This is a genomic window from Pseudomonas sp. UMAB-40, assembly GCF_900095275.1.
Taxonomy (GTDB): domain Bacteria; phylum Pseudomonadota; class Gammaproteobacteria; order Pseudomonadales; family Pseudomonadaceae; genus Aquipseudomonas; species Aquipseudomonas mandelii_B.
On sequence record NZ_LT607558.1, the window covers coordinates 1 to 57,179 of the forward strand.

47 protein-coding genes and 2 pseudogenes (1 of these 49 running past the window's edge) are annotated in these 57,179 nt (G+C 61.2%); 29 read left to right on the forward strand and 20 right to left on the reverse strand.

What is annotated here, in order from left to right; all coding sequences use genetic code 11:
• The first annotated feature begins 176 nt into the window (after positions 1-176).
• Together rhtA and K0F88_RS12605 are read left to right on the forward strand one after the other, a co-directional pair.
• Complete coding sequence (gene rhtA / locus K0F88_RS12600; protein WP_219095266.1) at positions 177-1,064, forward strand: threonine/homoserine exporter RhtA; 888 nt, start codon at positions 177-179, stop codon at positions 1,062-1,064.
• 168 nt (positions 1,065-1,232) lie between these two features.
• The gene (locus K0F88_RS12605) at positions 1,233-1,514 is read left to right on the forward strand and encodes a hypothetical protein (RefSeq protein WP_094468281.1); all 282 of its coding nucleotides are present in this window, start codon (positions 1,233-1,235) and stop codon (positions 1,512-1,514) included.
• Here K0F88_RS12605 and K0F88_RS12610 read toward each other — a convergent pair.
• Positions 1,501-2,073, reverse strand: coding sequence for a TetR/AcrR family transcriptional regulator (locus K0F88_RS12610; protein WP_094468282.1), 573 nt, complete (start codon positions 2,071-2,073; stop codon positions 1,501-1,503). The genes K0F88_RS12605 and K0F88_RS12610 overlap by 14 nt on opposite strands.
• 92 nt (positions 2,074-2,165) lie before the next feature.
• Between K0F88_RS12610 and K0F88_RS12615 the strand changes: the two genes are divergently transcribed.
• Both K0F88_RS12615 and K0F88_RS12620 read left to right on the forward strand, forming a co-directional pair.
• Positions 2,166-2,894: an SDR family oxidoreductase gene (locus tag K0F88_RS12615; protein ID WP_094468283.1), complete on the forward strand. Its 729-nt coding sequence runs from the start codon at positions 2,166-2,168 to the stop codon at positions 2,892-2,894.
• A gap of 44 nt (positions 2,895-2,938) precedes the next feature.
• Positions 2,939-3,529 (forward strand): 2-hydroxychromene-2-carboxylate isomerase, encoded by a 591-nt coding sequence (locus tag K0F88_RS12620; protein ID WP_219095267.1) that lies wholly within the window; start codon positions 2,939-2,941, stop codon positions 3,527-3,529.
• Here the strand turns inward: K0F88_RS12620 and K0F88_RS12625 are convergent.
• A complete protein-coding gene (locus K0F88_RS12625) occupies positions 3,526-4,524 on the reverse strand; it encodes a zinc-dependent alcohol dehydrogenase family protein (protein ID WP_094468285.1) in 999 nt (332 codons plus the stop codon). The genes K0F88_RS12620 and K0F88_RS12625 overlap by 4 nt on opposite strands.
• A gap of 116 nt (positions 4,525-4,640) precedes the next feature.
• Here K0F88_RS12625 and K0F88_RS12630 point away from each other — a divergent pair, with 116 nt between their 5' ends.
• Positions 4,641-5,549 (forward strand): LysR family transcriptional regulator, encoded by a 909-nt coding sequence (locus tag K0F88_RS12630; protein ID WP_094468286.1) that lies wholly within the window; start codon positions 4,641-4,643, stop codon positions 5,547-5,549.
• Here the strand turns inward: K0F88_RS12630 and K0F88_RS12635 are convergent.
• From K0F88_RS12635 to K0F88_RS12650, 4 genes are all read right to left on the reverse strand, one after another.
• On the reverse strand, positions 5,542-7,350 hold the full coding sequence (locus K0F88_RS12635; RefSeq protein WP_219095268.1) for an aminopeptidase P family protein: 1,809 nt from the start codon (positions 7,348-7,350) through the stop codon (positions 5,542-5,544). The two genes, K0F88_RS12630 and K0F88_RS12635, sit on opposite strands and share 8 nt — an antisense overlap.
• Before the next feature lie 65 nt (positions 7,351-7,415).
• Complete coding sequence (locus tag K0F88_RS12640) at positions 7,416-8,573, reverse strand: cysteine desulfurase family protein (RefSeq protein ID WP_219095269.1); 1,158 nt, start codon at positions 8,571-8,573, stop codon at positions 7,416-7,418.
• 204 nt (positions 8,574-8,777) lie between these two features.
• Positions 8,778-9,392 (reverse strand): LysE family translocator, encoded by a 615-nt coding sequence (locus K0F88_RS12645; protein ID WP_077747875.1) that lies wholly within the window; start codon positions 9,390-9,392, stop codon positions 8,778-8,780.
• Positions 9,393-9,494: 102 nt separating this feature from the next.
• On the reverse strand, positions 9,495-9,764 hold the full coding sequence (locus tag K0F88_RS12650) for a hypothetical protein (protein ID WP_094468289.1): 270 nt from the start codon (positions 9,762-9,764) through the stop codon (positions 9,495-9,497).
• A 399-nt stretch (positions 9,765-10,163) separates the two neighbouring features.
• On the opposite strand from K0F88_RS12650, the gene msuE reads away from it, so the two are divergent.
• The 4 genes and pseudogenes from msuE to K0F88_RS12670 all read left to right on the forward strand — a co-directional run bounded on the left by msuE (position 10,164) and on the right by K0F88_RS12670 (position 14,393).
• Positions 10,164-10,727, forward strand: a complete 564-nt coding sequence (gene msuE, locus K0F88_RS12655) for an FMN reductase (RefSeq protein ID WP_219095270.1) — start codon at positions 10,164-10,166, stop codon at positions 10,725-10,727.
• Positions 10,728-10,737: 10 nt separating this feature from the next.
• Positions 10,738-11,883 (forward strand): FMNH2-dependent alkanesulfonate monooxygenase, encoded by a 1,146-nt coding sequence (ssuD, locus tag K0F88_RS12660; RefSeq protein ID WP_219095271.1) that lies wholly within the window; start codon positions 10,738-10,740, stop codon positions 11,881-11,883.
• A 195-nt stretch (positions 11,884-12,078) separates the two neighbouring features.
• A pseudogene (locus K0F88_RS12665) lies at positions 12,079-13,265 on the forward strand (acyl-CoA dehydrogenase family protein).
• A 24-nt stretch (positions 13,266-13,289) separates the two neighbouring features.
• Positions 13,290-14,393, forward strand: a complete 1,104-nt coding sequence (locus tag K0F88_RS12670) for a sigma-54-dependent Fis family transcriptional regulator (RefSeq protein ID WP_219095272.1) — start codon at positions 13,290-13,292, stop codon at positions 14,391-14,393.
• A gap of 4 nt (positions 14,394-14,397) precedes the next feature.
• On the opposite strand, the gene K0F88_RS12675 is transcribed toward K0F88_RS12670, so the two are convergent.
• Complete coding sequence (locus tag K0F88_RS12675; RefSeq protein ID WP_094468291.1) at positions 14,398-14,769, reverse strand: antibiotic biosynthesis monooxygenase; 372 nt, start codon at positions 14,767-14,769, stop codon at positions 14,398-14,400.
• A 95-nt stretch (positions 14,770-14,864) separates the two neighbouring features.
• Between K0F88_RS12675 and soxR the strand changes: the two genes are divergently transcribed.
• Positions 14,865-15,332, forward strand: a complete 468-nt coding sequence (soxR, locus tag K0F88_RS12680) for a redox-sensitive transcriptional activator SoxR (RefSeq protein ID WP_094468292.1) — start codon at positions 14,865-14,867, stop codon at positions 15,330-15,332.
• Between the two features lie 125 nt (positions 15,333-15,457).
• On the opposite strand, the pseudogene K0F88_RS12685 reads toward soxR, so the two are convergent.
• Positions 15,458-15,547 (reverse strand): annotated as a pseudogene (locus tag K0F88_RS12685) (methionine ABC transporter substrate-binding protein); the annotation flags it as partial.
• A 117-nt stretch (positions 15,548-15,664) separates the two neighbouring features.
• On the opposite strand from K0F88_RS12685, the gene K0F88_RS12690 reads away from it, so the two are divergent.
• From K0F88_RS12690 to K0F88_RS12700, 3 genes are all read left to right on the forward strand, one after another.
• Positions 15,665-16,123, forward strand: coding sequence for a VOC family protein (locus K0F88_RS12690; protein WP_219095273.1), 459 nt, complete (start codon positions 15,665-15,667; stop codon positions 16,121-16,123).
• Positions 16,124-16,364: 241 nt separating this feature from the next.
• Positions 16,365-17,240 carry an alpha/beta fold hydrolase gene (locus K0F88_RS12695; RefSeq protein ID WP_219095274.1) on the forward strand — a complete coding sequence of 292 codons (876 nt, stop codon included), beginning with the start codon at positions 16,365-16,367 and terminating at the stop codon, positions 17,238-17,240.
• A 20-nt stretch (positions 17,241-17,260) separates the two neighbouring features.
• Positions 17,261-18,211, forward strand: a complete 951-nt coding sequence (locus K0F88_RS12700) for a LysR substrate-binding domain-containing protein (RefSeq protein WP_219095405.1) — start codon at positions 17,261-17,263, stop codon at positions 18,209-18,211.
• Between the two features lie 127 nt (positions 18,212-18,338).
• Here the strand turns inward: K0F88_RS12700 and leuD are convergent, their stop codons facing one another.
• Positions 18,339-18,953, reverse strand: a complete 615-nt coding sequence (gene leuD, locus K0F88_RS12705; protein WP_219095275.1) for a 3-isopropylmalate dehydratase small subunit — start codon at positions 18,951-18,953, stop codon at positions 18,339-18,341.
• Positions 18,950-20,371, reverse strand: a complete 1,422-nt coding sequence (gene leuC, locus K0F88_RS12710) for a 3-isopropylmalate dehydratase large subunit (protein WP_219095276.1) — start codon at positions 20,369-20,371, stop codon at positions 18,950-18,952. The genes leuD and leuC overlap by 4 nt, the downstream gene beginning before the upstream one ends.
• Positions 20,372-20,802: 431 nt before the next feature.
• Between leuC and K0F88_RS12715 the strand changes: the two genes are divergently transcribed.
• From K0F88_RS12715 to K0F88_RS12750, 8 genes are all read left to right on the forward strand, one after another.
• Entirely contained in the window at positions 20,803-21,996 is a 1,194-nt protein-coding gene (locus K0F88_RS12715) for a PepSY domain-containing protein (protein ID WP_219095277.1), read from the forward strand.
• Positions 21,993-22,535 (forward strand): thiamine pyrophosphate-binding protein, encoded by a 543-nt coding sequence (locus K0F88_RS12720; RefSeq protein WP_219095278.1) that lies wholly within the window; start codon positions 21,993-21,995, stop codon positions 22,533-22,535. Before K0F88_RS12715 ends, K0F88_RS12720 begins: the two co-directional genes overlap by 4 nt.
• The gene (locus K0F88_RS12725) at positions 22,532-22,855 is read left to right on the forward strand and encodes a hypothetical protein (RefSeq protein ID WP_131060102.1); all 324 of its coding nucleotides are present in this window, start codon (positions 22,532-22,534) and stop codon (positions 22,853-22,855) included. The genes K0F88_RS12720 and K0F88_RS12725 overlap by 4 nt, the downstream gene beginning before the upstream one ends.
• Positions 22,852-23,424: a DUF6162 family protein gene (locus K0F88_RS12730; RefSeq protein ID WP_219095279.1), complete on the forward strand. Its 573-nt coding sequence runs from the start codon at positions 22,852-22,854 to the stop codon at positions 23,422-23,424. The genes K0F88_RS12725 and K0F88_RS12730 overlap by 4 nt, the downstream gene beginning before the upstream one ends.
• Before the next feature lie 35 nt (positions 23,425-23,459).
• Positions 23,460-24,386: a metal ABC transporter substrate-binding protein gene (locus K0F88_RS12735; protein WP_102594885.1), complete on the forward strand. Its 927-nt coding sequence runs from the start codon at positions 23,460-23,462 to the stop codon at positions 24,384-24,386.
• Between the two features lie 74 nt (positions 24,387-24,460).
• On the forward strand, positions 24,461-25,219 hold the full coding sequence (locus K0F88_RS12740; protein ID WP_219095406.1) for a metal ABC transporter ATP-binding protein: 759 nt from the start codon (positions 24,461-24,463) through the stop codon (positions 25,217-25,219).
• Positions 25,219-26,118 carry a metal ABC transporter permease gene (locus K0F88_RS12745; RefSeq protein WP_010461179.1) on the forward strand — a complete coding sequence of 300 codons (900 nt, stop codon included), beginning with the start codon at positions 25,219-25,221 and terminating at the stop codon, positions 26,116-26,118. The genes K0F88_RS12740 and K0F88_RS12745 overlap by 1 nt, the downstream gene beginning before the upstream one ends.
• Complete coding sequence (locus tag K0F88_RS12750; RefSeq protein ID WP_094468304.1) at positions 26,119-27,018, forward strand: metal ABC transporter solute-binding protein, Zn/Mn family; 900 nt, start codon at positions 26,119-26,121, stop codon at positions 27,016-27,018.
• Positions 27,019-27,206: 188 nt separating this feature from the next.
• On the opposite strand, the gene K0F88_RS12755 is transcribed toward K0F88_RS12750, so the two are convergent.
• From K0F88_RS12755 to K0F88_RS12775, 5 genes are all read right to left on the reverse strand, one after another.
• Positions 27,207-27,434, reverse strand: a complete 228-nt coding sequence (locus tag K0F88_RS12755) for an MbtH family protein (protein ID WP_219095280.1) — start codon at positions 27,432-27,434, stop codon at positions 27,207-27,209.
• Positions 27,435-27,515: 81 nt separating this feature from the next.
• Positions 27,516-28,928 carry an aspartate aminotransferase family protein gene (locus tag K0F88_RS12760; protein WP_219095281.1) on the reverse strand — a complete coding sequence of 471 codons (1,413 nt, stop codon included), beginning with the start codon at positions 28,926-28,928 and terminating at the stop codon, positions 27,516-27,518.
• 77 nt (positions 28,929-29,005) lie between these two features.
• Positions 29,006-29,491, reverse strand: a complete 486-nt coding sequence (locus K0F88_RS12765; protein WP_094468307.1) for a GNAT family N-acetyltransferase — start codon at positions 29,489-29,491, stop codon at positions 29,006-29,008.
• Between the two features lie 218 nt (positions 29,492-29,709).
• Positions 29,710-31,035: an ATP-binding protein gene (locus K0F88_RS12770; RefSeq protein WP_219095282.1), complete on the reverse strand. Its 1,326-nt coding sequence runs from the start codon at positions 31,033-31,035 to the stop codon at positions 29,710-29,712.
• Entirely contained in the window at positions 31,032-31,715 is a 684-nt protein-coding gene (locus K0F88_RS12775) for a response regulator (RefSeq protein WP_094468309.1), read from the reverse strand. Before K0F88_RS12775 ends, K0F88_RS12770 begins: the two co-directional genes overlap by 4 nt.
• Positions 31,716-32,011: 296 nt before the next feature.
• Between K0F88_RS12775 and K0F88_RS12780 the strand changes: the two genes are divergently transcribed.
• The 4 genes from K0F88_RS12780 (at position 32,012) to dsbG (ending at position 36,244) form a co-directional block, all read left to right on the forward strand.
• The gene (locus K0F88_RS12780) at positions 32,012-32,782 is read left to right on the forward strand and encodes a hypothetical protein (RefSeq protein ID WP_219095283.1); all 771 of its coding nucleotides are present in this window, start codon (positions 32,012-32,014) and stop codon (positions 32,780-32,782) included.
• 113 nt (positions 32,783-32,895) lie between these two features.
• On the forward strand, positions 32,896-34,632 hold the full coding sequence (dsbD, locus tag K0F88_RS12785) for a protein-disulfide reductase DsbD (protein WP_219095284.1): 1,737 nt from the start codon (positions 32,896-32,898) through the stop codon (positions 34,630-34,632).
• Positions 34,632-35,498 carry a TlpA disulfide reductase family protein gene (locus K0F88_RS12790; protein ID WP_219095285.1) on the forward strand — a complete coding sequence of 289 codons (867 nt, stop codon included), beginning with the start codon at positions 34,632-34,634 and terminating at the stop codon, positions 35,496-35,498. Before dsbD ends, K0F88_RS12790 begins: the two co-directional genes overlap by 1 nt.
• The gene (gene dsbG / locus K0F88_RS12795) at positions 35,474-36,244 is read left to right on the forward strand and encodes a thiol:disulfide interchange protein DsbG (protein ID WP_219095286.1); all 771 of its coding nucleotides are present in this window, start codon (positions 35,474-35,476) and stop codon (positions 36,242-36,244) included. The genes K0F88_RS12790 and dsbG overlap by 25 nt, the downstream gene beginning before the upstream one ends.
• Positions 36,245-36,315: 71 nt before the next feature.
• Here the strand turns inward: dsbG and K0F88_RS12800 are convergent, their stop codons facing one another.
• Both K0F88_RS12800 and K0F88_RS12805 read right to left on the reverse strand, forming a co-directional pair.
• Positions 36,316-37,128, reverse strand: a complete 813-nt coding sequence (locus K0F88_RS12800) for an alpha/beta fold hydrolase (protein ID WP_094468314.1) — start codon at positions 37,126-37,128, stop codon at positions 36,316-36,318.
• A gap of 199 nt (positions 37,129-37,327) precedes the next feature.
• Positions 37,328-50,311: a non-ribosomal peptide synthetase gene (locus K0F88_RS12805; RefSeq protein ID WP_219095287.1), complete on the reverse strand. Its 12,984-nt coding sequence runs from the start codon at positions 50,309-50,311 to the stop codon at positions 37,328-37,330.
• 378 nt (positions 50,312-50,689) lie between these two features.
• On the opposite strand from K0F88_RS12805, the gene K0F88_RS12810 reads away from it, so the two are divergent.
• Positions 50,690-51,238, forward strand: a complete 549-nt coding sequence (locus K0F88_RS12810) for an RNA polymerase factor sigma-70 (protein ID WP_010461205.1) — start codon at positions 50,690-50,692, stop codon at positions 51,236-51,238.
• Positions 51,239-51,392: 154 nt separating this feature from the next.
• On the opposite strand, the gene K0F88_RS12815 is transcribed toward K0F88_RS12810, so the two are convergent.
• From K0F88_RS12815 to K0F88_RS12825, 3 genes are all read right to left on the reverse strand, one after another.
• Complete coding sequence (locus tag K0F88_RS12815; RefSeq protein ID WP_094468317.1) at positions 51,393-52,406, reverse strand: GNAT family N-acetyltransferase; 1,014 nt, start codon at positions 52,404-52,406, stop codon at positions 51,393-51,395.
• A gap of 99 nt (positions 52,407-52,505) precedes the next feature.
• Positions 52,506-53,300, reverse strand: a complete 795-nt coding sequence (locus K0F88_RS12820) for an ABC transporter substrate-binding protein (RefSeq protein ID WP_176457670.1) — start codon at positions 53,298-53,300, stop codon at positions 52,506-52,508.
• A 92-nt stretch (positions 53,301-53,392) separates the two neighbouring features.
• Positions 53,393-54,019 (reverse strand): TetR/AcrR family transcriptional regulator, encoded by a 627-nt coding sequence (locus tag K0F88_RS12825; protein ID WP_219095288.1) that lies wholly within the window; start codon positions 54,017-54,019, stop codon positions 53,393-53,395.
• Positions 54,020-54,197: 178 nt separating this feature from the next.
• On the opposite strand from K0F88_RS12825, the gene K0F88_RS12830 reads away from it, so the two are divergent.
• The 3 genes in view from K0F88_RS12830 to atuC are tightly spaced (at most 12 nt apart) and all read left to right on the forward strand, a layout consistent with a single transcriptional unit that may run on beyond the window.
• A complete protein-coding gene (locus tag K0F88_RS12830) occupies positions 54,198-56,000 on the forward strand; it encodes an acyclic terpene utilization AtuA family protein (RefSeq protein ID WP_219095289.1) in 1,803 nt (600 codons plus the stop codon).
• A gap of 12 nt (positions 56,001-56,012) precedes the next feature.
• On the forward strand, positions 56,013-56,882 hold the full coding sequence (locus K0F88_RS12835) for an SDR family oxidoreductase (RefSeq protein ID WP_219095290.1): 870 nt from the start codon (positions 56,013-56,015) through the stop codon (positions 56,880-56,882).
• A 3-nt stretch (positions 56,883-56,885) separates the two neighbouring features.
• Positions 56,886-57,179: the 5' end (the start) of a geranyl-CoA carboxylase subunit beta gene (atuC, locus tag K0F88_RS12840; RefSeq protein ID WP_219095291.1), read on the forward strand. 1,323 nt of this gene lie beyond the right edge of the window; the window shows 294 of its 1,617 coding nt (coding positions 1-294); its start codon is at positions 56,886-56,888; its stop codon lies beyond the right edge, outside the window.

Here is a 57,179-nt window from a genome sequence, read left to right on the forward strand (position 1 = left end):
CGCCGGAAGTGGGGCGAATTATAGACTTCCAGAATCTGCCGTCAACCCCTGATTTGGCTTTTCTATCAGGATGTCCAAAATCATTGCTTATATATAGACGCAACCTTCGCGAATGCGCAGTATATTGCCCAATACACAGAACAACACTCTCGCTTCCCACTTCGGACTGCCACGTTATGAATGACCATCCCCGCAGCCTCGCCTCGACTCTGTTCTCGGTGGGCCTGCTAGTAATAGCCATGGCGTCGATCCAGTCCGGAGCCTCATTAGCCAAAAGCATGTTCCCGATTATCGGCGCTCAGGGAACGACCACCCTGCGGCTGCTATTCGCCAGCGTGATCATGCTGATCCTGTTGCGCCCATGGCGAGCAAAGCTCACCGCAAAGTCCTTGCGTACCGTCATCGTCTACGGGATGGCACTGGGCGGCATGAACTTCCTCTTCTATATGTCTTTGCGCACAGTTCCCCTGGGTATTGCCGTCGCACTGGAATTCACCGGGCCGCTGGCGGTGGCTATCTATGCCTCACGCCGCGCAATCGACTTTTTGTGGATAGCCCTGGCGGCTATCGGCTTGCTGCTATTGATACCGACAGGAGCGACAAGTGCGGGAATCGATCTGGCAGGTGCCGGTTACGCCTTGGGTGCGGGCGTGTGCTGGGCGCTGTACATCCTGTTCGGCCAGAAGGCCGGCGCCGACAATGGCGTGCAGACCGCAGCACTGGGCGTGATGATTGCCGCACTGTTCGTCGCGCCTATCGGCATCGTCCACGCCGGTGCCGCCCTGCTGACTCCGTCACTGATCCCCGTGGCCATCGGTGTTGCCCTTCTGTCCACAGCCGTGCCCTACACGCTGGAGATGATCGCGCTCACCCGAATGCCGACACGGACCTTCGGCACATTGATGAGCATTGAACCGGCAATTGGCGCGCTGTCTGGCCTGCTGTTTCTCCACGAGTACCTCACGCTGTCACAGTGGATGGCGATCATGTGCATCATTCTGGCTTCCGTCGGGGCGACCATGACCATGGGAAGTGCTGCCAAGCCTGCGGTCGCGGCGGATTGATACAGGATTTGACGCAGGTCTGGTATTTGCCGCTCATTTAGGCCATGTTTAGGCCCGCAACTCAGTGCCATAAATGGATTTTTCAGGATAGGGATATCAGAACGCTTCAAGCGAAAGCGAATGCAGCCACACCCGGGCACGAGATCCGGGAACGCTATAAGGACAGTAATGAAACGAATTTTGCTACTGATCGCCGTACTCGCAATTGCGGGCTGCGCGGCGACATCGAAAACACAAGTCAAACATGGCAAGAAAGGGCTGCATATCAACTGTTCAGGGCTTTCGTCGTCCTGGGACAAGTGCTACACCAGCGCCGCCAACTCGTGCGCACCCAAGGGTTACAAGGTCATCGCCAAATCGGGGGATACCGTGGAAGAGCCAGGTGATTATCCATTTGGTCTCAACCCTGCCGGTTATACCAGTCGAAGCATGATCGTCATCTGCAAATAGATTGATGCCGCCCGGCAATCTGGCGGCCAATCTCATCGTAACTGGACTTCAGTACGGTGCGCTGAATGTCGGGAGTGGCCAACATACGCGCCACAACCAAAGCACCGATGCATTGCGACAGAATCGCCCAGGCCAGGCTGTCGCTTTCCAGAATCCTCGCCCAACTCTCCTGCAGCCGGCAAATCCAGACTTCGGCCTCTTGGCGAATAGCGATATCTGAACGAGCAATTTCGGCCCCCAATACCGGTAATGCACAACCGGACTCCGGGTGCTCGACATGGGCCATGCTCAGATAATGCTTCAGGCAACGCTCGAGCCTGTCGCAATCCTGATCAGCACCCAATCGCTCCAGGCTCTGGCACAACTCGCGTTCGACGATCGAAGCGAACAGTTCGTCCTTCGACGAAAAGTGACTGTAGAAAGCAGCGCCACTCAATCCGATCGCCTTCATCAGCCCGTCGACGCCTACCGTGGAAAAACCGGACCTTTTGGCCGACCCCGCGCTGCTTGTCAGCAGTTTCTCTCTTGTTTCCAGCTTGTGATTAGCCGAGTAACGCATTGCCTTGCCCTCAGGATTGACTGCCTTGACGCATGCCAAATCCTAGCATAACGTTCGTTCAGTTAACGATCGTTCATCAAAGGGATCCACCCATGAATAATAAAAAGGTCGTACTGGTTGTCGGCGCCGGTGATGCAACCGGCGGCGCGATTGCCAAGCGTTTTGCACAGGAAGGTTTCATTGCCTGCGTCACTCGTCGCAGCGCGGACAAACTTCAACCCTTGGTTGATGCAATCAAGGCCAATGGCGGTGACGCCCACGGATTTGCCTGTGATGCACGCAAGGAAGAGGATGTGATTGCGCTGGTCGAGCAGATTGAGACCGAGATCGGCCCGATCGAAGCGTTTGTTTTCAACATCGGCGCCAATGTGCCGTGCAGCATTCTCGAAGAAACTGCCCGCAAGTATTTCAAGATCTGGGAGATGGCCTGTTTCTCGGGTTTTCTCAATGCCCGTGAAGTAGCCAAGCGGATGGCCAAGCGCCAACGCGGCACGATTCTGTTCACCGGGGCCACCGCTGGCTTGCGCGGTGCGGCAGGATTTGCAGCCTTCGCCGGCGCCAAGCACGGGATTCGTGCACTGGCTCAAAGCATGGCCCGCGAACTGGGGCCGATGAATATTCACGTTGCCCATGTCGTCGTCGATGGCGCCATCGATACTGACTTTATTCGCAACAGTTTTCCGGAAAAGTACGCGACCAAGGACGAGGACGGCATCCTCAACCCCGAGCACATCGCCGAGAATTATTGGTATTTGCACAGCCAGCCCCGGGACGCCTGGACTTTCGAGCTGGATCTGCGCCCCTGGAACGAACGCTGGTAAGCCCTCCTCTCCTCCCCTACAACAATAAGCAGAGCGCACCGACCATGAGCAAAACCGTGGAGTTCTTTTTCGACCTTGGCAGCCCCGCCACCTACCTGGCGTATACCCAACTGCCGAAGATCTGCGAGCAGACCGACAGCCAGCTGGTTTACAAACCCATGCTGCTAGGCGGGGTCTTCAAAGCCACCGGCAACGCTTCACCGGCAACCATCCCGGCCAAAGGTCGCTACATGTTTCAGGACCTGGACCGCTACGCCAAACGATACGGCGTGCACCTGAAGTTCAACCCGCACTTCCCTATCAATACCCTGATGCTGATGCGTGCCGTCACCGGCATGCAATTGCGTCATCCCGAACGCTTCCACGCATTTATCGACTGCCTGTTCCACGCACTCTGGGTCGAGGGACGCAGCCTCGATGATCCGGCGACCGTTGCCGCCGTGCTGATGCAAAACGGTTTCGATCCGAACGAAGTACTGGCCCTTACCGCCGATGAGGACGTCAAAGCCGCTCTCAAGGACAATACCGAGCAAGCGGTCCAGCGCGGTGTGTTCGGTGCACCGAGCATGTTTGTCGGCGATCAGTTGTACTTCGGCCAGGATCGACTGGACTTCGTCCTTGAGGCCCTGCGTTAAATCTCGACGACCAAACGACCTTGAGCCGATCCAGCAGCGAGCAGTTCATAGGCGGCCTCGGCGGTTTGCAATGTGAACTGCCGCGGATCGAGCAACGGCTTCAACTTACCGGCCTCAATCAACTGCGCAGCTTCCCGAAGGATCTGCCCGTGATGCTCGCCTCCCTTGCCAGTCAATAAAGGCAACAAGGTAAACACCCCGGAGTAGGTCGCGGCCCGAAACGATAACGGCGCCAGACTGTGCTGCCCCCATCCGAGGCAGCTCACCACATGCCCCTCGTAGACCCGAGCGGCCTTGAAGGAAGCATCCAGCGTTTCCCCGCCCACCGTGTCATAGACGATATCGAACCCCTCTCCCCCCGTGTACTCCGACACATAGTCCTCGACCGAAGACTTGCGGTAATCGATGAACGTCGCACCGAAACTTTCGATGATCGCCTGTTGCCCTGCCGAGCCAGTGGCGAACACTTCGGCACCGAAAGCCCGGGCTATTTGTACAGCCACATGCCCGACACCACCGGCACCGCCATGAATCAGCACTTTATGACCTGCACGCACCCGAGCCCGGTCCACCAATCCCTCCCACGCCGTGATGAGTACTAAAGGCAACCCTGCGGCCTCGCGCATACTCAGATTGTCCGGCTTGTGCGCCAGCAGACGCGCATCGACTGCTGCGAACTGCGCAAGCGAACCTTGCGCACCGCCGATTCCGGTCGCCATCGCGTAGACCTCATCACCCGGCAGCCATCCGCTGACACCCTCTCCCAACGCCTCAATCGTCCCTGCCAGATCCATGCCCAGCACCGCCGGCAATGGCTGACGCGCATGAGCCGCCTGACCCGAACGAATTTTTCCATCCAACGGATTCACTCCACTGGCGTTGATCCTGACCAACACCTGACCCGGCCCTGGTGCAGGCCGTGGAATGGAAAGCAAGCGTAAGGGCCCGTTGGCCACATCAACAATCAGAGCACGCATTTCAAGTGAGTCGGTCATTTCGCAAATTCCTGTCAGAGGTGGCTGTAGGACCGATCTTCCTCTCACTCACTCATGCCGATAAGACGCTGTATCGCTATAGTGACCATGCCCATATGGCATCAATGAGAAACCCCATGGACAAACTCAATGCAATGGCCATCTTCGTCCGGGTCGTCGAGCGCGGCAGCTTTTCTGCCGTTGCCAGGGAGATGCAGACCAGCCAGCCGACCATCAGCAAAGTGTTAAGGGCGCTGGAAACCGAGCTGGGCGGGAAGCTGATTTCCCGCAGCACGCGCCAACTCTCGCTGACTGACGAAGGTCAGCGGTACTACAGCGAGTGCCGACAAATCCTCGCGGCCGTGGACGCGGCGGAACACAGTTTTCAATCAGGACGCGAAACCGTTGCCGGCAACCTGAAGATCGGTTCCTCGGTCAGTTTCGGGCGTTTGCAGATTGCACCGCGGCTTCCTGAGTTTCTGAAACAACATCCCCAGGTGCAGATAGACCTGCAGCTCAGTGACCAGAATCAGGACCCGGTCAGCGAAGGCCTGGACGTTACATTCAGGATCGGCGAATTGACCGACAGCGGCCTCATCGCCCGCCGCATCGGCACCACGTACCGGGTGACCGTCGCAGCACCGGACTACCTCAAGCAACACGGCCAGCCGCAAACACCAGAAGAACTGCGCGGACACAATTGCCTGCAATTCAACCTGCTGAACAGTCAGAACCTATGGGTTTACGAGAGAGGTGCCCAACGTCACGAAGTACGCATCAAGGGAAACGCGCAAAGCAACAACTCCGAGGCGATCCGCGAGATGGTGCTGGGAGGATTGGGGATTGCGTTGTCGCCGGTGTGGTTGTTCAGCGAGGATCTGAACGCCGGGCGAGTGACTGCGATTTTGCAGGACTACACCGCGCAGTCGCTGCCCATTCATGCCGTGTCCCCGGCGAATCGTCGCCAATCCGCCAGGGTCAAAGCCTTTGTCGACTACATGAGTCAGGCGCTCGAAACAGCGCCTGAGCTCCAACCGGTCAAATAGCCGCGGTGCGGGTATTCAACCACTCAAGTGCCGCACCATCCAGCAACGGGCTCAAGCGCTCGCGCACCTCGGCGTGATAGGCGTTAAACCATTGCTTCTCGTCCAGGGTCAGCAGCGACGGTTCGAGGCAGCGGGTGTCGATCGGGCACAGGGTCAGGGTTTCGAATTTCAGGAACTCGCCGAATTCACTCTTGCCCGCTTCGGTGTTCAACACCAGGTTTTCGATGCGCACACCCCAACGGCCCGGGCGGTAAGTGCCCGGCTCGATCGACGTGATCATGCCCGGCTGCATCGCCGTTTGCGGGGCGGCGGCGGCCTGATAGGCGATGACCTGCGGACCTTCGTGAACGTTGAGGAAGTAGCCCACGCCATGACCGGTGCCGTGTCCGTAATCCACGCTTTCAGCCCAGATCGGCGCGCGGGCAATCGAGTCGAGCAACGGCGAGAGAATGCCTTTAGGGAATTGCGCACGGGACAAGGCGATCACGCCTTTGAGCACCCGCGTGCAATCGCGTTTCTGCTCATCCGTCGGCGTACCGACCGGCACCATGCGCGTGATGTCGGTGGTGCCGCCCAGGTATTGACCGCCGGAGTCGATCAGCAACAGACCATCACCCTCGATCACTGCGTGCTCTTCTTCGGTGGCGTGGTAGTGCGGCATCGCGCCATTGGCGTTGAACGCGGCAATGGTGTTGAAGCTCAGCGACACATAACCCGGGCGTCGGGTACGCGCGGCCGTCAGGTGTTCGTCGATGGTCAGTTCAGTGATGCGTTCACGACCCAACGCCGAATCCAGCCAGGTGAAGAATTCACACAGCGCCGCGCCGTCCTGCTCCATGGCCTGACGAATGTGCTCGGCATCGGCCAGGCTCTTCTGCGATTTGGCCAACGTGGTCGGGTTCAGACCTTCGACCAGTTTCACGCCGCTGTTCAGGTTATCCAGCAAACCCGCCGTCACGCGCGCCGGGTCGACTTGCAGGCTCGCGCCGCTCGGCACGGCGCTCAAGGCGGCAGCCACTTCGCTGTAATCGCGCAGGGTCACGCCGTCTTGCTCGAGGACTGCACGCAACTCTGCATCGACCTTGCTCAGGGCCACGAACAGAGTGGCCTGCTCTTGACTGATCAGGGCGAAGGACACGAATACCGGGTTGAACGACACGTCGCCGCCACGCAGGTTGAACAGCCAGGCGATGTCATCGAGGGTTGCAATGAAGTGCCAGTCAGCACCGCGATCTTTCAACACCTCGCGCAACTTCGCGAGTTTTTCACCCCGGCTGACAGTTGCCTGCGGCGGCAAGTGCTGGTAGATCGGCTCATTCGGCAGCGTCGGACGGTCGCTCCAGACTTCGCTCAACAGGTCGATGTCGGTGCGCAGACGTGCGCCACGTTCTTCGAGTTTGCCGCCCAGCGTCCGCGCCGACGCCACGGCCATCACCGCGCCATCCACCGCGACCACGCCGCCTTCAAGGGTTTGCTCGGCCAACCAGTCCAGCGGGCCAGGCTGGCCCGGTTGCAGCTTGACCAGCTCGATGCCGCTGCCGTTGAGTTCCTTGCTCGCTTGTTCCCAGTAACGGCTGTCGGCCCAGACGCCGGCAAAGTCCGGGGTCACGATCAGTGTGCCGACCGAGCCATGAAAGCCCGACAACCACTGCCGCCCTTGCCAATAGCCCGGCAGGTATTCCGACAAGTGCGGATCGGCCGACGGCACCAGCAGGGCATGAATGCCCTCCCGGCTCATCAGCTCGCGGGTTTGCGCCAAACGTTGGGGCACCGATCCATTGATCGAAGGCTGCGTACTCATCATGTCTCCTGCTAATCACTTCATCATTATTGTTGAGTGCCGATCAATGCCGGCACTTTCAGGCCTTATTGCCAAAATGCCGGAGCACTGGCGCAGGCCGCTTTAATCAGTTGTGCCGCTTGGTCGACATCCTGTTCGGAGGTGAACCGGCCGAGGCTCAAGCGAATCGTGCGACCCGCCGAGCGGGCGTCATGCCCCATGGCCAGCAGCACATGGGACGGAGCATTGCTGGCGGAGTTACAGGCCGAGGTCGCGGAAAACGCGATCGAGTTGCTCAGCGCCGCAGAATTGAACTCGCCTTCGTTGAAGGTCAGGCTCAGGGTATGGGGAATGCGTTGGGTCGGGCTGCCATTGAGCCGGACACCGGGGATGCTGAGCAGTTGCTCGAGCAAGCGTTCGCGCAGCCGCACGATGGTCGCTTTTTCTTCCTCGAACGCAGCGGCGGCCAGGGCGAAGGCGACGCCCATGGCGGCGATCTGGTGAGTCGCCAGGGTCCCTGAACGCAAACCGCCCTCGTGACCGCCGCCGTGAATCTGCGCCAGCAAACGCTGTTGCGCGCGCGGGCCGACGTACAGGGCGCCGATGCCTTTAGGGCCATAGATCTTGTGCGCCGAAAACGACATCAGGTCTACCGGCAAGCGGGCCAGATCGATTGCCACTTTGCCCGCGCCCTGGGCGGCGTCGACATGGAACAACGCATCACGATCACGCACGATCTGGCCGATGGCCGCGATGTCATTGACCGTGCCCAGTTCGTTGTTGACCAGCATCAGCGACACCAGAAAGGTGTCCTCGCGCATCGCCTCGCTGACCGCTTGCGGGGTAATCAGGCCCTCGGCGTCAGGCACCAGATACGTCACGGCAACGCCGGCGTCCTGCAACTGCTTCGCCGTGTCGAGAATTGCCTTGTGTTCGATCTGGCTGGTAATGATGTGGCCGCCGGACACCCCACGGGCCTGGGCCACGCCCTTGAGGGCAAGGTTGTTAGATTCGGTGGCGCCGGAGGTCCAGACGATCTGGTCCGCCTGAGCGCCGACCAGTTCGGCGACCTGGCGCCGCGCCTGCTCGACCGTTTGCCGGGCCTGCTGGCCGAACGCATGGGAGCTGGACGCCGGGTTGCCAAAGTTTCCGTTGAAACCCAGACACTCGACCATGACCTTGATGACCCGCTCATCCACCGGCGTGGTGGCGGCGTAGTCAAAATACAGAGGACGCTTATTCATAGAAAACTCGCAGAGCATGTTCCGGGATCAGGAGGCTCGTCACTGAACGCTCAAAGCGCAACCTCGTGAGTTGCGCCGACCGTTCAGAGCGTTAGAAATACCTGATCGGAGGCCGTTAAAGAAGTACAACTTCATTTAAAAGTGCGTAGGAACGCTCCTGAAGTCGAGCTTAACAGGCATCGGCCAACCGGTTGAAGCGATGTGTCAGCTAAAGCTCTCGAGCAACAACGGATACAGCGAAGCCACCAACAGCAAGGCCATGCCCCAGTTGAACAGCCGCAACCAGCGACGATCCTTCAACACATTGCGCAACAAAGTGCCGCAACCGGCCCAGACCCCGACGCTCGGCAGGTTGATCAAGGCAAAGACCGCAGCAATCACGATCACATTGGTGAAGTAGCCCTGCATCGGCGTGTAGGTGCTGATGGCACCGATGGCCATGATCCACGCCTTGGGATTGACCCACTGAAACGCCGCCGCGCCGAGATAGCTGATGGGTTTGCTGTCGCCCTTTTCACTCTCGGAGACCGGACCGGAATGGGCGATTTTCCACGCCAGGTACAGCAAGTACGCCGCGCCCACATAGCGCAGAACCGTATAGAGCAAAGGATAGGTTTGAAACACGGCACCGAGGCCGAAACCGACCGCGAGGACGAGCACAAAGAAGCCGCAAGTAATGCCCAGCATGTGCGGAATGGTGCGGTGAAAGCCGAAGTTCACGCCCGATGCCAGCAACATGGTGTTGTTGGGGCCGGGGGTAATCGAGGTGACGAGGGCAAACAGGGCGAAGCCCAGCAGCAGATCGAGCGAGAGCGTCATGAGCGGCAGTCCAATCAGGGTCAGTCAGGTGTTGACCCTATCGCACGCCCCGAGGGAAACCCATGGACAGTTACGTGAAACTTCGAACGGTACAGTTTTAGATCAGCTTGGACGACCGTGAAGCTGTACAGCACGTTCGGCGTTCATTTCGCCTTGTTTGTCGAAACTGAACGATTTTTGCGGCTGGCCGAGCAATTCGGCTTTTTTCGCATGGTACTCGTCGAAGGACAAACCGCGACGATTCAAGTCTTCCAGCGCCAGTTCCCGACTTTCTTCAGCGGTGTAGGGCCGCAATTCAGGCGAAACATGGCTGGCACATCCGGCAAGAACGGAGACCGCAAGCAGCAAGAAAGTGGCGATTAGAGGTTTCATGGGTGGCGTCCTGGCATCTGGGTTCGGGGCAATGAACACAGGCTACTCGCCCCCTTCGACGGGCAGAAATCAACGCTCTCGATAGTGGCTATCGAATTAGGCTAATGACGTTCAGCCAGCCCGTCACATATCTCCAAATGATCTATAAATATTAATTTAAGGTCTTTTACGGAATAACAACCAGCCTTTATAACAACTCCATCGCGTCACGCACTGTTGCCCACGCAACTGTTTGCCAGGCAACAGTCATTCAACAAACAGCCCTCGAAATCGCACAGTGCCCACTGACCGATACGCTGCAAGCCCCGTAGAACGGGGCCTGCAAGGATTGGTATAGCTCTTGCTCAAGTCAGTGACTTCCCACTGCTCACTGAGCAACTGTTTAAAAAGGAACTGATCATGTCGCGTCCATTGAAAGTCGTTGCCCTCTCCGGCGGTACCTGGCGTCCGTCCCGCACGCTGGTGCTGACCCAAGCGCTATTGGCCGAGTTGGCCGAGCAATTGCCGATCGAGAGCAAGCTGATCGAGTTGGGCGACATCGCGCGGCCTCTGGGCGCGGCGCTGTCCCGCCAGGAATTGAGCGCCGAGATCGAGGCCGAGTTGCAGGCGATCGAGAACGCCGACTTGCTGATCGTCGCCGCACCGGTTTATCGCGGTTCCTACCCTGGCCTGCTCAAGCACTTGTTCGACCTGATCGACCTCAATGCACTGATCGACACCCCCGTATTGCTGGCCGCCACCGGTGGCAGCGAACGCCATGCCCTGGTGCTCGATCATCAGTTGCGGCCGCTGTTCAGTTTCTTCCAGGCCCTGACGCTGCCGATTGGCGTCTACGCCACCGAAGCCGATTTCGCCAATTACCAAATAACCAGTGAGCCCTTGAAGGCCCGCATTCGTCTTGCTGCAGAACGCGCCGCGCCGCTGTTTGGCGTGCACCCCAAAAATCTGCTGAAAATCGCTTAAGGATTTCTTCATGGATGTTTTCTGGTTCCTGCCGACCCATGGCGACGGCCACTACCTGGGCACCACTCAGGGCGCCCGCCCGGTGACCCTCAACTATTTGAAACAAGTGGCGCAAGCCGCTGACAGCCTCGGCTACTACGGCGTACTGATCCCTACCGGGCGCTCCTGCGAAGATTCGTGGGTGATTGCCTCGGCGCTGGTGCCGCTGACCGAGCGCCTGCGTTACCTGGTGGCAATCCGCCCCGGAATTATCTCGCCCACGGTTTCGGCGCGCATGGCCGCCACGCTGGATCGACTGTCCAATGGTCGCTTGCTGATCAACGTGGTGACCGGTGGTGATCCGGATGAAAACCGCGGTGATGGCATCTTCCTCGATCACAGCGAGCGCTACGAAGTCACCGACGAATTCCTGAAGATCTGGCGCCGCGTACTGCAAGGCGAATCGGTGGATTTCGAAGGTAAACACCTGCAAGTGCAGAACGCCAAGGCGCTGTATCCGCCCGTGCAAAAACCGTATCCGCCGCTGTATTTCGGCGGTTCATCCGAAGCCGCCCACGAACTCGCCGCCGAGCAGGTGGATGTCTACCTGACCTGGGGCGAACCACCGGCCGCGGTCGCGGAAAAACTCGCCGATGTGCGTGAGCGTGCAGCGCGAAACGGGCGCACGGTGAAGTTCGGGATTCGCTTGCATGTGATTGTCCGCGAGACGGCCGAAGAAGCCTGGAAAGCAGCGGACAAACTGATCGAGCACATCAGCGACGAGACCATCGCCGCGGCGCAGAAGTCGTTCTCGCGTTTCGACTCCGAAGGCCAGCGACGCATGGCCGCGTTGCATGACGGACGCCGCGACAACCTGGAAATCTCGCCCAACCTGTGGGCCGGTGTCGGCCTGGTGCGCGGCGGTGCCGGGACGGCGCTGGTCGGTGACCCGCAGCAAGTGGCGGCGCGAATCAAGGAGTACGCGGACCTGGGCATCGAGAGTTTCATCTTCTCCGGCTACCCGCACCTCGAAGAGGCTTATCGCTTTGCCGAGCTGGTGTTCCCGCTGTTGCCCGAGCCGTATGCGAGCCTCGCGGGGCGCGGTGTCACCAACCTCACCGGGCCGTTTGGCGAAATGATCGCCAATGACGTACTGCCCACCAAAGCCACGGCCTGATAGCGAGGACTTTGGCCGTGCGGTGAACTTGTGCCCCGTTGGGGCGCGTAGCGGCCCTGAAATCGTCACACGCGGGTTTTCATGTAGACCGCGTTCAACGGTTTTACGACTGCTGCGCAGCCGAACGGGGGCAAGCCCCCTCGCCACAAATGCCCGCAACACAAGAATCGAGTTGATTCATATGAGGAACCCCGCGTGACTGCCAAGCCGCAAAGCGCCCTGTTGTCCCCGTTGCAGACCGCCCGCCAATTGGCCGCCGAGTTTGCCCTGACCGCCGTCGAGCGCGACGAACGCGGCGGTACGCCCAAGGCCGAACGTGACGCGTTGCGCCACAGTGGCCTGCTCGCGTTAAGCATTCCCGTGCAGTACGGCGGCCTCGGCGCCAGCTGGAGTGACACCCTGGGCATCGTGCGCGAGTTCGCCAAGGTCGACAGTTCGATCGCCCATGTCTTCGGCTTCCATCACCTGATGCTCGCCACCGTGCGCCTGTTCGCCCGGCCCGAGCAATGGCAGCCGTGGTTCGAACAAACCGCACGCAAAAACTGGTTCTGGGGCAACGCCCTCAACCCGCTGGACACCCGCACCGTGGTGAAAAACCTCGGCGGCTGGCGCGAGTTTTCCGGCAAAAAAAGCTTCTGCTCCGGCGCCAGCGACTCGGAAATGCTGATCGCCTCGGCCGTTGACGAAAGCGCCGGCGGCAAGCTGCTGATCGCCGCGATTCCCAGCGGTCGCAGCGGCATCACCCTGCACAACGACTGGAACAACATGGGCCAGCGCCAGACCGACAGCGGCAGCGCGACGTTCGAACGGGTGCGGGTCGAGGAATCGGAATTGCTGCTCGATCCGGGTCCGCTGAGCACACCGTTCGCCTGCCTGCGGCCATTGATTGCCCAACTGACCTTCACCCACCTGTTCCTCGGCATTGCCGAAGGTGCTTTCGAAGAAGCGCGGCAATACACGCTCACTGAACCCGGCCGTGGCACAAATCCAGTGCGCAGGATGTGCGTCAGGATCCTTATGTGCTCGGCCATTACGGTGAATTCTGGGTCGCCCTCGAAGGCGTTCGGTTGCTGGTGGAACGCGCCGCCGAATTGCTCGACAAGGCGTGGGCCAAAGGCCCGAATCTCAGCGCCGAAGAACGCGGACAGCTCGCCACCGCCATCGCTACGGCGAAAGTCGCCGCCACACGCAATGGCCTGGACATCTGTAGCCGACTGTTCGAGGTCACCGGCGCGCGCTCGACCCATGCCTCGCTGCGACTGGATCGTCACTGGCGCAACCTGCGCACGCAAACCCTGCACGACCCGGTGGATTACAAACTCCATGAACTGGGCGACTGGGCGCTGAACCAGTCCCTGCCGATCCCGACTTTCTATTCATAGCCTTCTATTCAGGGAGCCTGCCTGATGCAACTTCTGACCCTACCGCCCTCGCCCGCTCTGGCCACTTCGATCCGCGCGACCGCGCAGGTGTTCGAAGACCCTAAATCCCAGGCCTTGCTCGCGCACATTCAACAAGTCGCACCGAGTGAAGCCAGCGTGCTGATCATCGGCGAAACCGGCACCGGCAAAGAGCTGGTGGCGCGGCATATCCACAACCTGAGTGCCCGGCACAACCGGCCGTTCGTGGCGGTGAACTGCGGTGCATTCTCTGAATCACTGGTCGAGGCCGAATTGTTCGGCCACGAAAAAGGCGCATTTACCGGTGCCTTGAGCGCCAAGGCCGGCTGGTTCGAAGAGGCCGATGGCGGCACCTTGTTCCTCGATGAAATCGGCGATCTGCCGATGGCGATTCAGGTCAAGTTGCTGCGCGTATTGCAGGAGCGCGAAGTGGTGCGCCTCGGTTCGCGCAAGAGCATTCCCATCGACGTGCGGGTGCTGGCAGCGACCAACGTGCAGCTGGAGAAAGCCATCAACGCCGGGCATTTCCGCGAGGACTTATACTACCGCCTCGACGTGGTCAGCCTGGAACTGAGCCCGTTGCGCGACCGTCCCGGCGACATCCTGCCGCTGACCCGACATTTCGTCGAAGCCTATAGCCAGCGCCTGGGTTACGGCACCATCACCATCAGCAAAGAGGCCGAACTGAAGCTGCGCAGCTACAGCTGGCCAGGCAATATCCGCGAACTGGAAAACGTGATTCACCACACCCTGCTGATCTGCCGTAACGGCGTGATTGAACGCGATGACCTGCGCCTGTCGAACATGCGCATCGAGCGTCAGGACGATTACCACGCCAACGTCGATGATTCACCGGAAGCCTTGCTCGATCGGGCCTTTCAAAAGCTCTTCGAAGAACAGGCCGGTGCGCTGCACGAGAAAGTCGAAGACGCCTTGTTGCGCGCGGCGTATCGCTTCAGCCATTACAACCAGGTGCACACCGCTGCCCTGCTGGGCTTGAGCCGCAACGTCACGCGAACACGACTGATCAAGATCGGCGAATTGGCGGTGAACAAGCGCCGGCCCACGGAAAACGTGCAAGGCGAACGCCTGATGCAATTGTCGATCTAAGCACTTACCTCAAATGCACCAGATTGCAGTGCAACGCGTCGTCGGGGCTACGTTCCAGACTGTGCAGCACCTGGAACGAGCCGAAGGTCACGGTTTTCGCCTGATGCGCGCGAATCAGCTGCCAGAAATCCTGCTCGCCGCTTTCAAAACTCTGAAACGCGGCCTCCCCCGCCTCGCGGGTTTGCCATTGCAGGTAGTTGAGCACCCGCCGGCCGTCATCGCTGGCCTGGATGCTCGCACTCAAAAACCCGCTGTAGCCTTGGGCCAGTCGCTCGGTCTGCTTTGACAAGGCCGACACCAACGCAGGTTGCTGATGGGGTTCGATCTCGAATTCGATCAACTGGGTGAAGCTGCGATTTTTCTCTGGCGTTTGCATGAAGAGTCCCCACTGACGTGAAAGCCGGACCTTGCGATCCGAAGGCTTGCAGGGTAAAACCTCGAGTTAACTAGAGGTCAAGAGGCATTTTTCAAATGATCACCTCGGAACATCTGCACAAGGAACTCACCGTCGGCCAATTGGCCGCGCGCAGCGGCGTGGCGGTCACGGCGCTGCACTTTTACGAGTCCAAGGGTTTGATCAAAAGCAACCGCAACCAGGGCAACCAGCGGCGTTATCCGCGGGAAGTGCTGCGGCGGGTCGCGTTGATCAAAGTCGCGCAGCGGCTGGGGATTCCGTTGGCGGAGATTGGCGGGGCTCTGAAAGCCTTGCCGGATAACCGGGCGCCGACGGCGGCGGACTGGAAGGTGATGTCGGCGCAGTGGAGCCGGGATCTGGATGAGCGGATCAGTCAATTGACCTTGCTGCGGGACAAGCTCAATGGCTGTATCGGCTGCGGGTGTCTGTCGATGGAGGCGTGTCCGTTGCGTAATTCTGGCGATGTGCTGGGGGAACAGGGGCCGGGAGCGCAGCTGCTTGGATCGAGGACAGATTCGCAATAGTGGTGCGGCCATCGCGGGCAAGCCACGCTCCCACAGGTTTTGTGTCGTTCTCAATTTTTATAAACGACACAAACTCTGTGGGAGCGTGGCTTGCCCGCGATGGCGTCCTCATGGTCAACCGAAGCTTAGAACCCCAGCGCAATCTGCCCTTTGTAGCGGGTCAGGATGAACTGCCGAACCTCATCCGATTTCAATGCCTTGGCCAGTTTCTGCAAACAGTGGCGCTGCTGCTCGTCGGGCACTCGGTGGCGCAAAAGGGGCTGACCTATAGTTATCCGACCGGAAATCGGCGAAGGAACACCTTCAATTCACAACAACAAGGGAGAACCGTCATGAGCGTCAAACCCATTCCCGAGGGTTATCACAGCATCACGCCTTATCTGGGCATTCAAAAAGCGGCCGAAGCCATCGAGTTCTACAAGAAGGCTTTTGGCGCCACCGAAGTCATGCGTCTGTCCATGCCGGATGGCGGGATTGGTCACGCCGAGTTGAGGATTGGCGATTGCCCGATCATGCTCGGTACGCCGTGCGATCAGGGGCCATTGAGCAATCCCGACAAATCGCCGTCCGTGGGGCTGCATTTGTATGTGAACGATGTGGACAAGTCTTATAAACAGGCGATTGCGGCGGGTGGCACGGTGGTGTCCGAGGTCAAGGATCAGTTTTATGGCGACCGTTCGGGGACGTTGAAAGATCCCTATGGGCATTTGTGGTTTCTGGCGACGCGCAAAGAGGATTTGACGCAGGAGCAGATTGAGCAGCGGGCCAGGGAGATGTTTCAGCAGGGTTGAATCCTTCAGTGTCTGGACGGACCTCTTCGCGGGCAAGCCTCGCTCCCACAGGGTTTTGTGTCGTTCACAAATTCCAGGAACAACACAAAACCCTGTGGGAGCGAGGCTTGCCCGCGAAGGCGGCATCCCTGACACCACGCATCCCCGAACACACTTCATGAACAAGCGCACCACACTTTGCGCCTTGTCCCCGGCGCGCAACACTTTCAGGATGCAGGCCACTACAACAAGGACTCGCCCCATGTTCGCCGGATTCCTGAAAGACCAGCGTCACGTCAACGGTGTGGACATTGCCTACCGCATCGGTGGCAGCGGGCCGGGCCTGCTGTTGCTGCACGGTCACCCGCAGACCCACGTCATCTGGCACAAGGTCGCCGAGCAACTGGCCGAGCACTTCACCGTAATCGCCGCCGACTTGCGCGGTTACGGTGACAGCGGCAAACCGCCGGCCAACGACCACCACACCCATTACTCCAAACGAGAAATGGCCAAGGACAGCGTCGAGCTGATGAAATCCCTGGGCTTCGAGCAGTTCTCGGTGCTGGCCCACGACCGTGGCGCCCGCGTGGCCCATCGCCTGGCACTGGATCATCCCGCTGCCGTGCAACGCATGGTGCTGCTGGACATCGCTCCCACCCTGTCGATGTACGCGCAAACCAATGAAGCCTTTGCCCGCGCCTACTGGCACTGGTTCTTCCTGATCCGCCCGGCCCCGCTGCCGGAAACTCTGATCGAAGCCGACCCAGACGCCTATCTGCGCAGCGTGATGGGCAGTCGCAGCGCCGGACTCAAACCATTTACCCCCGAGGCGTTTGGCGAATACCTGCGCTGCCTGAAACTGCCGGGCACCGCGCGCGGCATCTGCGAGGACTACCGCGCCAGCGCCGGCATCGACCTGGAACATGATCGCGCCGATATCCAGGCCGGTAAAAATCTGCACCTGCCGTTGCTGGTGCTGTGGGGAGCCGAAGGCACGGTCGGGCGCTGTTTCGAGCCGCTCGATGAATGGCAACACGTGGCCACCGACGTGCGTGGCAAGGCTCTGCCCGCCGGCCATTACATCGCCGAAGAAACCCCGGAATTGCTGCTCGCCGAAGTGCTGGGTTTCCTGCGCTGATCACGATGCGTCCCGCTGCTATGCTGGCGGCTCATGCCGCCAGTGTTCGTTCTGCCATGACCACCAAGAAAGACACCGTGCCCCTACCCGAAGACCTGCGCGTACTCCTCACCGTGATCCGCAAGAGCGGTTTCGCCGCCGCGGCCGATGAGCTGGGCCTGTCGCCCGCCTATGTCAGCAAGCGCATCCAGATTCTCGAAACCACCCTTGGCACCCGCCTGCTCCATCGCACCAGTCGCCGCATCGCCCTGACCGAGGACGGTGAACGGGTCCAGCGCTGGGCGTTGCGCATTCTCGATGACTTCCAGCAATTGCACGACGAACTCTCCGACGCCCACGACAGCCCTCGCGGGCGATTGCATCTGTGCAGCAGTTTCGGTTTCGGCCGTCATCACGTGGCGCCGGCCGTTTCGTTGCTGGCCGAGCGATATCCGGACCTGGAAATTCGCCTCGACCTGTTCGACCGGGTGGTGGACATCGTCAATGAAGGCTTCGATCTGGAGATCCGTGTCGGCGACGACATTCCCGGCCAGCACATCGGCCGGCAGCTGGTGAGTAATCGACGGGTCGTCTGTGCGGCGCCCGGTTACCTGCAACGTCAGGGTGTGCCGCAGACGTTAAGCGAACTGGAGCAGCATCATTGCCTGGTCATCAAGGAGCGCGACAACGCGTTCGGCATCTGGAACCTGGAACGCACCGGGGTTCAAGAAAGCGTGCGGGTCAGCGGACCGCTGTCGTCCAATAACGGCGAGATTGTCTTGCAGTGGGCACTGGACGGGCGCGGCGTTGTGCTGCGGTCATTGTGGGATGTGAAACCGCTGCTGGATCAGGGGCGGCTGGTGCAGTTGCTGCCCGATTACAGTCAGAGCGCCAACGTCTGGGCGGTGTACCCGACGCGGCTGGCGTATTCGGGGAAGTTGCGGGCGTGTGTGGAGTTTTTGCAGGAGCATTTCAAGGGGTTGTCGGTGTAGCCCGGGTAAACACAGTTCAAAAATGTGGGAGCGAGCTTGCTCGCGATGGCGGCGTGACAGTCAACATGGATGTTGAATGTGATGGCCTCATCGCGAGCAAGCTCGCTCCCACAGGTTGACGTGTGTTTCAGCTTAGCCAGGGGTTGGCGGCCAGGTGATTGCGCTCGAAGGCTTTAATTTGTTCGCTGCGCTGCAGGGTGCTGCCGATGGCGTCGAGGCCCAGCAGCAATGCGGTTTTGCGCAAGGTGTCGATCTCGAACGGGATGACCTGACCGTCGTAGAGGCGAATCTCCTGAGCGTCCAGATCGACATTGATCAGCGCGCTGTCCGGTTCACTGACCACTTGCCCCAGTCGCTGTGACACCGCCTCATCGAGGGTAATCAACAACACCCCGTTACGCTGGCAGTTGTCATAGAAAATTCCGGCGAAGCTACTGCCGATCAACGCCCGAATCCCCATCTGCTTCAAGCCCCACACCGCATGTTCGCGGCTCGACCCACAGCCAAAGTTCGGCCCAACCACCATGAAACGTGCGCCTTGCCACGCCGGTTGGTTCAGTACGAACCCGGGGTTTGGTGAACCGTCGGGCAAAAATCGCAGGTCAAAAAACAAACCACGATCCAGCCCCGCGCGGTCGATGCCCTTGAGAAATTGCTTGGGCATGATCACGTCGGTGTCGATATTGGCCGCGAGCATCGGCGCGGCCTTGCCGGTGATCTGAGTGAAAGGTTGCAGGCTCATGCGCGGTCTCCAAAGTGACGGATATCGGTCAGGCGGCCGGTGATCGCGGCGGCGGCGACCATCGCCGGGCTCATCAGGTGCGTGCGCGCGCCCGCGCCCTGGCGGCCTTCGAAATTGCGGTTGGTGCTGGAGGCGCAGCGGTCGCCCGGCGCCAGCACGTCGTCGTTCATCGCCAGGCACATCGAGCAGCCGGACTGGCGCCACTCGAACCCGGCGTCGATAAAGATCGCGGCCAAACCTTCGGCTTCAGCCTGATTGCGTACTTCGGTAGAGCCCGGCACGATCATCGCCCGCACGTGCCCGGCGACATGTTTGCCACGCACCACGCGGGCGGCGTCGCGCAGGTCTTCGATGCGGGCGTTGGTGCAGGAACCGATAAAGGCATGGCTGATGACGATGTCGCTCAGCGGCATCCCCGCTTCAAGGCCCATGTAATTCAGGGCGCGGCGCATGTCCTGACGCAGGATCAAGTCGCTGACGTCTTGCGGGTCCGGCACGCGCGCGCCGATCGGGGAAGCCTGGTCCGGGCTGGTGCCCCACGTCACCATCGGTTCCAGGGCGCTGGCGTCGACCCGGACTTCACGGTCGAAGTGCGCGTGCGCGTCGCTGTGCAAGGCGCGCCACTTCTCCACCGCTTGCTCCCACAACGCGCCTTTGGGTGCGCGGGGTTTGTCCTTTAGGTAGGCGAAGACTTTCTCGTCCGGGGCCATGAACGCCCCCCGCGCCCCGGCTTCGACGGCCATGTTGCAGATGGTCATGCGTGCTTCGACGCTCAAGGCATCGATGGTCGAACCGCGAAACTCGATGGCGTACCCAGTAGCACCCGACGCGCCGATCTGGCCGATCAGCGCCATGATCACGTCCTTGGACGTCAGCCCCGGCGCCAGCTCGCCCTCCACCGTCACGCGCATGCTTTTCAGGCGTTTGTAGACCAGCGTCTGAGAAGCCAGCAAGTGCTCGATTTCCGAGGTGCCGATGCCGAAACCGAACGCACCGAGGGCGCCATACGTGGTGGTGTGGCTGTCGCCGGCGGCGATGACCATGCCCGGCAGAATGAAGCCCTGCTCAGGGGCGATGACGTGTTCGATGCCTTGGCGTTTGTTGAGGATGTCGATCAGTTCAATGCCGAAATCCCGGCAGTTTTCCGCCAGGTACGACACCTGCCGCGCGCCGCCGGGGTCCGGCATGGCAGCGATGCGCACCGGGGCGGTGGGGTTGACGTGATCGACCACCGCCAGCGCGGTGCCGGCCCGCCAGACCCCGCGTCCGGCCTCACGCAACCCGCTGAACGCCTGGGGGCTGGTGTATTCGTTGATGACCTGGCGATCGATGTACAACAGGACGTGGCCCTGGTCATCGAGGCGACACACCGTGTGGGAATCGATGTGTTTGTCGTAGAGGGTTCTTGCTGGCGTCATGGAGAGGCTCGCTCAGGCTCGCGGGTGAAAGGCGTCTGAGCTCCATCTTAGGGAGTCGGCCATCGCCATCAATGGCCGGACAGTGATCCCGTGAACCATGGTTCGTGTTGGATCGGTTCACCCGCTGCCTCAAATGAATGCAAATCCCTTGTGGGAGCGAGCCTGCTCGCGATAGCGGTGTGACATTCAACATTGATTTCGGCTGAACCAACGCAATCGCGAGCAGGCTCACTCCCACAGGGGTTGTGTATGTGTGCTGGCTGGAACGCGAAACATTTACTTTCACATCGCCGTTCGGGATTTCCGTTCCTCATCCGTCCTATAGAGATGCAGTCAGTCCGCGTAGGCAAAAGCCACGGGCGACTTTTCATGGACCTCATCGCTGGGAAGCCCGCAGCAGAGGCCCTCCCATCGATACAAGACCTTTAATCATGTCGAAGAAATCCCGCTCCAAACTCTGGTTTCTGGTCCATAGCTGGCTGGCCTTGCCGATCTGGTTTTTCGTGCTGATCGTCTGTGTCACCGGCACGCTGGCGGTGGTCAGTCAGGAAATCGTCTGGCTGGCCAACCCGCAGATGCGCGCCAGCCAACCCACGGACGACGCACCGCTGCTCAGTTATGACCAGATCATCGCCGCCATCAAGAAGGCGGAACCGAACACCCTGGTCGAGGGCATCAGCCGGCCAGATGAGTCGCACTTCGCGCTGGATGTCGATGTCAGCTACCCCGACGGGCGCTCGGTGAAGGTTTACGTCAACCCGTACAGCGGCGTGATTCAGGGCACTGCCCCGCAATTCAATTTCCAGGCCTTTACCCGTGCATTGCATGGCTGGTGGCTGGTGCCGTTCACCAACGGTTACAGCTGGGGCTGGTACCTGGTGTCGTTCCTGAGTCTGCCCTTGCTGGCGTCGCTGGTGACTGGGTTGGTGGTCTACAAGCGCTTCTGGAAAGGCTTCTTTAGACCGACATTGCGCATCCGTCATGGCGCGCGGATTTTCTGGGGCGACTTTCACCGACTGAGCGGCATCTGGTCGATCTGGTTCATCGCGGTGATTTCCATCACCAGCACCTGGTTCCTGATCCAGGCGTTCATGTTCGATAACCAGGTGTCGATTTCCACCGCGCCGGTGGCCTTGGTGGTGCCGCGTGAGAGCGTGCCGGTGAGCACCGATGGCTCGCCAGCGCCGATGATCAGCCTGGAAGCCGCGATTGCGCAGGCCAAGGAACGCATTCCCGGTCTGGAAGACAGCTTCGTCAGCCTGCCCGCCAATGCCTACAGCTACCTCACGGTGGGCGGACGCAGTTGGTATCCGTTGATGTTCCAGACTGCCGAGATCAACCCGTACACCGGCGATATCGCTGCCACCCGCTTGCTGTCGGACCGTTCCGGCCTGGAGCTGGTGACCGAATCCATGCGGCCGCTGCACACCGGTGATTTCGGCGGCATCTGGATCAAGCTGATCTGGTTCTTCTTCGGTTTGATCCTGAGCATGATGGTGCTCAGCGGCCTGCTGATCTGGACCAAGCGCACCGCCCTGGCCACGGCCAATGCCCTCAAGCGCAAGGACAAACGTCCGCGCACCGCCGCTGTCGATCACCGCGAAACCACGGAGGTCAGCCAATGAGCCTGTTCGCCGCTGAACAACCCGCCTCGAAACTGAGCCGCTTCTGGCACAAATGGCGCTTCCACATCAACGTTCTGCTGTTGCTGGTGCCGCTGGGGTTCATGCCCAAATACTTTGCCGACGCTGCGCTGTTTCGCGGCGACACCGGCTTGGGTGAGCGGGAAATCGGTGAAGTACAGGTTGGGCCCTGGAGCCTGCGCCTCGCCGAGTTGCGCAACGAAGCACCGACCCTCGATGGCCCGGCCGGCCACATGAAAAGCTTCAACGCGGCGCTGTGCGACAGCTGCCGCGATCAGGTCAAGGCGACGTACCTGCGCATCGGCAAACCCCGCAGCCTGCGCGCCGCCGGGGTGATTTTCTTCGGCACGCCCTACCGCATGGGCGCCATGCTGCCGATCCCCGACAAGACCAAAGCCGACGCCGAACTGTGGATCACCATGGAAGGCTGGGACGGCGCGATGCACCAAGCGTCGATCCCCCTGAGCCAGGCATCCCCCGCCACCCTCGCGTGGCTGAACAAACAAGGAGGCAAACCATGACGCTACGTTCTCTAAACGCGGCTTTGCTGGTGCTCTGCGCCGGTTTCAGCGCCAGCGCCCTGGCCCACAACCCGATGTGCGAATGCAAAGCCATCGACGCCGAACAGATCCAGTGCACGGGCGGTTTCTCCGACGGCAGCGGCGCGCCGGGGGTGACCCTGGATGTGATCGGCTACGACGAAACCATCCTGGTACCGGGCAAACTCGGCGCCGATTCGACCCTGACTTTCAAGAAGCCCGGCGCTGAGTTCTACGTGCTGTTCGACGCAGGCCCCGGCCACGTCGTCGAGATCGACCAAGCGGACATTGAAGCCCCATGAGTACGCCAACCACGCACGTCGTGCGCCCCGCCGGTGCCGGCCATGAAACCCTGTATGTGTTGCTGTTATGCCTGATGATCCTGGCGGTGGCCGGTTCGGTGGTCGCCTGGCGCCATGAGTCTCAGGAAGTCAGCAGCGTAGGCAGCCATCAGCTGGATGCCCGTCGCGACCTGAGTGCGTCCGAGCAAGGCATCTATGCCGACCTGCGCGTGACGCTGGACGAGATTCATCTGCTGCGTCAGGAGCAGCAAGCGCTGCCGACGCCCGCAACGCTTGCCGATGACGGTTTTGCACCGTTTGCCCAGGACGCCAGTTCCGTCAGTCGGGGCGGCCATGCCTGGCAGTTGCTCGACGCCAAGGCTTATTTCGGTCAGAGCCAGACGCCCGCCGTGGCCGGTTCGTTTCTGATGCGTTTGACCGCTGACGACGATGCGCCGGACGTCTGGCTCAACCGCGATAACGCCCTCGCGGCCCCGACCGACCTCACTGACGCCGCGCTGGAAAGCGCCGGCTGGCAGCAGATCGTCGCGCAATTCGATGCCGGCGTGACCCGCCAGCACCGGCACTGACCCCTCGCCTTCACCCGAGAGAAGAACGCTTTCCCATGCCTATTTCATCTCAACGCTCTTTCCTGCGCCCGCTGCTGGTCGGCCTGCTTGCCTTGTTGCTGACGCCACTGGCCAGCGCCGAAGACGCCAAGCGCCTGCGCATCGGCATCACCCTGCACCCTTATTACAGCTACGTCGCCAACATTGTCGGTGACAAGGCCGAAGTGGTGCCGCTGATTCCGGCCGGCTTCAACCCGCATGCCTACGAGCCGCGCGCCGAAGACATCAAGCGCATCAGCGGGCTCGACGTGGTCGTGCTCAATGGCGTCGGTCATGACGACTTCGCCGACCGCATGATCGCCGCCAGCGAAACGCCGAACGTCCCGGTGATCGAAGCCAACGAAAACGTGCCGCTGCTGGCCGCCACCGGCACCGCCGCCCGCGGGGCCGGCAAGGTGGTGAACCCGCACACGTTCCTGTCGATCAGCGCCTCCATTGCCCAGGTCAACAACATCGCCCGGGAACTGGGCAAGCTCGACCCGGCCAATGCCAAGACCTACACCCAGAACGCCCGCGCCTACGGCAAGCGCTTGCGGCAGATGCGCGCTGACGCCCTGGCGAAACTGACCCAGGCGCCGAACGCCGAACTGCGAGTGGCCACGGTGCATGCGGCTTATGACTACCTGCTGCGCGAATTCGGCCTGGAAGTGACCGCCGTGGTCGAGCCGGCCCACGGCATCGAGCCGAGCCCGAGCCAGCTGAAAAAGACCATCGATCAACTGCGCGAACTCGACGTGAAGGTGATCTTCTCGGAGATGGATTTCCCGTCCAGCTACGTCGACACCATTCAGCGTGAGTCCGGGGTGAAGCTGTACCCGCTGTCGCACATTTCCTATGGCGAATACACCGCCGACAAGTACGAAAAGGAAATGACCGGCAACCTCAACACCGTGGTTCGGGCGATTCAGGAGTCGGGGAAATGACGGCGAAAGAAACCATCACCGAATCCCCTGTGGGAGCGAGCTTGCTCGCGAAAACGGTGGGTCAGTCAACATTGATGTCGACTGACACTCCCTCTTCGCGAGCAAGCCCGCTCCCACAGGGTTCGGGGCCGACGCTGGATTTTGCGCAGGTCAGTTTGACGCTGGGGCGCACGACGATCCTCGACAACGTGACCTTCCAGGTGCAGCCCGGCAGCATACATGCGCTGGTGGGCCCGAACGGTGGCGGCAAGAGTTCGTTGATCAAGACCCTGCTCGGGCAGATGCCGCATCAGGGCCGTCTGAGCCTGCAATGGCCGGGCACGCCCGGGACCATCGGTTATGTGCCTCAGGCGCTGGAGTTCGACCGCGGCCTGCCCATGACCGTCGACGACTTCATGGCCGCGATGTGTCAGCGCCGTCCGGCGTTCCTCGGTTTGAGCAAGCATTACGCGCCCGCGATTGGCGAAGCGCTGGAACGGGTCGGCATGCAGGACAAGCGCAAGCGGCGCATGGGCGCGTTGTCCGGCGGTGAGCGTCAGCGCGTGTTGCTCGCTCAAGGGCTGATCCCGGCGCCGCAGTTGCTGGTGCTCGACGAACCGATGTCGGCCCTCGATGAGGCCGGCATCCAGGTGTTCGAACGGCTGCTCGGCGACTGGCGCCAGAGCGGCATCACCGTGTTGTGGATCGAGCACGATCTGGAAGCCGTCGGGCGTCTGGCGGATCGCGTCACCGGGCTGAATCGCCGGGTGCTGTTCGACGCCACGCCGAAACAGGCGCTGACCCCGGAACGTCTGCTGACCCTGTTCTCGACCCATCCACGGAGCGCTGCCTGATGAGTTATGAAGCCTTTCGTTTGATGGTCCAGGGTTGGGCGTCTTCGGGTTATCTGCCTGAAGCGCTGGCCTATGGTTTTGTGGTCAATGCCCTGCTCGCCGGCTTGCTGATCGGCCCGGTGCTGGGCGGCCTGGGCACGCTGGTGGTGGTCAAGCGCTTCGCGTTTTTCTCCGAAGCGGTGGGGCACGCGGCATTGACCGGCGTGGCCGTCGGCATCCTGCTCGGCGAACCCTACACCGGGCCTTACGGCAGCCTGTTCGGTTACTGCCTGTTATTCGGCATCCTGCTCAACTACCTGCGCAACCGCACGGGGCTGGCGCCGGATACATTGATCGGCGTGTTTCTCTCGGTGTCGTTGGCCCTGGGTGCGAGCCTGCTGCTGATTCTGGCGGGCAAAATCAACGTGCACATCCTCGAAAACGTGCTTTTCGGTTCGGTGCTGACGGTCAACGGTAACGATCTGCTGGTGCTGGCCATCGTCGGTTCACTGGTTATGGCGCTGGCCTTGCCGCTGTATAACCGCATCATGCTGGCCAGTTTCAACCCGCAACTGGCGGCGGTTCGCGGTGTGGCAGTGAAGACCCTGGATTATCTGTTTGTGATTCTGGTGACCCTGATCACCGTGGCCGCAGTGAAAGTCATCGGCGCGATTCTGGTCGGTGCGCTGTTGGTGATTCCGGCCGCAGCGGCACGCTTGCTCAGCCAGTCGTTGAAGGGCTTCTTCTGGTGCTCGGTGCTGATCGCCACGGTCAGCACGCTGTGCGGGATCCTCGCGCCGATCGTCTTCGACCTGCCTATTCCGTCCGGTGCCGCGATCATTCTGGTCGCCGGTATCGCCTTCGCCCTCGCCGCCATCGCGCGTGGCGTTGTCCCAAGCCTGAAAGGGAATATCGGATAAATGTATTTTCCTCTGCGTCAACTGACCCTGGCCGTCGCCCTGTGCGGGCTGGTCAACACAAGCTTTGCGGCGGATCCAAAACCCCTGCGCGTGCTGGCGTCCTTGCCGATCACTTACGGCCTGGGCGAAGTCCTGCTCAAAGGCACCGACGTCACCCTTGAACGTGCCGCGCCGGCGAACCTGCCTGGCAGCCGCCAGACTGCGTACTTCACTGGTCGTGGCGCTCCGGCGCTGGCCAAACTGGCGACCGACGCCGATGCGGTGATCGGTCTGCGCTCACTGTGGGCGGACGATCCGCTGTACCCGATTGCCCGGCGCAGCAACATTCGTATCATTGAAGTCGACGCCGCCCGCCCCGTGGACGGCGCCCTGCCCGGCATCGCCGTGCAGCCGGGCAACAAGGTCGACGGATTGAACAGCCAGCCATGGTTTTCCAGCAACAACATGGGGCGGATGGCGGATGTGATGGCGGCCGACCTGGTGCGTCTGGCCCCCGAGGCGAAGCCTGCGATCGAGGCTAATCTGGCGGCGCTCAAGCAGCGCTTGCTCAAGCTCAGTGCCGACAGCGAAGCGCGATTGGCCAGTACCGATAACCTCAGTGTGATGAGCCTGAGCGATCACTTTGGCTACTTAATTGGCGGGCTGAACCTGGAACTGATCGGCCTCGATGCACGCCCGGATGCCGAGTGGACACCTGAAGCGCTGAAGCAATTGGGCGCGACGCTGAAGGACAATGATGTGGCGGTGGTGTTGCATCATCGCCAGCCGTCTGATGCGCTGAAAGCGGTGATCGCAGAGGCAGGCAGTCGGTTGGTGGTGTTGAGTGTGGACGCGGCAGATCCCGTGGCTGAGCTGGAAGGGAATGTGGATCTGGTGATCAAGGGGTTGAGCGGGGTTTAACGTCAGTTGGACCGCGTTATCGTTCATCGCGGGCAAGCCCGCTCCCACAGGGGATTTGTGTCACGCCATAGATCCAATGTAGGAGCGAGCCTGCTCGCGAAGGCGGCCTGACAGGCAACACAAAATTGAAGACATGAAAAAGCCCGCTGACTGTCACCAGTCCAGCGGGCTTCTTTTTGCGTCGTACCTTAATTAGCCACTGCCGCCTGCTCGTCCATCTTCTGACGCAGGCTCAACGGGCGCATATCGGTCCAGGTTTCTTCGATAAAGGCCAGACATTCCTTTTTCAGGCCGCTCTTGCCCAAGGTGCGCCAGCCGGCGGGCACGGCTTTGTAGTCGGGCCAGATCGAGTATTGCTCTTCGTGGTTGACCACGACCTGAAAGAGGATGTCCTCGCGGTCGAATACTGACGTCATGCTGTGTCTCCATCGCTGTAGGGTGGGCTGCACTGCGAGTGCAGCCGGTATGTAGAAGGAACGTTGCGCGGCGCGAAAAATTTAGAGGCTGATGATGGCCGCAGCCATGGCCCGGCCGAAAATCTCCGCTACCCGATCGATTTCTGCGGCAGTAATCACCAGCGGCGGCAGGAAACGCACCACGCCGCCATGACGCCCGCCCAGCTCAAGAATCAGCCCGCGCTTGAGGCATTCACGCTGCACCAGCGGCGCCAGGCGGCCGAAGATCGGCGGATGCCCCAAGGCATCGGGCGTGCCCGTCGGATCGACCAGTTCAACGCCGAGCATCAAGCCGCGCCCGCGAATGTCGCCCAGTTGCGGGAAGTCCCGCTGCAGGATGCGCAGGTGTTCGCTCAGGCGCTCGCCCATGGCGGCAGCGTGCTCGCAGACCTTGTGTTCGGTCAGGTAACGCATGACGGCGGAACCCGCCGCCATGGCCATCTGATTACCGCGGAAGGTTCCGGCATGGGCGCCCGGCAGCCAGGTGTCGAGCCAGTCGCGGTAAACCACGACGGCGAGCGGCAGGCTGCCGCCGATGGCTTTGGACATCACCACCACGTCCGGAATGATCCCGGCGTGCTCGAAGGCGAACATCTTGCCAGTGCGAGCGAAACCGCTCTGGATTTCATCGACGATCAGCGCCACGCCCGCCTGTTCGGTGATGCGTCGCAGGCCGCGCAACCAATCGAGATCAGCCGGGATCACCCCGCCCTCGCCCTGCACCGCTTCGACGATCACCGCCGCCGGCAATTGCACGCCGGCCTCTGGATCATTGAGCAGGTTTTCCAGATAGCTTAGGTTGACCTTCACCCCTTGCGCGCCGCCTAGACCGAACGGGCAACGGTAGTCGTAGGGATACGGCATGAACTGCACGCCGCTGCTGAGCAAGGCGCCCAGCGGCTTTTTCGGCCCCAGGCTGCCCATCAGGCTCAACGCGCCCTGGCTCATGCCGTGATAACCGCCCTGGAACGACAACACGGTGCTGCGTCCGGTGGCGGTGCGCACCAGTTTCAGCGCGGCTTCCACCGCGTCGGTGCCGGTGGGGCCGCAGAACTGGATCTTCGCTTCAGCGGCCAAAGCCGGCGGCAGCAGCCCGAACAGGTCCTGGACGAATTGATCCTTGACCGGCGTGGTCAGGTCGAGGGTGTGCAGCGGCAACTCATCGCTCAGCACTTGCTGGATCGCTTCGATCACCACCGCATGGTTATGCCCCAGGGCCAATGTCCCGGCACCCGCCAGGCAGTCGATGAAACGGCGGCCTTCGACGTCTTCGACATAAATGCCCTTGGCGCGCTTGAGCGCCAGGGGAATGCGCCGCGGGTAGCTGCGGGCATTCGATTCCTGCTGGTTTTGACGGGCCAGCAACGGCGATTCGTTGAACTGATACAGCGTCTCGGCCGGCGCCGGAGTGATCCGGGCCGACTGATCTTCCATAAGGCTGGTAGCGACTGACATCTCTCGACCCCTCAATAAGGTTTTCCTGTTCTGGAAACGCATCAGGGTGCCGAGGATTTAGACCCTCGATCAGCTTTCTATGACGGCGGTGTCAGTGCCTTGTGCATGGGAATGGCGTGGAGCCCGGCCACGGTGAAGATTTCGGCACAGGGCCGATACCCCAAATGACGGTAAAAAGCCTCGCTGGTGCGGGTGCTGTTGAGTCGTGCCTGGGCCAGCCCCTGATCGATCAACCAGCCTTCGAGGTCGTGAACCAGCGCCTCTCCGGCACCGCGACGAAACCATTCCGGCTGCACATAGCAGAACGCGATCTTGCCACTGATCGCCGCCATGGCGACACCGACCGGTTTGTCCTGCAACAGGGCGATGTTCAGGTACAACCGTTGGTCGGACAGCCAGGGTTGCACGTGATCGATGGTTTTGTTGTGGGTCCAGGTGGCGACGGTTCGCGGGTCGTTGCGGTGGTCGAGCGCACAGCCGACACGAATGGAGCGCTCGACGATCCGGCTGATGATGCCGGCGTCGGCGGGGGTTGCCTTGCAGATGTGAATCGATGCATCCATGGCGCTGTTACCTCAATCCATTGAGAAAAAGCTGCCGGGGACGATAGCGCTGTGGCGAGTCGGTGACTAATGGAGAGAAGTTACATTTGATGTGCAACACAGCCTCCCTTGTGGGAGAGAGCCTGCTCGCGATGGCGGTGTAACAGTCAACAGGGATGTTGGATGTTATGGCCTCATCGCGAGCAGGCTCGCTCCCACAAGGGAAATTGCGGTGTTGGTTAGAGCGGTTGCAAAGGCATGGTCAATTCAACCCGCAACCCATCCGGCCGGCTGTCGAAATGCAGGGTGCAGCCGCACCTTTGGACAATCGCCTGGACAATCGCCAGGCCCAATCCGCAGCCGGTGCTCTGGCCGTTGCGCCAGAAGCGTTGGGTCAGGTGTTGCAGATCGTCTTCGGCAATGCCCGGGCCGTGGTCGCGGACCAGAAAGCGTGCTCGACTGCCAGTGGTTTCCAGGCTCAGTTCCACCGATCCGTCGCCCGGGGTATGGCGCAGGGCGTTGTCCAGCAAGTTGCGCAATGCGGCGATCGACAGCACCGCGGGCATCTGCACCGGGGCATCGGAGAACTTCGCCGGCATGTGCAGCTTGATCCGCCGACGATCACCGCTGGCCGCATCCTGAATCGCCAGTTTCGCCACCTGCTCGGCGCTGCATTGCACCCCGTCGTCGAACGACAGACTGCCCTCGACCCGCGCCAGCAGCAGCAATTGCTCCAGCGTGCGGTGCATGCGGTCGGCGCCCTCTTCTGCCCGTGCCAGGGACTGATCCCGGGCCGCGCCATCAGTCATGCGCGCCACTTGCAGGTGGGTTTTGATTGCGGTCAGGGGGCTGCGTAATTCGTGGGCCGCATCGCCGGTCAGGCGGCGTTCGCGCTCGATGGTCTTGCCGATGCGCTGGAACAGCTGATTCTGGGTGTCCAGCAACGGTTGAAGCTCACTGGGCAGCGGCTGGATCTGCAAGGGTTCGAGCGAATCGGCGCTGCGGCGCATCAAGGCATCGCGCATCCGGTTGAGCGGCGCCAGTCCCTGGCCAATCCCCAGCCACAACAGGCACAGGCAGCCAAGCAACGCCACGCCCACCGGCACCGAAGCGGCCAGCAGGATCGACATGTTCAGCGCCTCACGCTCGATCTGCCGATCCGCCGTGGTAATGCGCAGATCACCGCGAGCCAGGGTGAAGCTGCGCCACGGCGCGCCGTCGATCATCTGATCGTGGAAGCCCATTTTCTCGGCTTCGAGGGTTTGTTGCGGATCGGTGTGACTGCGGGCGAGGATTTCGCCGCGCAACGAACTGACCTGGCAGGCCATGCCACCCGGAATATTCAGTTGTTCGGCGCTGAAATGGGTGCCCTCGCCCTTGCTCGGCAACGCGGGCAATTGTTCCATCAGGCCGGCGACCATGCGCGCCGACGCCACCAGCCGCTGGTCGAGGGAAAACATCATTTGGTTGCGCAGGTCGCTGAGCATCCAGGCTGCGGCCAGGGCCCAGATCAGCGCAAAAGCGGCGCCGAGCGTCAGGCTCAGGCGCAAACGCAAGCTCATCACTTTTTCAATTCCTCTCCACCATCGGCCGGCCCAAGGCGATAACCCAGGCCGCGAACGGTCTCGACAATGCCATTGCCGAGTTTGCGCCGCAGGTGATGGATATGCACGTTGAGGGCGTTGCTTTCCAGCTCGTCGTTGAAACCGTAGACGCTGTCCTTCAGTTGCTCGGTGGACAGCACCCGGCCACGGTTATGCAACAAGGCCTGCAACAGCGACTGCTCACGCCGCGAGAGGTCGACGGACTGACCGCCGAGCATGGTTTCACGGCTGCTCGGGTCGTAAGTCAGACGGCCGTGTTCGATCAGGTTGACGCTGCGTCCCGCCACGCGTCGCAACAAGGTGTGCAGGCGCGCGGCGAGTTCACGCAGGTCGAATGGCTTGAGCAGGTAATCGTCGGCGCCGGCCTGCAAGCCGTCGACGCGGTCGGTGACCGAATCCCGCGCCGTGAGAATCAGCACCGGAATCTCCAGGCCACTGTGGCGCAACTGCTGCAACAGCTTCAGGCCATCTTCATCGGGAAGGCCTAGGTCGAGCACCATGACGTCGAACTCAGCCACCTTGAGCATCGCCCGGGCAGCCGATGCGGTGGCGACGTGCTCGACGGTCAGGCCTTGCGCGGTCAGGCCGGCAACAATGCCGCTGGCAATCAGCTCATCGTCTTCGCAAACCAGTACATGCATGGGAGCTCCCGGAGCAAAAAAAGCCAGTGAAGCAGCTGAGGATTAAGCCGCAATTATGGCAAGGCCTGCCGCTGACGAGAAGCGAAGGCTTTTACTGGCCGTCGTACTGGTTTAAACCAGGCCGTGTTTGATAAAAACCGCAGATTTAAAACAGACACATACAGCCTCATAAAAAACTGATGAGAACCTGTTTGCTCAAGATATTCTGATTCGGCAATCAAACCTCGAAATAACATTTCGAAAGATATGACCCCATTATTTAAAGCAACTTTAACTTGACTGAAAGGATTCAGTTCATGCCAACACTCGAACACTGTATTGCCGTCGATTGGCGCGCAGGAAAAGACAGAATTTATTTCTTCTTCAAAGACACCGACACTTACTCCCGCTTCAACATCGGCGACCAGGAAGTCCCTGCCGGATACCCTGCCCCTGTAAGTGGAAGTTGGGGAACATTCGATAACCACGTCAATAACCTGCGATTTGGCTTTGCCACGACCGGGCTGACACTGGATAAACCGATGGATACCTCTGACCTGGATATCCTGTGGTTGTTCTATTATGACGGCGACACACCGATGGTCTGCGCCTACAACCAGGACACTGATTCGGTCATGCAAACAAGCGCCGTCCGGTCTTCCAAATGGCGTCTGTTGCTGCCTTACTTTGACCGGATCGTTGCGGGGACATGGTGGCAAGTCAATCGCAGCTCATTGTTCCGATTCATCATGAATGACGGCAATTCTCTTTATCTGGACTGGGATGAAGTGCCCCGCGCCCCTCAGCGTGACTACGCAGACGACAAATATGACGACAACCTCTTTAACCCTGTTGAGACACCCGTTCAAACGATAAGACTCGAACCCATCACAGAATCCACGTGGCCAGGTCTGGCGCTTTACAAAGACCGGATTATGACGGCGGCGCAAAACGATCGAACCTTTGCCGACAACTATTTGTATGTTTTTCTGAGCCGCAATCAGTACCTGATCTATAACATCGCGCAAAACCGTCTGGTATCCGGCCCGCATGCAGTAGACAACCAATCCTGGCCAGGCCTGATTTAAACAGTAGCGGCGGTCCTCTGATCAGCTCAGCGGGCAGCAACGGCGGCGGTTAATCATCGGTTAATCGCCGCCTCCCATTGTGCACCTCACTTGCACAGGGATAAGGCTTACCCATGCGTCGACTGTTTCTTTTTTTTGTTCTCTTGATCTCGGGTGTGGCCCAGGCAGGGACCAATCCGTTCGATACCAAACCTGAATTTTTGCCGGTGGAAAAGGCCTTTGTCTTGACCTCCGAGCGCCTCGAATCGGGTGAAACACAGCTCTTTTGGCAAATTACCGACGGTTACTACCTTTACCAGAAGCGCCTGAAATTCGAAGGATTGCCCCCGGAGCAGCAGCCGCCATTACCGGTAGGTGAAGCGCACAGTGACGAGTTCTTCGGCGAACAACAGGTCTATCGCCAAGGCCTGGAGCTGAAGATTCCGGCGGGCGCCACCGGTCAGATCAAGGTGGGCTTCCAGGGCTGTGCCGATGCCGGTTTGTGTTATCCGCCGCAGACTCAGGTCGTGGACCTGGGCGGCAACGTTACGGGTGCAACCAATGAGGCACCGGATCAGGCCCTGGCCAGCGGCCTGCAACAACGGGCGCTGGGCTGGAGTTTGCTGGTGTTCTTCGGTCTGGGCCTGCTGCTGGCCTTCACCCCTTGCTCGTTGCCGATGCTGCCGATTCTGGCCGGGTTGATTGTCGGCAGTGGGGCCACGCCCAAACGTGGCTTTGCGTTGGCGACCAGTTACGTGGTGAGCATGGCGCTGGTGTATGCGGCGATGGGCGTGCTGGCCGCGCTGCTGGGTGCGAACCTTCAGGCGCTGTTGCAGAACCCGTGGCTGCTGGGCAGCTTCGCGGCGATATTTGTCCTGCTGGCGTTACCGATGTTCGGTTTCTTCGAGCTGCAACTGCCGGTGGCGGTGCGTGATCGGCTGGAAAATGTGTCGCGCAATCAGCGTGGTGGCAGTTTGATCGGTGCCGGTGTGCTCGGTGCCTTGTCGGGGCTGCTGGTCGGCCCGTGCATGACCGCGCCACTGGCCGGCGCCCTGCTCTACATCGCGCAAAGCGGCAATGCGCTGCATGGCGGGCTGATTCTGTTCGCCCTGGGCATCGGCATCGGTGTGCCGCTGCTGTTGCTGGTGACCGTGGGCAATCGCTTCCTGCCCAAACCCGGCGCCTGGATGAACCTGCTCAAAGGCGTGTTCGGTTTCCTGTTCCTCGCCACCGCCCTGCTGATGCTGCGCCCGGTGCTGGATCAATCGCTGTGGATCGGTCTGTGCGGCGCCTTGCTGCTGATTGCTGCCTACAGCGCCTGGAAACAGTCGGAAGGCTTCGGCCGCGTCGCCCATCTGTTCGGCGCCAGTGCGCTGTTGCTCGGGATGTGGGGCGGTCTGCTGCTGATCGGCGCCGCCGGGGGCAGTGATGATCTGCTCAAACCGTTGCAGGTCTACAGCGCCTCAGCCTCTTCCAGTCATACCGCTCGCCCGACCGGCCATGAGGCATTCACCACGATCAACAGTCCGCAAGCGCTGCAACAGGAACTGGACGCCGCACAGGCCCAGGGCCAATGGGTGCTGCTGGACTACTACGCCGACTGGTGTGTGTCGTGCAAGGTCATGGAAAAACAGGTCTTCGGCAAAGCTGATGTGATGGAAGCGTTGAGCGATGTGCGCTTGCTACGGCTGGACGTCACCGCCGACAATGCCGCCAGCCGCGAACTGCTCGGCCGCTATAAAGTGCCGGGACCACCGAGTTTTCTGTGGATCGGCGCAGACGGCCAGGAGCGTCGCAGTCATCGCATCACCGGCGAGGTCGATGCCGACACCTTCCTGCAACGCTGGACCACCACCCGAGACGCCCGTTAATGCTGACCTTTACCCTCGGCACCTTTGCCATCGCGCTTAACCATCTGCTGCTGATCAGTGCCCTCGCGCTGGCGACGTTTGTCGGCTGGCGGGTGGCCAAGCGCGGAGGCGAGAATCCCGAGTCGGCGCTGTTCAGCCTGTTTTTACTGGGCATGCTGGCGGCGCGGGTCGGTTTCGTCGGCGTCTACTGGACACACTATCGTAACGATCCGTGGCAAATCATCGACCTGCGCGATGGCGGTTTCCTCGCCTGGCCCGGGGTGATTGTGCTGCTGCTCACCGCGTTGTATCGCGGTTGGCGTCGACCGGGGTTGCGCCGCCCGCTGGGGTTTGGCGTGGCCAGCGGTCTGGCGTTCTGGCTGCTGGCGACTTTCTCCCTGAGTATTTACGAACAAGGCACGCGCCTGCCGGAAATCGCCCTGCGCAATGCCGCCGGCGAAACCGTGCAACTGGCGGACTACAAGGGCGGGCCGCTGGTCATCAATCTCTGGGCCACCTGGTGCCCGCCGTGCCGCCGGGAAATGCCGGTGCTGGAAAACGCCCAGCAACAGCGCCCGGACCTGACCTTCCTGTTCGTCAATCAGGCCGAAAGCATGCAAAGCGTCAGCACTTTCCTCGAAACCCAAGGCCTGAGCCTGACCAACGTGCTGTTCGACGGCAGCGGTCGATTGGGCCAGGCCGTGGGCTCCATGGCATTGCCGACTACGCTGTTCTATAGCCCCGACGGTCGATTGCTGGGCAGCCATTTGGGTGAACTCTCGGATGCCAGCCTGGCCCGCGCCCTGGAAAACTTCGACCCCCCTTCTCCTGCCGTACCGGCCACCTTTTCAAGGAAACTGCCATGCCCCGCCTCCGCCACCTGCTGACGCTGACTCTGGGCGCAGCGTTGCTGCACCTGCCGTCGGTGCAGGCCGCCGAAGAATTGCCTGAAGCGATCAAGAAGATCGAAGCCAAGGGCGCAAAAATCGTCGGTCAGTTCGATGCGCCCGACGGACTGCGCGGGTATGCCGCGCAGTACCAGAACCGCGGCATGGCGCTGTACCTGACCCCGGATGGCAAACATGTGTTGCTGGGCAATCTGTACGACGCCGAGGGCAATGACCTGAGCAGTGCACCGTTGCAGAAACTGGTCTACGCGCCGATGTCCAAGGAAGTCTGGGCCAAGATGGAAGCCAGTAACTGGATCGCCGACGGCAAAAAAGATGCGCCACGCATCGTGTACCTGTTCAGCGACCCGAACTGCCCCTACTGCAACCTGTTCTGGGAACAGGCACGGCCGTGGGTCAATGCCGGCAAAGTGCAGCTGCGGCACATCATGGTCGGGATCATTCGTGAGGACAGCCCGGGCAAATCCGCCGCGCTGCTGGCCGCCAAGGACCCGAGCAAGGCGCTGGAAGATCACGAAAAATCCGGCAAGGGCAGTTCGCTGAAAGCCCTGAAAGACGTGCCGCCGGCGATTCAGGCGAAACTGGCGGCGAACATGCAGTTGATGGAAGACCTGGAACTGCAGGCCACCCCGGCGATTTTCTACATGGACGACAAGGGCGAGCTGCAACAACAGCAAGGCGCGCCTTCGCCGGACAAGTTGGTGAAGATTCTCGGGCCCAAGTAGTTTGCTGCAAAGACTTGGTGACCACACCGGCCCCATCGCGAGCAGGCTCGCGATGGGGCCAGCAAGATCGACTAATTTCTCTCGGCTAAAAACTTCAACAATGCCTCCGTCACAAACGGCGGATTCTCCAGATTGGAGATATGCCCCGCCTCGGGCACCAGCACATACGGGCAACCAATCAACCCGGCCATTTCCTTCGTTTCCGACGGCGGCCGCGGTTTGTCCTGATCGCCACACATCACCAGCGTAGTGTCGGGATTCAGCTCGCCCAGACGTGGCAATAGATCATCCCGCCCAAACGTGATCCGCCCCATCGGCACAATGCTTTCACGCAGACGCTCAGACGGCAACGCCGCCAGTTTCGCGCGGAAATCCTGATACAGCGCCGACTGCGGATCGATCCCCGGACGGAAAAAAATCGGCACCACGATGTCGAGCAGCTGCGGCGCGATCACGCCGGTCTCTTCGATCTGCTTGAACAGCGAGAAATAGTATTGCCGAGTCGGTTCCGGCTCGACACCGACGTAGGTGTCCATCAGCACCAGACCGTTGATCCGTTGTGGCGCCGACAGCGCCAGTCGCACGCCCCACATGCCACCGACCGACAGACCGACCAGCGTGACACGATCAACGTCCAGATGATCGAGCAGCGCCAAGGCCTGGCGGGCGATGTCGTCCAATGACTTCGTGCCTTCGGGAAGTGGGCCGGATTCACCGTGACCCCACAGGTCCAGCGCAATGACCCGATAGTGTTGCGACAACGCAGTAATCTGCGGTGCCCACATGGCCTGGTCCCACAGGTAGCTGCCGGCCAGCAATACGGCCGGGCCGGTGCCTTGATCAATGTAGTGAAGGGCTTGTCCGTCAATCGTTACGAAGGGCATTGACTGTCTCCGTTGTGAAGGGAATTCAAAAAAAAAGCAGAGGCAGCCTGAGCCGGTCCGAAGCGGCAGTCAACGCGCAAATTCGCGCAAATTCGATGACGTCATCGCGAGCAGGCTCGTTCCCACAGGGGGGCTGCGAACACAGATCCATTGTGGGAGCGAGCCTGCTCGCGAAGGGGCCTTCATAGACGCTAGAGAATTACAGCCCCTCCAGCTCCGCCATCAGGTCATTGAGGCGATCCACCTTCTCCTCGGTGATGTCACTCGCCGCCAACCCGTCGATGTACTCGGCCAACTCCGCCACCGTGCTGCACTCGAACATCGCCCGCAACGGCACATCGCGTTGCAGGGCTTTCTGCACCCGCGAAGCGATCTGCGTCGCCAGTAACGAATGCCCGCCCAGTTCGAAGAAGTTGTCCTGCACGCCGACCTTCTCGACCTTCAGCACCTCGGCCCAGATCGCCGCCAGTGTCTGCTCCAGCTCGGTGCGCGGCGCCTGGTAATCCTGGCTCTGCAACTGGCCGATCTCCAGCGCCGGCAGTGCCTTTCGGTCGAGTTTGCCGTTGGCATTGAGCGGCATCCGCTCCAGCCACAACCAGTGCAGCGGCACCATGTATTCCGGCAGTTCGGCGCGCAGACGTTGCTTGATGCGTTCCAGTCGCTCCGTTGGATTGATCAAAGAATCAGCCGCGACCAAATAGCCGACCAGATGCTTGCCGTTCACGCCTTCCTGCACACCGACCGCCGCTTCGCGCACTTCCGGTTGCTCATGCAGACGCGCTTCGATTTCACCCAGTTCGATGCGGTAACCGCGAATCTTCACTTGATGGTCGATACGCCCAACGTATTCCAGCACGCCGTCACTGCGACGTCGGGCCAGGTCGCCGGTGCGATACAGACGATCCCCCGGCGCGCCAAACGGGTTTGGTACAAATACCTGAGCGGTGCGCAACGGGTCGCTGACGTAACCACGCCCGACCCCGGTGCCGGCGACGCACAATTCGCCCACCGCACCCAACGGCACCAACTCCAGCGCGCCATCGAGCAGGTACAAACGGTTGTTGTCGGTCGGCGTACCAATGGGCAGGTAACTGCCACGGGGCGAGGCCATGTCAACGCGGAAGAACGCCACGTCGTCCGAACATTCCGCCGGGCCATAGGCATTCACCAGCCCGATCTGCGGGTAGCGCAGCAGCCATTGATGCGCCAGCTCCGGCGGCATCGCTTCACCGGTCGGCAGCATCCATCGCAGGCCATCGAGGCTCATGCGTTCCTGGGCGAGCATGCCCTGGATCAGCGACGGCACGCTTTCCAGCACCGTAATGTCCTGGGCCGACACATGCGCCAGCAACCCTTGCGGATCGTGGGCGATGGTGTTCGGCACAATGTCCACCCGCGCCCCGAACAGCGGTGCGGCGAGGAACTGCCAGACCGAAATGTCGAAGCTTTGCGAAGCGGTCTGGGCGATCACGTCGATATCACTGAGATTCAGGTACGGCACCTTGCTCAACTGGTTGTTGAGCATGCCGCGCTGTTCGACCATCACGCCTTTTGGCAAACCGGTGGAACCCGAGGTGTAGATCACATAAGCGAGGTTGTCCGGGCCGCTGTAAATCTGCGGATTCGCCACCGATGCAGCGCTCGCCTGCACCTCTTCCCACACCAGCAACTTCGGCCGATTGGCGCAACTGAACGCCTCCAGCAACGCGACCGCCTGTTCCCGACAAGCCTCAGTGCAGACCAGCAACGGCGTGCGGCTCAGGTCGATGATCCGGCTCAGACGCTGACTCGGCAGCCCCGGGTCCAGCGGCAGATAACCTGCGCCAGCCTTGAAGCTGCCGATGATCATGCCGAGCAGATCGAGGTCGCGTTCGGCCAGCAACGCCACCGGTTGATCCAGCCCGACCCCGGCCGCGATCAACGCATGACCGAGGCGGTTGCTGCGCTGGTTCAGTTCGACAAAAGTGTGCTGCTGATCCAGGCAACTGGCGGCAATCCGCTGCGGATGCCGGGCGACCTGCGCCTCAAACAAGGCGACATAGCTCTGCTCCAGCGGGTAATCGTGCTCGCTCTGGTTGCAGCCGTGGATCAGGAAGTCCTGCTCCTCGGCGCCCAGCAAAGGCAAGTCCGCCATGTCGCCATGGAAACCGTCGACCAGCGCCAGCAGCAAACGCTTGAACTCACCGAGCATTCGCTCGACAGTCGATTCGTCGAAATAACGCTGGTCGTAAGACAGGTGCAGCCCCAGGTCATCGCCCGGATAGCAGACCGCCGTCAACGGGAAGTTGGTGTGGGTGCGGCCCGAATCCGACGTGGCATTGAGGCTCTGCGCACGGTCCAGCACCGAGACTTCCACCGGGGCGTTTTCGAACACGAACAGGCTATCGAACAGCGGTTGGCCCTTGGGCAGTTCGCTGTTTTCCTGGATGCTCACCAGCGGCAGGTATTCGTACTCGCGCAGTTGCATGTTGCTGTCGAGCAAACCGCTCAACCACTGGCGCACGCTGCAACGCTGATCGTCCTCGGGCATCTTCACCCGCAGCGCGATGCTGTTGATGAACAGCCCGACGGTGCGCTGCATCTGCGGCATGTCCACCGGACGCCCGGCCACCGTGACGCCGAACAGCACGTCACGATTACCGCTCAAACGCCGTAGCACCAGGGCCCACGCCGCTTGGGCGAAGGTGTTGATGGTCAGTTGATGCGCTTGCGCCAGTTCGCGCAGTTGCGCACCGTCGCGAGCATCAAGCCTTGTGTAGCGGTCGCCGACGATCATGCCACCGCTTTCACCGGCATGTTCACGCAGGAACGGCCGGTCGCTCGGAATCGGCGTGGTCCGTTCGAAACCTTGCAGGTTGGTTTTCCACCACTGTCGCGCTTCGGCCAGGCTCTGGCGTTGCAGCCAGCCAATGTAGTCGCGATAGCGCGGCGGCACAGCCAGCTGCGCTTCCCGGCCTTCGCCGAGGGCGGTGTAGATCTCGAAGAAATCGTTCATCAGCAACGAACGGCACCAGGCATCGATGAGGATGTGGTGGTTGCTCATCATGAACCAGTAACGCGCCGCGCCGACCTTGATCAAGCGCAGGTGGAACGGTGCCTGATTGAGCAGATCGAACCCGGCTTCACGCTCGCTTTTGAGCAACGCTTGCAGTTTCGGCTCTTGCTCGGCATGGGCAATTTCCGTCCAGTCGAGGACCTCGATCGGCGTGCTGCCGGGTTTGTGGATCACTTGCAGCATGTCTTCGCCGACGTTCCAGCAGAACGATGCGCGCAAGGCTTCGTGACGCGCGATCACCGCTTGCCAGGCCTGGGCGAAACGTTGCGGGTCGAGTTCGCTGTTGATGCGGTAGCGATCCTGCATGTAGTAGAGGCCGGTGCCCGGTTCCAGCAAGGTGTGCAGCAGCATGCCTTCCTGCATCGGAGTCAGCGGGTAGACGTCTTCGATGACGGCGGCCGGGATTGGCAACGCGTCGATTTGCGGCTGGGTCAGTTTCGCCAACGGGAAGTCCGACGGCGTCAGGCCTCCCGCATCGTCGCGCAGGCAATGTTCGATCAGGCTTTGCAGTTCGCCAAGATAAGCGTTGGCCAGGTCGGTGATGGCTTGCGGATCGTGGCGTTCGGCGCTGAAGGTCCAGCGCAGCACCAGCTCACCGCCATACACCTGACTGTCGATGCTCAGCTCATTGGGCAGCGGCGCATGGGGATCGTGGGCCGCGCCGACGGGCTCGTCCAGCGGACGGAACAAGGCGTCAGCGCCGAAGCTCTGGTCGAACTGACCGAGGTAGTTGAAGGTGATCGGCGCCACCGGCAATGCGGCCAGGGTCTGACGGCTCAGATCATCGGCCAGGTAACGCAGCACGCCATAACCCAGGCCTTTGTGCGGCACGGCACGCAGTTGTTCCTTGATCGCCTTGATCGAGGCGCCCTGCCCGTTCGCCGGCACAAGGCGTAACGGATAAGCGCTGGTGAACCAGCCGACGGTGCGGGTCAGGTCGATCTCGTCGAACAGGGTTTCGCGGCCGTGGCCTTCGAGTTGAATCAGCGCCGATTCCTCTCCGTTCCAATTGCACAGCACCCGAGCCAACGCGGTCAGCAGCAGGTCGTTGACTTGCGTGCGATAGGCACTCGGCGCCTGTTGCAGCAACTGGCGAGTACGCTCGGCATCGAGGCGCACGCTGACGGTTTGTGCATGCCGGTTCTGCCGCCCGCCCTCAGGACGATCACACGGCAACTCTGCACTCGGCCCGGCCAGTTGCGCCTGCCACCAGCTCAGTTCTTCACGCAGGGATTCGCTGCCGGCATAAGCCTGCAAACGGGCGGACCAATCCTTGAACGCACTGGTTTTCGCCGGCAGTTTGACCGACTGCCCAGCGTCCAGTTGACGGTAGACGGTTTGCAGATCGTCCAGCAGCACCCGCCACGAAACACCGTCCACCACCAGGTGGTGAATGGCGATGAACAGCCGTTGTACGCCCTCGGGACCATCGACCAGCAGCACGCGCATCAGCGGCCCCTGTTCGAGGTCGAGGCTGCGCTGGGCATCGGCGAACAGCGCGGCGCATTTGTCCATGGACGACACTCGCACTTGCCACAGCACCGGCACGTCGGAAATCACCTGATGCTCGGCGCGCCATTGCGCGCCGGTTTGAGTGAATCGCAACCGCAAGGCATCGTGCTGTTCGATCACCGCCAGCAGCGCTTGCTCCAGGCGATGGGGTTCCAGCGCGACGGCCGGCTCCAGCAGCAACGCCTGGTTCCAGTGCTGACGCTCGGGAATGTCAGTGTCGAAGAACCAGTGCTGAATCGGCGTCAGACGCGATTCACCGGTGAGCAGGCCTTGCTCGGCGGTGATCTGCTCGGTGCGGGTGGCCACGGCGGCCAGGGTCTGCACGGTCTGGTGCTGGAACAGGTCACGCGGACTGAAATGAATGCCCTGCTGCCGCGCACGGCTGACCACCTGGATCGACAGAATCGAATCGCCGCCCAGTTCGAAGAAGTTGTCGTTGAGGCCCACTTGCTCGACGTTCAGCACCTCGCACCAGATGCCGGCCAACGTCAGCTCCAGCTCATTGCTTGGCGCCACGTAGTGTTGACGGTTGAGTTCCGGGTCCGGCGCTGGCAAGGCGCGGCGGTCGAGTTTGCCGTTGGCCGTCAGCGGCATGCTGGACAGCAGGATCAGGTGCGTCGGCACCATGTAATCCGGCAGTTGCGATTTGAGGTGATGCTTCAAGGCTTCGCGCAGTGCCGCTTGTTGCGTTTCGTCCTGCTCGGCAACGTCGGTCACCAGATAGCCGACCAGTTGTTTGCCGCTCGGCGCGTCGAGGGCCAGGACCACGGCTTCGCGGATCGACTCATGCTCCAGCAGACGGGTTTCGATCTCGCCTAACTCGATGCGGAAACCGCGAATCTTCACTTGATGGTCGATGCGCCCCAGGTACTCCACCAAGCCATCGGCACGCTGGCGCACCAGGTCACCGGTGCGGTACAGACGCCCGCCATCGGCGGCGAATGGATCCGCCACAAACCGTTCGGCGGTCATGCCTGGTCGCTGGTGATAACCCTGCGCCAGACCGGCGCCACCGACGAACAACTCACCGGTCGCGCCTTGCGGTACCAAGGCCAGGTCGGCATCGAGGATGTAGGCGACCCGCGCGCCGATCACGCTGCCGATCGGCACGCTGGCCAAGCCTTCTTCCAGCTGTTCCGGTGCGAGACTGGCCAATGGCATGACCACGGTTTCGGTCGGGCCGTAGGCGTTGAAAAACAGGCTTGGTTTGAACGCCGCACGGATTCGCGTCAGGTGTTCACCGGTCAGGGCTTCGCCGCCGGTGATGCACATGCGCACCGGGAGGGTTTCGCCCTGGGTCGCCAGCCACTGCGCCAATTGGCTGCCGTAGCTTGGGGTGAAGCCGAGGATGTTGATGTGGTGGCGACGAATGAGCCCGCAGATTTCTTCCGCGTCCCATTGGCCTTGGGCGCGCAGGACAACGTGCGCGCCACTCAACAGCGGCACCAGCAAACGCTCGGTCGCAGCGTCGAAGTTGATCGAATAAAAATGCAGCTCGCAATCGTCCGGGCGCATGCCGAAGCGCTCAATGACTGCTTGGCAATGCATGGCGATTTCACCGTGGGATACCACCACGCCTTTCGGTTTGCCGGTGGAGCCCGAGGTGTAAATCAGGTACGCCTGATGTTGCGGGAAGGTGATAAACGGCAGTTCGGTGGCCGGGTAATGGGCCAACTCGGCGGCGTCCTCTTCGAGGCACCAACGGCCGACGCTGGCCGGCAATTCACCGAGCGCGTCGAACATAGCCGCATCGCTGAGCAGCAAACCGATGCCGCTGTCTTCGATCATGTAGTGCAGGCGATCAAGCGGGTATTCCGGGTCCAGCGGCACGTAAGCGCCGCCGGCCTTGAGGATCGCCAGCAAGCCGACGACCATTTCCAGCGAACGCTCAAGCGCCAGGCCGACACGAACCTGCGGGCCGACACCGCGCTCGCGGAGCATCCAGGCCAGGCGATTGGCGCGGCTGTCGAGTTCGGCGTAGCTCAGGGTTTCACCCGCAAACGTCAACGCCGGTGCGTCTTTGCGGGCAAGGGCCTGCTCGCTGAACAGGTGATGAATGCATTGATCGAGGCGATGCTCGCCCGGTTCGACGCCAAGGCTGTCCAACAGCTTTTGCTGCTCGCCGGCTTCGAGCAACGGCAGCTCACTGAGGCGCTGTTGCGGATCGGTCAGCAGCGCTTCCAGCAGATTGCGCCAGTGCCCGGCCATGCGCGCAATGCGCGGTTCATCGAACAAATCGGTGCTGTAGGTCAGGCAGCAACCCAGTCGATGATCGAGGTCGGTGACTTCCAGGTTGAGGTCGAACTTGGTCGCCCGGGCATCGTTGGCCAGGTACTCGACGGTCATGCCGGCCAGGGTGCGGCTTTGCTGGAATTCCCAGCGCTGCACGTTGCACATCACCTGGAACAGCGGGTTGTAAGCGGCGCTGCGCGGTGGCTGCAACGCTTCTACCAAGTGATCGAATGGCAAGTCCTGATGGGACTGGCCTTCGATCACCGTGTGGCGCACCTGCTCGAACAATTCACCGACGGACATCTGCCCGTCGAGCTGGCAACGCAACACCTGGGTATTGAGGAACGCACCGATCAGCCCTTCGCTTTCCGGGCGAATCCGGTTAGCCACCGGCGCGCCAATGCGCAGGTCGTTCTGGCCGCTGTAGCGGTAAAGCAGCACGGCCAGCGCGGCGGTCATGGTCATGAACAGGGTCAGACCGTTTTGCGCGTTGAAAGCGCGCACCCGTGCGGCGAGGTCATCGCTCAGGTCGAAACGGAACAGTTCGCCCTGATGGCTTTGTACCGGCGGACGCGGACGGTCGGCCGGCAATTCCAGCAACGGATGTTCGCGGCCCAGTTGCGCGGTCCAGTAGTCGAGCTGGCGTTGGCGCTCGCCGGACTCCAGCCACTGGCGCTGCCAGACGCTGTAATCCAGGTATTGCACCGGCAGCGGTGCCAGCGGCGATTCGCGGTCGTCGACGAACGCTTCGTACAGCGCGCTGAGTTCCCGGGCGAAGATGTCCATCGCCCAGCCTTCGGTGACGATGTGGTGCAAAGTCAGCACCAGGTAGTGTTCGTGCTCGGCGGTCTTGACCAGACACGCGCGCAGCAGCGGACCGGTTTCCAGGTCGAACGGTTTATGCGCCTCATCGTCAGCCAGTTGCTGCACCCGTTGCTCGCGGCTGTCGGCCTCCAGCGCCGAGAAGTCCTTCCAGTCCATGCGCATGCCGGTTTGCGCATGCACCTGTTGCCGGGCCACGCCGTCGATGCTCGGGAACGTGGTGCGCAGGGTTTCGTGACGCATGATCAGCGCTTGCAACGCCGCTTCGAAACGCCCGACATCGAGTACACCGCGCAGCCGCGCCATACCGCCAACGTTGTAGGCCGGACTGTCCGGCTCCATTTGCCAGAGGAACCACATGCGTTGCTGGGAATACGACAGCGGCACCGGTTGGTTGCGGTCGACTTTCTCGATCGGCGGTTGTTGGTTGGTCTTGCCGCTGGCCTGGATCAGTTGAACCTGTTCGGCGAACGCCCCCAGCTCACTGTTTTCGAACAGCGCCCGCAGCGGCAACTCGACGTCGCAGGCCTGACGGGTACGGGAAATGATTTGCGTGGCCAGCAACGAATGACCGCCGAGGGCGAAGAAATCGTCACGCAGGCCGATCTGCGCAAGGCCGAGCACTTCGCGCCAGATGCCGGCGATTTGCTGCTCCAGCGCAGTGACCGGCTCGACGTGTTCGCGCACTTGCCATTGCGGTTCGGGCAAGGCACGACGGTCGAGTTTGCCGCTTGGGCTCAAGGGCATTTCGTCCAGCCGCATCAGCTGCGCCGGGACCATGTATTCCGGCAATTCGGCCGCCAGCGCGGCTTTCAGGCGTGCGGATTGAACACCAACCTCTTCAATGGAATCGGTGGCGGTGTAGTAACCGATCAACTGGCCACCGGCTGCCGTTTCGCGCACCAGCACCACGGCTTGGGCAATGCCCTCCTGGGCCAGCAAACGGGCTTCGATTTCTTCGGGTTCGACACGGAAGCCGCGCAGTTTGACCTGCTGATCGAGACGACCGAGGTATTCGATCACGCCATCGGTGCTCCAGCGCGCACGGTCGCCGGTGCGGTACAGACGCGCGCCCTGCTCGCCCAGTGGATCGACGACAAAACGTTCAGCGGTCAGCCCCGGACGGCCCAGATAGCCACGGGCCAGGCCGATGCCGCTGATGCACAGTTCACCCGGCACACCGGCCGGCACTGGATTGAGGTCGCTGTCGAGTACACGGCACACCACGTTGCCCAACGGGCGGCCAATCGGCGAGCGCTCGCCATCGGCGCGGGTGCAGTGCCAATGGGTGACGTTGATTGCAGTTTCGGTCGGACCGTAGCGGTTGTGCAGTTGCACGGCCGGCAACTGTTGCAGCACGCGGTTGCGCAGTTCGGCGGGCAAGGCTTCGCCACCGGAGAACACGCGGCGCAGGCTGGTGCATTCGGCGGTCAGCGGCTCATCAATGAACAACGAAAGCAGTGGCGGTACGAAGTGCAGCGTGGTCACGCCGTATTGCTGAACCAGCTGAGCGATGCGATGCGGATCGCGGTGCTCGCCAGGGCCGGCGATCAGCAAACGGGCGCCGGTGATCAATGGCCAGAAGCATTCCCACACCGACACGTCGAAACTGATCGGGGCTTTTTGCATCAGCACGTCGGTGTCGTTCAAAGCGTAGGTGTTCTGCATCCATTGCAGGCGCTCGGCGAGCGCCGCGTGGGTGTTGCCGACACCCTTCGGCTGGCCGGTGGAACCGGAGGTGTAAATCACGTAGGCGAGGTTGTCGCCATGCAGATGCAAACCCGGCGCCTGGCTTGGCCAGTTCTCCAGATGCAGCGCATCCATGGCGATCACGCTGACGCCGTCGGTGGCCGGCAGGCGTTCGAGCAACTGGGTCTGGGTCAGCAGCAACTCGACGCCGCTGTCGCTGAGCATGTAGGCCAGGCGCTCGGCCGGGTAATCCGGGTCCAGCGGCACATAGGCGCCACCGGCCTTGATGATCGCCAGCAGACCGATCAGCAATTGCGGCGAACGCTCGGCGGCGATGGCCACGCAGACGTCCGGGCCGACGCCTTTGTCGCGCAGGTAATGGGCCAGGCGGTTGGCCTGGGTATGCAGTTCGGCGAAATCGAGGGCGCCGCCGTCCCAGATCAGCGCGGTGCGTTCCGGGGTCTGGCGCGCTTGCTCATTGAGCATTTCCGGCAACCATTGGCTGGCCGGTGTGCACGGCGCGGCGCTCCAGGACGTTTGTTGGTCGAGTTCGCTTGCGCTCAGCAGTGGCAGGTCGCCGATGGCGGCGGACGGTTGCTCGCAAATGGCTCGCAGCAGGTGGCTGAAATGCTCGGCCAGACGTTCGATGGTCGTCGCGTCGAACAGTTCGCTGGCGTAGTCGAAGGACAGGCTCAGGCGACCCCTCTGGTCTTCCTCGCTGTGCAGTTGCAGGTCGAACTTGGCTTCGCGGCTGTGCCATGGCAGTTCTTCAGCGAGCAATCCAGGCAGACGACGCAGTGCGCTCAAATCCCGCTGCTGGTGGTTGAACATCACCTGGAACAGGCCTTGTTCGCGCGCTTGCGGGAAGGCTTCGAGCAGTTGCTCGAACGGCAGATCCTGATGCGCTTGTGCACCCAGCGCGGCCTGGCGGGTTTGCGCCAACAGCTCCACGAATGACAGGCGCGAATCCACCTCGGCACGCAGCACCTGGGTGTTGATGAAGAAGCCGATCAGCCCTTGGGTTTCCAGGCGCGGACGGTTGGCATTCGGCACGCCGATGCGGATGTCGCGCTGGCCGCTGTAGCGGTGCAACAGGCTCTGGAACGCGGAGAGCAACAGCATGAACGGCGTCGATTCATGCGCCTGGGCGGTCTGGCGAATGGCATCGCTCAAGGTCGCGGCGAGCTTTATCGAATGGCGAGCAGCACTGTGAATGTGCTGCGCCGAGCGCGGGTGATCGGTGGCCAGATTCAGCGTTGGATGCTCTTCGCCCAGCTGCTCTTTCCAGTAGGCGAGTTGACGCTCGCCCTCCCCTTGCGCCAGCCATTGACGCTGCCAGCTGCCGTAGTCGGCGTATTGGGTCGGCAAAGCGCAAAACGTGGCTTTTTGTCCCTGGCAGGCAGCCGCGTACAGGCGCGAGAACTCGTCGATCAGCACATTCAGCGACCAACCATCGGCGATGATGTGATGCATCGTCACCAGCAGTTGATGGTCCTCGTCGTCGAGGCGCACCAGCGTCACCCACAGCAGTGGGCCTTTCTCCAGATCAAACTGGGTGCGGGCTTCGTCCTCACGGATTTGCAGCGCACGGGCTTCACGCTCGGCGGCGGGCAGGTCGCTGATGTCGATCAATTGAAGGTTGAAGTCGCCCGCCGCATCGACCTGTTGCAGCGCCACGCCGTCCCGTTCGAAGAACCGTGTGCGCAGGGATTCATGACGCTCGATCAGTTGCTGGAAACTGGCGCGCAAGGCGTCTTCGTCCAGCTCGCCACGCAGGCGCAAGGCCCCGGGAATGTTGTAGGCGCTGCTGTGCGGGTCGAGTTGCCAGGTAATCCAGAGGCGGTTTTGCGCCAGGGATTGCGGCATCGGTTCGTTGCGCGACAGCGAGGTGATCGCGCCCTGAGCCAGGCCGCCATCCTGTTGCAGCTGAGCGACAGCGGCGGTGAAGGTGCCGAGGGTTGGCGCTTCGAACAGCAGGCGCAGGTTCAGCTCCAGTCCGAGTGTTTCACGCAGTCGCGCAACCACTTGAGTGGCGGCGATGGAATTGCCACCGAGCAAGAAGAAGTGATCGTCGGCGCCGACCTGTTTGACCTGCAGTTGTTCGCTCCAGATCTGGCCAATCAAGGCTTGCAGCTCAGAACTTGATTCGGCTTTGGCTTCGCTCTGAACATCTGCCGACGGGAACAGCGCATAGCTGTCGAGGCTGCCGTCCGCCAGGCGATTGCGGCAGGCCGAACGTTGCAGTTTGCCGCTGGAGGTTTTGGGCAATGCGCCCGGATTGAGTAGCACCACCACGCTCGGCGCTTCCTGATACGCCTCGGCCACCGCCTGGCGGATGGCTTTGATCAACGCGTCGGGCGGGAGGATTTTCTGCACGCTGCGGCTGATTTCCGCGGCGATGCCGATGCCTTCCTGACCGTCGATATTGACCGCAAAAGCGGCAACGCGACCTTTGCGCACCACTTCCACTTCGCGTTCGACGGTCTGTTCGATGTCTTGCGGGTACAGGTTGTGACCGCGAACGATCAGCATGTCCTTCAGGCGCCCGGTGATGAACAGCTCACCGTCACGCATGAAACCCAGGTCGCCCGTGCGCAGCCAGGTCCGATCGTTGTGCTGAACGAAGGTTTTGGCGCTGGCCTCAGGGTTGCGCCAGTAGCCATGGGCGATGCTTGGCCCGGCGGCCCAGACTTCGCCGACCGCGTTGTCGGCCAGTTCATTGACCGCGACCGGGTCGACGATCAGCACCTCATGGTCCGGCTGACTGATGCCGCAACTCATGATCGCGCTGCCTTCGCCAGGCTCTGCGCGGTTTTGGGCCAAGGCGTGATCGTCCACGCGCAGGTTGCCGATGCCCTGCCCGCGCGGGGTTCCGGCGACAAACAAGGTGGCTTCGGCCAACCCGTAGGACGCCATGAAACTGTCGGTGGTGAAACCGCACACCGCGAACTTTTCGCCGAAGCGATCGAGGGTGTCGAGACGAATCGGTTCAGAGCCGGAATACGCCACGCGCCAGCCGCTCAGGTCGAGGCGCTCCAGCGCTGATTCGCTGACGCGCTCGCTGCACAGGCGATAGGCGAAATCCGGGCCGCCGCTGATGGTGCCGCCGTATTCACTGATCGCTTCCAGCCAGCGCAATGGCCGCCCGAGGAAATAGGCCGGCGACATCAATACGCACGGCACGCCGCTGAAAATCGGCTGCAACAGCCCGCCGATCAGGCCCATGTCGTGGTACAGCGGCAGCCAGCTGACGATCACATCATCCGGGTTCAGGTCGATGCCGAAGCCATGACGGATCAGCAGTTCATTGGCCACCAGGTTGCCGTGGCTGACTTGCACCCCTTTGGGCAACGCGGTGGAACCGGAGGTGTATTGCAGGAAGGCGATGTGGTCGTCGGCCAGGTTCGGCGCGATCCAGCGGTCGGCCAGGGCACCTTCGAGAGTGTCGACACACAGCAGCGGCGGCGCACCTTCAATCTGCAGCAAGGCGTCGCGCAGGCCGGCGCTGGTCAGCAGCAAGCGCGGCTCGGCATCGCTGATGATCGACAGCAGACGTTCCTGGTGATGACGTTTAGCCGACTCCGGCGGATAAGCCGGCACCGCGATCACCCCGGCGTACAGGCAACCAAAAAATGCCGCGACATAATCCGGACCACTCGGGAACAGCAGCACGGCGCGATCGCCGAATTCAGCTTCGGCCTGCAACGCACCGGCAATGGTTCGCGCCCGCTGATCCAGCTCGCGATAACTGAGGACCACCGCCTGATCCGGGGTGTCGGCGAGAAAACGCAAGGCCACCCGGTCCGGCGTCAGGGCCGCGCGGCGCTGGAGGGCTTGGACCAGATTGCTTGGGAGTTCGAACGCGTCGGTCATGAGGTTTCCTGCCTGAATTCGGCTTGCAAATGGAATCGGTTTTCTTACGTCACGCCCATTAAAGGGCATGCAGGACGCGGTCTTCGCCGACTGCGCAAGGCATTGGGAATGCTGTTTTGGCCGGGATTGACCCGGCACCTTTCACCAATGAGAACGGATGGCGTCTTGAAATAATTAGTCGGCAGGCTTGATCGCCAGCGGGGCCAAGTGCTGCAAGCGAGTGCGGCAGCGTGTCGCAGTTCTCACTCTGCACCGTTGAGGAGCATTAGTTCTCTTTCTCAATTGACAATCATTATCATTCAGCATAATTTGTCGCTCGATGTGTAGGACGCCCCCCCTCGGCCTCCCACCCAACCTATTGGCAGCAAGGTGATTTCCATGACGGAACAAGTATCCACAAGCAGGTGCGATTCACCGCTACTTCAGGCCTTTGTCGACAACCGACTGATTCTGGTCAAGATTGCAGCGCGAATTACCGGCTGCCGGTCGCGTGCTGAAGACGTGGTCCAGGATGCGTTTTTCCGACTGCAATCGGCGCCGCAAATCACGTCATCCTTCAAGGCTCAGCTCAGTTATCTGTTCCAGATCGTGCGCAACCTGGCGATCGACCACTATCGCAAGCAGGCGCTGGAGCAGAAATACTCCGGCCCGGAAGAGGAAGGTCTGAACGTGGTGATTCAGGGTGCTTCGCCGGAAACCTCGCACATCAATTTCTCGACCCTGGAAAACATCGCCGATGCGCTGACGGAGCTGCCGAGCCGCACCCGCTACGCCTTCGAGATGTACCGCCTGCACGGCGTGCCGCAAAAGGACATCGCCAAGGAACTCGGCGTCTCGCCGACCCTGGTGAACTTCATGATTCGCGATGCGCTGGTGCACTGCCGCAAGGTGTCGGGCAATCGCGTGGATACCTTTGCCCGTCGTTGAATCTGGAATTTGTGTTGCCCCAATCGCGAGCAAGCTCGCTCCCACAGTTGATCTCGAGTGCCCACAGATTTTGTGTTCACAGGAGATCCAATGTGGGAGCGAGCTTGCTCGCGATGGGGCACTCAAGACCGAAGCAGATCTTGAGCCTTAAGCATCACGCCAACTTGCACCGATCAAAAAACCGCTCACGCCCCAGCATCATCAACGCCGCGCGCTTGTGCGGGAAGTCGAACTCTTTCTCGCAGTGGTAACCCTGATCCTGCATGTACCCGATCATCTTCCCGTTGTCGGCGCGAGGCTCGGCGACCACTCGCTGGGTGCGCGGATCGTCGAGAAACAGGAAATGCGTCAGCGCCGATAACCAGCTCGCCACCTTGTGCGGGCCACGGTGATTTTCTTCGCCCACCAGCATGTGGATACCGCGGTCGTAATCGCCGGCGTCATAGAACGGTGCTATGCGATCTTCCTTGGCCCAATAGGCTTCGAAATAGGCAAACGGCTGATCGTCGAAACAACCGATCAGCGTCACGGTGTGAGGGTCGGCGTCGAGTTTGCTCAGGTATTCGCGGTGCTGCTCGAGGCTGCCTTCCTCCTGCCAGAAACTCGCCACCCGCGGGCTGTTCTGCCAGCGATTGAAACGAGCCAGGTCCAGGTCGATGTCCAGCGTGCGCAGGGAAATCCAGGCACCGAGCCGCGCATCGAAGCGCCGATAGACTTCACCCCGTGGTTTTAGCGGGCGCAGAGGATGACGCTTGCCGCCACTGATGACCATTTGCTGCGGGTAAGTGTCGGTCAGTGCCTGGCTGAGCCACGGCTGGGGCAACTGCCAGAACAGCGTGCGTTCGCAGCGGTATTGGCCGGCGGTGTCGGTGGGAATCAGCAAACCGCTCGCCAAGGCGTCGGCGGGTAACTGCTGCAGTTGAAAAGTCAGGTGTTGGCACGCCGGATCACGGGCAAACAGCCAATAGCAGGCGGCCCAGAGCGCCTGACTTTCAGGCGTGTCCAAGCGCTGTTCGACCTGCACCTGCAACTCAGACTCTCGGGTCAGGCGCAGTTCGATCAGCGGCTGCCCTTCCAGGCTGAGGTGCAGGCGACTTTGGGTTTCATCCGCTACAAGACGGCTTCCGTTGGGCAAGGCCAGGGCAGTCAGGTCATTCAGATTGGGCATGGGTCGGGCTCACGATAATCGTCGACAGTTCAACCATGTGACGTGAGCCGGGGCAGGAAATTTAAGTGAAGTCGCGAATGATGCGACCTGCGGCGTCATTCAGGGTTTGGGCACCGGCACCACCGCAATCTTGTACGGATCGAAAATCTTCAGCATCTGCCCATTGTCCCGCAACCCTTGCAGTAACTTGCCGAACGCCTCGCCGCTGATGGGCGCGGACGGACGCAGGATCGCGTAGTGGTGATACACCTGATCGATGCGCTGCGACACCAGCAACTGATCGGCCACCTGCTCGTTGCGTAGCAGGTAATCGCTCAGGTAGGAACGCGTCACCAAGGCAATGTCTGCCCGCCCGCGCAGCACCATCAGCAGGTTGCTGTCATGGGAATAGGTCAGCGTGGCGTCATAGTTCTGCGCGAGGAATTTCGGGTCGGCATTGAAGTTGGCGAACTCGTAGTGATAGCCGCTGAACAGCGCCAGACGCTTGCCGGTGAGGTCGGAAAAATAGCTTTGCTGACGATCGGGCTTGCGTTGCGCGACGAAAATCTCGGCGTCTTCAAGCCCCATGTCGACGCTGGTGTGGGGAATGTCCTTCCAGCCCCAGTCCGGGTTCTCGAAAATGGCCATGTCGACCCGACCTTGCTTGAAATCACCGAATCGCCGAGGAATCGAAGTCGGCACCAGAACGAACTGATAGTCGCTCTGCAATTGATTCAAGGCTTCTACCAATTGCGGCAGCAGGCCAGTGTCGGCACCGGACTCCGGGCGCACGGTATAAGGCGGGAAATGTGCGGCACCGACCCGCACCAGTTGCGCAGCCTGGGACGGCAACACCCAAACCGTCGCGAGCGACGCCAGCAAAAGCCGCGTGGCCGTCCTAATTGGCGAAGACATCAAAACAACCCACTCCCCAAAAAATACCCATCAATGCATTCAAGCTAGGCGGTTTCAGCCACTTAGCCAGTTTCCTGCTGGCTCATGACAACTTATTGCTTCTCTTCGAGGACAAGAATCAATGCTTCATCGGCCAATTGATCGAGGCTCATGCTGCCGCCGGCACGAAACCAGGTGGTGGTCCAAGACAACGCCCCCGTCAGAAAACGACGCGTGATGAACACATCGCCACGGATAAAACCGGCGTCCTTGGCTTCACCCAACACCTGCAGCCAAAGCGCTTCGTAAATATCGCGCAGCGCCAGCACCTGCGCCTGACCGTCGTCGGACAGTGAACGCCATTCGTACACCAGCACCGCCATGGCCTCGCCGCTGCCACCCATGATCGACTGCAATTCGCAGCGAATCAGCGCCAACACCCGCTCGCGCACATTGCCGGCCTCGGCCAGGGCAGCGTGCATCAACGCCGTGTTGTAGCGGATGGTCTCTTCCATCACCGCCCGCAGGATCTCGTCCTTGCTTTTGAAGTGATGAAAAATGCTGCCCGACTGAATGCCCACGGCGCCGGCCAGATCGCGCACCGTGGTGCGTTCATAACCTTTGTTGCGGAACAGGTGAGCCGCCACTTGCAGCAGTTTGCCGCGGGCGCTGTCGGGGTCGGTCAATTGGCCGTTGTCGACCAATTCGCGCATGACCCCCAGGGCTTTTTGCTCGTCCACCCGTTCTCTCCTACAGTCGATCAATCAAATGCGCCACCCGCCGCTAAAACAGCGGGGTTGCGCGGGCAATTTAAGCTGGCGACGGCAACCAAGCAAGCGCTCGGGCAGAAGATATTTCAGCGATTTACAAACCAAGCGCTTGCTTGGTAGTCTCGACACACTTCTATCGGAGGTGGTTATGGAAACGACTGCGCCAGAAACGATTCGCATCGGATGCGCCAGCGCGTTCTGGGGCGATACCTCGACCGCCGCCGCGCAACTGGTGCACGGTGGGCGTCTGGATTATCTGGTCTTCGACTATTTAGCCGAAATCACCATGTCGATCATGGCCGGCGCACGGATGAAAGATCCGCAGGCAGGCTATGCGGTCGACTTCATCGAAGTCCTCAGCCCATTGCTGGGGCAACTCGCCGAACAAAACATCCGCGTCATCAGCAATGCCGGCGGGGTCAATCCGCAGGCTTGCGCCGCTGCCTTGCAAGCGGCTTGTGACAAGGCCGGGGTGGCACTAAAAATCGCCGTGTTGCTGGGCGACGACCTGCAACCGCAGTTCAAACAGCTGAGCAGTCGTGGCCTGCATGAAATGTTCAGCGGCGCGCCCTTGCCGCCGATGTGCGTCTCGACCAACGCCTACCTCGGCGCCCCGGGCATTGTCGAAGCCCTTCGTTTGGGTGCCGACATCGTCATTACCGGGCGCGTCGTCGACAGCGCGGTAGTCAGTGCCGCGCTGGTGCATGAATTCGGCTGGTCTTGGCATGACTACGACAAACTGGCCCAGGCCGCATTGGCCGGGCACATCATCGAATGTGGCGCCCAGTGCACCGGCGGCAATTTCACCGACTGGCGCGACGTGCCCGATTACGAACACATTGGCTTCCCCATCGTCGAAGTCAGCGCCGACAGCCAGTTCATCGTCAGCAAACCCGAGGGTTCTGGCGGCGTGGTCACGCCGCTGACCGTCGGCGAACAGATGCTCTATGAAATCGGCAACCCCCAGGCCTATCTGCTGCCCGACGTGGTCTGCGATTTCACCCAGGTCAAACTCGTGCAACAAGGTAAAAACGCGGTTCGGGTGCATGGCGCTAAAGGCTTGCCGCCTACCGATCAGTACAAGGTCAGCGCGACCTACCCGGACGGTTTCCGTTGCACCGCCAGTTGCCTGATCGCCGGGATCGATGCCGTGGCCAAGGCCGAACGGGTTAGCCAGGCGATCATCAACAAGACCTCGGACATCTTCAGCCAGCGCGGCTGGGCGCCCTACAGCGAAGTCAACATCGAACTCCTGGGCAGCGAAGCCACTTACGGCCCCCACGGCCAACGTCAGGACAGCCGCGAAGTAGTGATCAAACTCGCGGTGCGCCATCCGAGCAAACAGGCATTGATCGTGTTCTCCCGGGAAATCGCCCAGGCAGCCACCGGCATGGCGCCGGGGCTGACCGGGATTGTCGGCGGACGGCCGACGGTCTATCCGCTGATCCGCCTGTTCTCGTTCCTCATCGACAAAACCGCCTGCACGCTGGACATTGATCTCCAGGGCCAGCGCCACCCATGCGCCCTGCCCGCCGTCGATGTGCTCGACCCGGATGACTTGCCCGTTCCATTCGACCCGCCGCAACCCACCGGCCGCGCCGATGCCAGCGTGGCCCTGATCAAACTCGCCGTGGCGCGCTCCGGCGACAAGGGCAATCACAGCAACATCGGCGTTATGGCCCGGGAGCCCGAGTTCCTGCCATGGATCGCCGAAGCCCTGACGCCCGAGGTGATGGTCGACTGGATGAGCCATGTCCTTGACCCGGTACACGGACGTGTCGAGCGTTGGTATTTGCCCGGCACCCACAGCTTCAATTTTCTTCTGGAGAACGCCCTCGGCGGCGGCGGTGTGGCCAGCCTGCGGATCGATCCGCAAGGCAAGGCCTTCGCCCAGCAGTTGCTGGACATCCAGATTCCGGTGCCCCAGCGCATCGCCGACCAGGTCAACTAGAGGACTGTCGCCATGGCCTACGATTCGATTTTCAAAGCCAGTTTGTTTGCAGGCCAAACCATCATCGTCACCGGTGGCGGCAGCGGCATCGGCCGGTGCACCGCCCATGAGCTGGCGGCACTCGGCGCCCATGTGCTGCTGGTCGGACGCAAGGCTGACAAGTTGAAAAACGTCGCCGCCGAAATCACCGAAGACGGCGGCAAGGCGGACTGGGCCACCTGCGACATTCGTGAAGAAGAAGCGGTCAAGCATCTGGTTAGCGAGTTGATTCGCAAACACGGGCCGATTCATGGGCTGGTCAACAATGCCGGTGGCCAATACCCGTCGCCGCTGGCCTCAATCAATCAGAAGGGATTCGAAACCGTGATGCGCACCAACCTGGTGGGCGGTTTCCTGATGGCCCGGGAGGTGTTCAACCAATCCATGAGCAAACACGGCGGCGCCATCGTCAACATGCTCGCCGACATGTGGGGCGGCATGCCCGGCATGGGCCACTCGGGCGCGGCGCGTTCGGGCATGGACAACCTCACCAAGACCGCTGCCTTCGAATGGGGGTATGCCGGGGTGCGGGTCAACGCGGTGGCGCCGGGTTGGGTGGCATCGAGCGGCATGGACACCTACGAAGGTGCATTCAAAGCGGTGATTCCGACCTTGCGCGAGCACGTGCCGCTCAAGCGCATCGGCACGGAATCCGAAGTCAGCGCGGCGATCGTTTTCCTCCTCAGCCCGGCGGCGGCATTCATCAGCGGCAGCACGTTGCGCATTGACGGCGCGGCCAGCCTCGGCGGGCGGGCGTGGCCGATTCACAAGGCGACGAACAGTGAGTCGTACAACGGTTTTCACCGCGCCTACCTTCCTGATGTGCTCAAGGACAAGGAATAAGCCATGCCGGTGATCCAGTCCCAAATAGACCCGTTCAGCGAACAATTCGCCCAGAACCGCACGGCCATGCTGGTCGGCATCGAGCAGGTCCGTCAGCTCGAACAAAACCTGCTGAACAAGGCGGCCGAAGCCAAGCCAAAATTCGACAAGCGCGGCCAGTTGCTGCCCCGTGAGCGCCTCAATCTGCTGCTCGATCCCGGCGCGCCGTTCCTCGAACTGGCGAGCCTGGCCGGCTATAAACTGCACGACGACAAGGACGGCAGCTCGGCCGGTGGCGGCTTGATCGCCGGGATCGGC

What these genes read in the sequence shown, in the direction of transcription:
- rhtA (WP_219095266.1), top strand. Translation starts at nt 177, where the DNA reads ATGAATGACCATCCCCGCAGCCTCGCCTCGACTCTGTTCTCGGTGGGC.
- K0F88_RS12605 (WP_094468281.1), top strand. Translation starts at nt 1,233, where the DNA reads ATGAAACGAATTTTGCTACTGATCGCCGTACTCGCAATTGCGGGCTGC.
- K0F88_RS12610 (WP_094468282.1), bottom strand. Translation starts at nt 2,073, where the DNA reads ATGCGTTACTCGGCTAATCACAAGCTGGAAACAAGAGAGAAACTGCTG.
- K0F88_RS12615 (WP_094468283.1), top strand. Translation starts at nt 2,166, where the DNA reads ATGAATAATAAAAAGGTCGTACTGGTTGTCGGCGCCGGTGATGCAACC.
- K0F88_RS12620 (WP_219095267.1), top strand. Translation starts at nt 2,939, where the DNA reads ATGAGCAAAACCGTGGAGTTCTTTTTCGACCTTGGCAGCCCCGCCACC.
- K0F88_RS12625 (WP_094468285.1), bottom strand. Translation starts at nt 4,524, where the DNA reads ATGACCGACTCACTTGAAATGCGTGCTCTGATTGTTGATGTGGCCAAC.
- K0F88_RS12630 (WP_094468286.1), top strand. Translation starts at nt 4,641, where the DNA reads ATGGACAAACTCAATGCAATGGCCATCTTCGTCCGGGTCGTCGAGCGC.
- K0F88_RS12635 (WP_219095268.1), bottom strand. Translation starts at nt 7,350, where the DNA reads ATGAGTACGCAGCCTTCGATCAATGGATCGGTGCCCCAACGTTTGGCG.
- K0F88_RS12640 (WP_219095269.1), bottom strand. Translation starts at nt 8,573, where the DNA reads ATGAATAAGCGTCCTCTGTATTTTGACTACGCCGCCACCACGCCGGTG.
- K0F88_RS12645 (WP_077747875.1), bottom strand. Translation starts at nt 9,392, where the DNA reads ATGACGCTCTCGCTCGATCTGCTGCTGGGCTTCGCCCTGTTTGCCCTC.
- K0F88_RS12650 (WP_094468289.1), bottom strand. Translation starts at nt 9,764, where the DNA reads ATGAAACCTCTAATCGCCACTTTCTTGCTGCTTGCGGTCTCCGTTCTT.
- msuE (WP_219095270.1), top strand. Translation starts at nt 10,164, where the DNA reads ATGTCGCGTCCATTGAAAGTCGTTGCCCTCTCCGGCGGTACCTGGCGT.
- ssuD (WP_219095271.1), top strand. Translation starts at nt 10,738, where the DNA reads ATGGATGTTTTCTGGTTCCTGCCGACCCATGGCGACGGCCACTACCTG.
- K0F88_RS12670 (WP_219095272.1), top strand. Translation starts at nt 13,290, where the DNA reads ATGCAACTTCTGACCCTACCGCCCTCGCCCGCTCTGGCCACTTCGATC.
- K0F88_RS12675 (WP_094468291.1), bottom strand. Translation starts at nt 14,769, where the DNA reads ATGCAAACGCCAGAGAAAAATCGCAGCTTCACCCAGTTGATCGAATTC.
- soxR (WP_094468292.1), top strand. Translation starts at nt 14,865, where the DNA reads ATGATCACCTCGGAACATCTGCACAAGGAACTCACCGTCGGCCAATTG.
- K0F88_RS12690 (WP_219095273.1), top strand. Translation starts at nt 15,665, where the DNA reads ATGAGCGTCAAACCCATTCCCGAGGGTTATCACAGCATCACGCCTTAT.
- K0F88_RS12695 (WP_219095274.1), top strand. Translation starts at nt 16,365, where the DNA reads ATGTTCGCCGGATTCCTGAAAGACCAGCGTCACGTCAACGGTGTGGAC.
- K0F88_RS12700 (WP_219095405.1), top strand. Translation starts at nt 17,261, where the DNA reads ATGCTGGCGGCTCATGCCGCCAGTGTTCGTTCTGCCATGACCACCAAG.
- leuD (WP_219095275.1), bottom strand. Translation starts at nt 18,953, where the DNA reads ATGAGCCTGCAACCTTTCACTCAGATCACCGGCAAGGCCGCGCCGATG.
- leuC (WP_219095276.1), bottom strand. Translation starts at nt 20,371, where the DNA reads ATGACGCCAGCAAGAACCCTCTACGACAAACACATCGATTCCCACACG.
- K0F88_RS12715 (WP_219095277.1), top strand. Translation starts at nt 20,803, where the DNA reads ATGTCGAAGAAATCCCGCTCCAAACTCTGGTTTCTGGTCCATAGCTGG.
- K0F88_RS12720 (WP_219095278.1), top strand. Translation starts at nt 21,993, where the DNA reads ATGAGCCTGTTCGCCGCTGAACAACCCGCCTCGAAACTGAGCCGCTTC.
- K0F88_RS12725 (WP_131060102.1), top strand. Translation starts at nt 22,532, where the DNA reads ATGACGCTACGTTCTCTAAACGCGGCTTTGCTGGTGCTCTGCGCCGGT.
- K0F88_RS12730 (WP_219095279.1), top strand. Translation starts at nt 22,852, where the DNA reads ATGAGTACGCCAACCACGCACGTCGTGCGCCCCGCCGGTGCCGGCCAT.
- K0F88_RS12735 (WP_102594885.1), top strand. Translation starts at nt 23,460, where the DNA reads ATGCCTATTTCATCTCAACGCTCTTTCCTGCGCCCGCTGCTGGTCGGC.
- K0F88_RS12740 (WP_219095406.1), top strand. Translation starts at nt 24,461, where the DNA reads ATGTCGACTGACACTCCCTCTTCGCGAGCAAGCCCGCTCCCACAGGGT.
- K0F88_RS12745 (WP_010461179.1), top strand. Translation starts at nt 25,219, where the DNA reads ATGAGTTATGAAGCCTTTCGTTTGATGGTCCAGGGTTGGGCGTCTTCG.
- K0F88_RS12750 (WP_094468304.1), top strand. Translation starts at nt 26,119, where the DNA reads ATGTATTTTCCTCTGCGTCAACTGACCCTGGCCGTCGCCCTGTGCGGG.
- K0F88_RS12755 (WP_219095280.1), bottom strand. Translation starts at nt 27,434, where the DNA reads ATGACGTCAGTATTCGACCGCGAGGACATCCTCTTTCAGGTCGTGGTC.
- K0F88_RS12760 (WP_219095281.1), bottom strand. Translation starts at nt 28,928, where the DNA reads ATGTCAGTCGCTACCAGCCTTATGGAAGATCAGTCGGCCCGGATCACT.
- K0F88_RS12765 (WP_094468307.1), bottom strand. Translation starts at nt 29,491, where the DNA reads ATGGATGCATCGATTCACATCTGCAAGGCAACCCCCGCCGACGCCGGC.
- K0F88_RS12775 (WP_094468309.1), bottom strand. Translation starts at nt 31,715, where the DNA reads ATGCATGTACTGGTTTGCGAAGACGATGAGCTGATTGCCAGCGGCATT.
- K0F88_RS12780 (WP_219095283.1), top strand. Translation starts at nt 32,012, where the DNA reads ATGCCAACACTCGAACACTGTATTGCCGTCGATTGGCGCGCAGGAAAA.
- dsbD (WP_219095284.1), top strand. Translation starts at nt 32,896, where the DNA reads ATGCGTCGACTGTTTCTTTTTTTTGTTCTCTTGATCTCGGGTGTGGCC.
- K0F88_RS12790 (WP_219095285.1), top strand. Translation starts at nt 34,632, where the DNA reads ATGCTGACCTTTACCCTCGGCACCTTTGCCATCGCGCTTAACCATCTG.
- dsbG (WP_219095286.1), top strand. Translation starts at nt 35,474, where the DNA reads ATGCCCCGCCTCCGCCACCTGCTGACGCTGACTCTGGGCGCAGCGTTG.
- K0F88_RS12800 (WP_094468314.1), bottom strand. Translation starts at nt 37,128, where the DNA reads ATGCCCTTCGTAACGATTGACGGACAAGCCCTTCACTACATTGATCAA.
- K0F88_RS12805 (WP_219095287.1), bottom strand. Translation starts at nt 50,311, where the DNA reads ATGACCGACGCGTTCGAACTCCCAAGCAATCTGGTCCAAGCCCTCCAG.
- K0F88_RS12810 (WP_010461205.1), top strand. Translation starts at nt 50,690, where the DNA reads ATGACGGAACAAGTATCCACAAGCAGGTGCGATTCACCGCTACTTCAG.
- K0F88_RS12815 (WP_094468317.1), bottom strand. Translation starts at nt 52,406, where the DNA reads ATGCCCAATCTGAATGACCTGACTGCCCTGGCCTTGCCCAACGGAAGC.
- K0F88_RS12820 (WP_176457670.1), bottom strand. Translation starts at nt 53,300, where the DNA reads ATGTCTTCGCCAATTAGGACGGCCACGCGGCTTTTGCTGGCGTCGCTC.
- K0F88_RS12830 (WP_219095289.1), top strand. Translation starts at nt 54,198, where the DNA reads ATGGAAACGACTGCGCCAGAAACGATTCGCATCGGATGCGCCAGCGCG.
- K0F88_RS12835 (WP_219095290.1), top strand. Translation starts at nt 56,013, where the DNA reads ATGGCCTACGATTCGATTTTCAAAGCCAGTTTGTTTGCAGGCCAAACC.